General features: G+C 30.7%; 44 protein-coding genes and 3 pseudogenes (1 of these 47 running past the window's edge). 26 read left to right on the top strand and 21 right to left on the bottom strand.

Annotated features, from left to right (window positions below; genetic code table 11):
- Positions 1–1,148, bottom strand: part of the annotated coding region (locus CQA76_RS07050; protein WP_212741546.1) for a PDC sensor domain-containing protein (this coding region is incomplete at its 3' end). 12 nt of the annotated region lie to the left of the window's left edge; 1,148 of its 1,160 annotated nt are in view.
- A gap of 146 nt (positions 1,149–1,294) precedes the next feature.
- Here CQA76_RS07050 and CQA76_RS07045 point away from each other — a divergent pair.
- The 3 genes from CQA76_RS07045 to CQA76_RS07035 are packed head-to-tail and all read left to right on the top strand — an operon-like array spanning position 1,295 to position 3,787.
- Complete coding sequence (locus CQA76_RS07045) at positions 1,295–2,161, top strand: metal ABC transporter solute-binding protein, Zn/Mn family (RefSeq protein ID WP_137622717.1); 867 nt, start codon at positions 1,295–1,297, stop codon at positions 2,159–2,161.
- A gap of 8 nt (positions 2,162–2,169) precedes the next feature.
- Complete coding sequence (locus CQA76_RS07040; protein WP_137622716.1) at positions 2,170–2,976, top strand: metal ABC transporter ATP-binding protein; 807 nt, start codon at positions 2,170–2,172, stop codon at positions 2,974–2,976.
- On the top strand, positions 2,969–3,787 hold the full coding sequence (locus tag CQA76_RS07035; protein ID WP_137622715.1) for a metal ABC transporter permease: 819 nt from the start codon (positions 2,969–2,971) through the stop codon (positions 3,785–3,787). Before CQA76_RS07040 ends, CQA76_RS07035 begins: the two co-directional genes overlap by 8 nt.
- On the opposite strand, the gene CQA76_RS07030 is transcribed toward CQA76_RS07035, so the two are convergent.
- The 10 genes from CQA76_RS07030 to pgp6 all read right to left on the bottom strand — a co-directional run bounded on the left by CQA76_RS07030 (position 3,746) and on the right by pgp6 (position 14,677).
- Positions 3,746–5,128 carry an McrC family protein gene (locus tag CQA76_RS07030; protein WP_137622714.1) on the bottom strand — a complete coding sequence of 461 codons (1,383 nt, stop codon included), beginning with the start codon at positions 5,126–5,128 and terminating at the stop codon, positions 3,746–3,748. The genes CQA76_RS07035 and CQA76_RS07030 overlap by 42 nt on opposite strands.
- Positions 5,121–7,367, bottom strand: a complete 2,247-nt coding sequence (locus CQA76_RS07025) for an McrB family protein (protein ID WP_137622713.1) — start codon at positions 7,365–7,367, stop codon at positions 5,121–5,123. Before CQA76_RS07025 ends, CQA76_RS07030 begins: the two co-directional genes overlap by 8 nt.
- 75 nt (positions 7,368–7,442) lie before the next feature.
- Positions 7,443–7,883: a ribosome maturation factor RimP gene (rimP, locus tag CQA76_RS07020; protein ID WP_137622712.1), complete on the bottom strand. Its 441-nt coding sequence runs from the start codon at positions 7,881–7,883 to the stop codon at positions 7,443–7,445.
- Complete coding sequence (rbfA, locus tag CQA76_RS07015) at positions 7,873–8,235, bottom strand: 30S ribosome-binding factor RbfA (RefSeq protein ID WP_137622711.1); 363 nt, start codon at positions 8,233–8,235, stop codon at positions 7,873–7,875. Before rbfA ends, rimP begins: the two co-directional genes overlap by 11 nt.
- The gene (gene infB / locus CQA76_RS07010; RefSeq protein ID WP_137622710.1) at positions 8,232–10,808 is read right to left on the bottom strand and encodes a translation initiation factor IF-2; all 2,577 of its coding nucleotides are present in this window, start codon (positions 10,806–10,808) and stop codon (positions 8,232–8,234) included. Before infB ends, rbfA begins: the two co-directional genes overlap by 4 nt.
- Positions 10,795–11,052: a DUF448 domain-containing protein gene (locus tag CQA76_RS07005; RefSeq protein WP_232364915.1), complete on the bottom strand. Its 258-nt coding sequence runs from the start codon at positions 11,050–11,052 to the stop codon at positions 10,795–10,797. Before CQA76_RS07005 ends, infB begins: the two co-directional genes overlap by 14 nt.
- A 32-nt stretch (positions 11,053–11,084) precedes the next feature.
- Positions 11,085–11,963 carry a homoserine kinase gene (gene thrB, locus CQA76_RS07000; RefSeq protein ID WP_137622708.1) on the bottom strand — a complete coding sequence of 293 codons (879 nt, stop codon included), beginning with the start codon at positions 11,961–11,963 and terminating at the stop codon, positions 11,085–11,087.
- 22 nt (positions 11,964–11,985) lie between these two features.
- Positions 11,986–12,387, bottom strand: a complete 402-nt coding sequence (locus CQA76_RS06995; RefSeq protein WP_232364914.1) for a tRNA threonylcarbamoyladenosine biosynthesis protein TsaB — start codon at positions 12,385–12,387, stop codon at positions 11,986–11,988.
- A 38-nt stretch (positions 12,388–12,425) separates the two neighbouring features.
- Positions 12,426–13,310 (bottom strand): UDP-3-O-acyl-N-acetylglucosamine deacetylase, encoded by an 885-nt coding sequence (gene lpxC / locus CQA76_RS06990; protein ID WP_137622706.1) that lies wholly within the window; start codon positions 13,308–13,310, stop codon positions 12,426–12,428.
- Positions 13,310–14,677 (bottom strand): peptidoglycan metallopeptidase Pgp6, encoded by a 1,368-nt coding sequence (pgp6, locus tag CQA76_RS06985; RefSeq protein ID WP_137622705.1) that lies wholly within the window; start codon positions 14,675–14,677, stop codon positions 13,310–13,312. Before pgp6 ends, lpxC begins: the two co-directional genes overlap by 1 nt.
- A 214-nt stretch (positions 14,678–14,891) precedes the next feature.
- Here pgp6 and bamA point away from each other — a divergent pair, with 214 nt between their 5' ends.
- The 6 genes from bamA (at position 14,892) to CQA76_RS06950 (ending at position 21,388) form a co-directional block, all read left to right on the top strand.
- On the top strand, positions 14,892–17,108 hold the full coding sequence (bamA, locus tag CQA76_RS06980) for an outer membrane protein assembly factor BamA (protein ID WP_408608980.1): 2,217 nt from the start codon (positions 14,892–14,894) through the stop codon (positions 17,106–17,108).
- Positions 17,109–17,830: 722 nt separating this feature from the next.
- Positions 17,831–18,673, top strand: a complete 843-nt coding sequence (gene accD, locus CQA76_RS06970; RefSeq protein WP_137622703.1) for an acetyl-CoA carboxylase, carboxyltransferase subunit beta — start codon at positions 17,831–17,833, stop codon at positions 18,671–18,673.
- Position 18,674: 1 nt separating this feature from the next.
- A complete protein-coding gene (locus CQA76_RS06965; RefSeq protein WP_137622702.1) occupies positions 18,675–19,127 on the top strand; it encodes a 23S rRNA (pseudouridine(1915)-N(3))-methyltransferase RlmH in 453 nt (150 codons plus the stop codon).
- 8 nt (positions 19,128–19,135) lie between these two features.
- Positions 19,136–19,498, top strand: coding sequence for an RNA polymerase-binding protein DksA (gene dksA, locus CQA76_RS06960; RefSeq protein ID WP_137622701.1), 363 nt, complete (start codon positions 19,136–19,138; stop codon positions 19,496–19,498).
- On the top strand, positions 19,488–20,474 hold the full coding sequence (locus CQA76_RS06955; RefSeq protein ID WP_137622700.1) for a hypothetical protein: 987 nt from the start codon (positions 19,488–19,490) through the stop codon (positions 20,472–20,474). The genes dksA and CQA76_RS06955 overlap by 11 nt, the downstream gene beginning before the upstream one ends.
- Positions 20,471–21,388 carry a tRNA dihydrouridine synthase gene (locus tag CQA76_RS06950; RefSeq protein WP_137622699.1) on the top strand — a complete coding sequence of 306 codons (918 nt, stop codon included), beginning with the start codon at positions 20,471–20,473 and terminating at the stop codon, positions 21,386–21,388. The genes CQA76_RS06955 and CQA76_RS06950 overlap by 4 nt, the downstream gene beginning before the upstream one ends.
- A gap of 46 nt (positions 21,389–21,434) precedes the next feature.
- Here CQA76_RS06950 and CQA76_RS06945 read toward each other — a convergent pair whose 3' ends face one another.
- Both CQA76_RS06945 and purB read right to left on the bottom strand, forming a co-directional pair.
- Positions 21,435–23,804, bottom strand: a complete 2,370-nt coding sequence (locus CQA76_RS06945; RefSeq protein WP_137622698.1) for a ribonucleoside-diphosphate reductase subunit alpha — start codon at positions 23,802–23,804, stop codon at positions 21,435–21,437.
- A 16-nt stretch (positions 23,805–23,820) separates the two neighbouring features.
- Complete coding sequence (gene purB / locus CQA76_RS06940; RefSeq protein ID WP_137622697.1) at positions 23,821–25,149, bottom strand: adenylosuccinate lyase; 1,329 nt, start codon at positions 25,147–25,149, stop codon at positions 23,821–23,823.
- A 41-nt stretch (positions 25,150–25,190) separates the two neighbouring features.
- On the opposite strand from purB, the gene CQA76_RS06935 reads away from it, so the two are divergent.
- The 6 genes and pseudogenes from CQA76_RS06935 to dsbI all read left to right on the top strand — a co-directional run bounded on the left by CQA76_RS06935 (position 25,191) and on the right by dsbI (position 30,812).
- On the top strand, positions 25,191–26,135 hold the full coding sequence (locus CQA76_RS06935; RefSeq protein ID WP_232364912.1) for an RluA family pseudouridine synthase: 945 nt from the start codon (positions 25,191–25,193) through the stop codon (positions 26,133–26,135).
- 176 nt (positions 26,136–26,311) lie between these two features.
- The gene (locus tag CQA76_RS06930) at positions 26,312–27,226 is read left to right on the top strand and encodes a cytochrome-c peroxidase (RefSeq protein ID WP_137622696.1); all 915 of its coding nucleotides are present in this window, start codon (positions 26,312–26,314) and stop codon (positions 27,224–27,226) included.
- Positions 27,210–27,884 (top strand): annotated as a pseudogene (locus CQA76_RS09445) (DAHL domain-containing protein); the annotation flags it as partial. The gene CQA76_RS06930 and the pseudogene CQA76_RS09445, both read left to right, overlap by 17 nt.
- Before the next feature lie 570 nt (positions 27,885–28,454).
- Positions 28,455–28,997 carry a methyl-accepting chemotaxis protein gene (locus CQA76_RS09440; protein WP_408608981.1) on the top strand — a complete coding sequence of 181 codons (543 nt, stop codon included), beginning with the start codon at positions 28,455–28,457 and terminating at the stop codon, positions 28,995–28,997.
- Positions 28,998–29,104: 107 nt separating this feature from the next.
- Positions 29,105–29,272 (top strand): disulfide bond formation protein Dba, encoded by a 168-nt coding sequence (gene dba / locus CQA76_RS06920; RefSeq protein WP_137622694.1) that lies wholly within the window; start codon positions 29,105–29,107, stop codon positions 29,270–29,272.
- Between the two features lie 13 nt (positions 29,273–29,285).
- Entirely contained in the window at positions 29,286–30,812 is a 1,527-nt protein-coding gene (gene dsbI / locus CQA76_RS06915; RefSeq protein ID WP_137622693.1) for a disulfide bond formation protein DsbI, read from the top strand.
- A 19-nt stretch (positions 30,813–30,831) separates the two neighbouring features.
- On the opposite strand, the gene CQA76_RS06910 is transcribed toward dsbI, so the two are convergent.
- Positions 30,832–31,260: a GNAT family N-acetyltransferase gene (locus CQA76_RS06910; RefSeq protein ID WP_137622692.1), complete on the bottom strand. Its 429-nt coding sequence runs from the start codon at positions 31,258–31,260 to the stop codon at positions 30,832–30,834.
- Entirely contained in the window at positions 31,257–31,934 is a 678-nt protein-coding gene (gene queC / locus CQA76_RS06905; RefSeq protein ID WP_137622691.1) for a 7-cyano-7-deazaguanine synthase QueC, read from the bottom strand. The genes CQA76_RS06910 and queC overlap by 4 nt, the downstream gene beginning before the upstream one ends.
- Before the next feature lie 74 nt (positions 31,935–32,008).
- Between queC and CQA76_RS06900 the strand changes: the two genes are divergently transcribed.
- The 5 genes from CQA76_RS06900 to CQA76_RS06880 all read left to right on the top strand — a co-directional run bounded on the left by CQA76_RS06900 (position 32,009) and on the right by CQA76_RS06880 (position 38,144).
- Positions 32,009–33,235 carry an HD domain-containing protein gene (locus CQA76_RS06900; protein WP_137622690.1) on the top strand — a complete coding sequence of 409 codons (1,227 nt, stop codon included), beginning with the start codon at positions 32,009–32,011 and terminating at the stop codon, positions 33,233–33,235.
- An 86-nt stretch (positions 33,236–33,321) separates the two neighbouring features.
- Positions 33,322–33,840: a YagU family protein gene (locus tag CQA76_RS06895; RefSeq protein WP_137622689.1), complete on the top strand. Its 519-nt coding sequence runs from the start codon at positions 33,322–33,324 to the stop codon at positions 33,838–33,840.
- A gap of 157 nt (positions 33,841–33,997) precedes the next feature.
- Positions 33,998–34,645: a ferritin family protein gene (locus CQA76_RS06890; RefSeq protein WP_137622688.1), complete on the top strand. Its 648-nt coding sequence runs from the start codon at positions 33,998–34,000 to the stop codon at positions 34,643–34,645.
- A gap of 57 nt (positions 34,646–34,702) precedes the next feature.
- Positions 34,703–35,278 (top strand): ribonuclease HII, encoded by a 576-nt coding sequence (locus CQA76_RS06885; RefSeq protein WP_137622687.1) that lies wholly within the window; start codon positions 34,703–34,705, stop codon positions 35,276–35,278.
- 28 nt (positions 35,279–35,306) lie between these two features.
- Positions 35,307–38,144 carry an FAD-binding and (Fe-S)-binding domain-containing protein gene (locus tag CQA76_RS06880; protein ID WP_137622686.1) on the top strand — a complete coding sequence of 946 codons (2,838 nt, stop codon included), beginning with the start codon at positions 35,307–35,309 and terminating at the stop codon, positions 38,142–38,144.
- Between the two features lie 64 nt (positions 38,145–38,208).
- On the opposite strand, the gene gltB is transcribed toward CQA76_RS06880, so the two are convergent.
- Together gltB and CQA76_RS06870 are read right to left on the bottom strand one after the other, a co-directional pair.
- Positions 38,209–42,648: a glutamate synthase large subunit gene (gene gltB / locus CQA76_RS06875; RefSeq protein ID WP_137622685.1), complete on the bottom strand. Its 4,440-nt coding sequence runs from the start codon at positions 42,646–42,648 to the stop codon at positions 38,209–38,211.
- A 70-nt stretch (positions 42,649–42,718) separates the two neighbouring features.
- Positions 42,719–44,020, bottom strand: a complete 1,302-nt coding sequence (locus tag CQA76_RS06870; RefSeq protein WP_137622684.1) for a Na+/H+ antiporter family protein — start codon at positions 44,018–44,020, stop codon at positions 42,719–42,721.
- Between the two features lie 203 nt (positions 44,021–44,223).
- On the opposite strand from CQA76_RS06870, the gene sorA reads away from it, so the two are divergent.
- Complete coding sequence (sorA, locus tag CQA76_RS06865; RefSeq protein ID WP_137622683.1) at positions 44,224–45,465, top strand: sulfite:cytochrome c oxidoreductase molybdopterin oxidoreductase subunit; 1,242 nt, start codon at positions 44,224–44,226, stop codon at positions 45,463–45,465.
- 2 nt (positions 45,466–45,467) lie between these two features.
- Positions 45,468–45,806, top strand: a complete 339-nt coding sequence (gene sorB, locus CQA76_RS06860; protein WP_137622682.1) for a sulfite:cytochrome c oxidoreductase monoheme cytochrome C subunit — start codon at positions 45,468–45,470, stop codon at positions 45,804–45,806.
- Positions 45,807–45,856: 50 nt separating this feature from the next.
- On the opposite strand, the gene CQA76_RS06855 is transcribed toward sorB, so the two are convergent.
- From CQA76_RS06855 to dnaA, 4 genes are all read right to left on the bottom strand, one after another.
- Complete coding sequence (locus tag CQA76_RS06855) at positions 45,857–47,581, bottom strand: DUF262 domain-containing protein (protein ID WP_137622681.1); 1,725 nt, start codon at positions 47,579–47,581, stop codon at positions 45,857–45,859.
- 162 nt (positions 47,582–47,743) lie between these two features.
- Complete coding sequence (gyrB, locus tag CQA76_RS06850; protein ID WP_137622680.1) at positions 47,744–50,056, bottom strand: DNA topoisomerase (ATP-hydrolyzing) subunit B; 2,313 nt, start codon at positions 50,054–50,056, stop codon at positions 47,744–47,746.
- Positions 50,057–50,092: 36 nt separating this feature from the next.
- A complete protein-coding gene (gene dnaN / locus CQA76_RS06845) occupies positions 50,093–51,160 on the bottom strand; it encodes a DNA polymerase III subunit beta (protein WP_137622679.1) in 1,068 nt (355 codons plus the stop codon).
- 161 nt (positions 51,161–51,321) lie between these two features.
- Positions 51,322–52,644 carry a chromosomal replication initiator protein DnaA gene (gene dnaA, locus CQA76_RS06840; protein ID WP_137622678.1) on the bottom strand — a complete coding sequence of 441 codons (1,323 nt, stop codon included), beginning with the start codon at positions 52,642–52,644 and terminating at the stop codon, positions 51,322–51,324.
- Between the two features lie 85 nt (positions 52,645–52,729).
- Between dnaA and ruvC the strand changes: the two genes are divergently transcribed.
- The 4 genes and pseudogenes from ruvC to CQA76_RS09240 form a co-directional block, all read left to right on the top strand.
- A complete protein-coding gene (gene ruvC, locus CQA76_RS06835; protein WP_137622677.1) occupies positions 52,730–53,206 on the top strand; it encodes a crossover junction endodeoxyribonuclease RuvC in 477 nt (158 codons plus the stop codon).
- A pseudogene (locus tag CQA76_RS09435) lies at positions 53,199–53,396 on the top strand (hypothetical protein); the annotation flags it as partial. The gene ruvC and the pseudogene CQA76_RS09435, both read left to right, overlap by 8 nt.
- Before the next feature lie 344 nt (positions 53,397–53,740).
- The gene (gene flgE / locus CQA76_RS06830; RefSeq protein ID WP_137622676.1) at positions 53,741–56,290 is read left to right on the top strand and encodes a flagellar hook protein FlgE; all 2,550 of its coding nucleotides are present in this window, start codon (positions 53,741–53,743) and stop codon (positions 56,288–56,290) included.
- A 341-nt stretch (positions 56,291–56,631) separates the two neighbouring features.
- A pseudogene (locus CQA76_RS09240) lies at positions 56,632–57,671 on the top strand (flagellar hook protein FlgE); the annotation flags it as partial.

The following is a 57,671-nucleotide window of genomic DNA, read 5'->3' as shown; positions in this document are numbered from 1 at the left end:
ACAACTTGAACCGTAGAGACTGATTCTTTTACAGCTTGGTTATCTTGTTCTAAACCTTGTTTGGTTGCAAGGATGTTTTCATTGATGGCTTGAGAGATTTGACCAAACTCATCATTAGTTTTTATATTAATAGTAGAGACATTCTTTGTTTTATGATTGATGAAATCAAAGAATGAGTTAAGACCACTTTGGATGGTGGTGAGTGGGGAGAGGAGTTTGGCGATAAAAATATAAAGCAAAACAAAAATTATCCCTATCATAACCACAGAAGCCACAACTTGAACATAAGTCATTTTACGTACGGGTTCTTTTATGGCTTCTGCTGGCTCTCCTATGCAGATTGTACTTTCACCATATTTAGCACATATAGCAAATCTTTCACTATTGTCTCTTTTTCTTGTATATTCAAAAGGTTCAAAATCCGCTTTTGTTTTAGATAAAGCTACAATTTGACTGATATTATAACCTTCTTTAAGCTGATCTTTATCCGTAGCAACAAAGATTTTACCTTCTTTATCAAAAGCAAAAGTTCTTCCTGGATTTAAATCATATTGCTCTTGTAGATCTTTAGTTAAAACATCAATTGCTAAAACTCCGATAAATTTACCATCTTTATAAAGAGCTTTAGAATAAGTGAAACAAGGAAGATTTGTAGTTACATCAATATAAGAGGCGGTGATATATACTTCTTTTGTTTTTAAAGCTCCTTGATAATACTCTCTTGTTCTCGCATCATAATCATCTGCTTTACCATAAAGACCAAAATCTAAATTTTTAGAATCAGAATCCGGATCTGAAACAATCAATTCTCCATTAGGTTGGGCGATATAAACCGCTAAAAAACCTCCTGCATCCCTCACAACCTTAAGTTCTTCTCCAATATTTTCAATTAGGGCTTGTTGGGTATTTAGTTTATCATAAGGAAGTTCTAAAATACTTTTGGCATATTTTTCAAGAGCTTCTTTATTTCTGTTTTGAAATGTCAAAACAGAATTTTTAGCCACTTTTATATAGTTTGTTTCAGATTCAACAACCTCAGCATATATTAAATTTTTTAAGAAAAAATAACTTATAACACCTAAAATACATAAACAAACAAAGGTAATTAAACCTGCAACAAAAGAAACTTTGAACTTTAAACTATTCATAAATTAAATCCCCCCCCCCCCACTCATTAAAATAATTTTTGTGAAAAACACTCAAAACATTATATTAAATCAAAGCTTTAATTTTATTGAAAAATAAATTAAATACTTGTATAATTTAGAGATTTAAAAAATAAAATAAGGTTAACATGAAAAAAATACTTCTTCTATTGGCTATTTTAGGTTTTTGTAGTTTTACAGAAGCTGCAAATTTACATAAAAAAAATGATTCAAATACCATTCCTTTAATCAGTGTCAGCATAGCTCCACAAGCTTTTTTTGTGGAAAAAATTGCAGCAGATACACTCAAAATCAACGTGATTTTGCCTTCTAATGCCAATGAGCATCATTTTGAATTTAAACCAAGTGTTATGAAAAAACTAGAAAAAAGTGACATTTATTTTACTATAGGTTTAGAATTCGAAAAAGTTTTTATGGAAAAATTTCGTCATAATTTTCCTAAATTAGAAATTGTTGATATGCAAAAAAATATATCCTTAATGGATTTTGAAGATTCGCATCATCACCAGCAAAAAGATCCACACACTTGGTTAGATCCTGTATTAGTACAGACTATGGCTGTAAATATTTATGATACTTTGATCCAAAAGTATCCGCAAAATAAAGATCTTTATAAAAAAAATTTGGATCAATTTTTAGCAGAGCTTGATAGACTCAATTTGCAAATTTCATCAAAACTTGAAAAATTAAAACAAAGAGAATTTGTAGTTTATCATCCTTCTTGGACCTATTTTGCCAAACGCTATCATTTAACCCAAATTCCTGTAGAAATTTTAGGAAAAGAGCCAAAAATTAAAGATTTGCAAAAACTCATCACTCTTGTAAAAGAAAAAAATATCAAAACAATCTTTGTTCAAAATGGTTTTCCAGAAAAAGCAGCAAAAACTTTAGCACGAGAATGCAATGCAAAAATTTTTGAAATCAATCATCTTTCTAAAGATTGGGAAAATGAGCTTTTACGCACTAGTGATGCTTTAGCAAAAGATTCCAAATAAGGTAATGTGTGGAATTTTTTTGTATCAAAAATCTTAATTATTGCTACAATCAAGAATATGTTTTAAAAAATATCAATTTAAGTTATGATAATAAAGATTTTTTATCCATCATAGGTCCCAATGGAGCCGGAAAATCCACACTTGTAAAACTCATTTTAGGGCTTTTAAATTCTAAAAACACCATACAATTTAGCGGGATTAAAAAAAATGAAATCGGCTATGTTCCACAACATACTTTAGCCAATCCCAATTTTTTTCCTAGAGTCATCGATGTAGTTCTTATGGGACTTATTAATAAAAAAATATTTGGTTTTTATAATAAAAATGATAAAGAAAAAGCAATGATGGCTTTAAGAAATGTTGGAATGCAGGATTTTTACAAGAAAACGATCAATGAGCTAAGCGGGGGACAAAGACAGCGCGTTTTTATAGCAAGAGCTTTGGTAGATGAATGCAAAATGCTTATTTTAGACGAACCAACCGCAAGTGTTGATAGCAAATCAGCAATTGAAATTTTTGAACTTTTAGCCTCTTTGCATGCAAAAGGTGTAGGCATTTTGTTAGTTTGTCATGATATTAATTTAGTGCTTACTTTTAGTGATAAAATCGCTCATTTAAATAAAGAACTTTTTTTACATCCAAACCAAAAAGAAAAAAAGAAAAGCGAATTTTTAAAACACTTATATGAAAATCACTCTCATTTTTGTGATGTGGAAATGAGTTTAAATTCTTGTTTGTGTGATGATACAAACTGTCATTATAAGGAAAGTTGCCAAAAGAAAGAAAATTGCTTAAAAAAGGAAAATAATGTTTGAAATTCTTCATTTCACTGTATTTCAAAACGCTCTTTTTGCGGCAATTTTAGTCAGTATTGCTTGCGGAATTATAGGAACTTTAATCATGATCAATCGGCTTTTTTCAATGGCTGGAGGTATTACACACGGGGCTTTTGGGGGCATAGGGATCGCTTTTTATTTTTCTTTGCCTATTTTGCTTAGTACAAGTATTTTTACTCTCATATTAGCCTTTATCGTTGCCTTTTTAGTCAAACATTATGAACACAGAAGCGATAGTATCATTGCTGTGATTTGGGCTTTTGGTATGGCAATTGGGATCATACTTATAGATTTAAGCCCTAGCTATAATACCGATCTTATGGCTTATCTGTTTGGAAATATCTTAGCGGTTGAAAATCAAGATTTGTTTTTGATGGGTTTGGTTGATGGAGTGGTGATTGCTTTAATGTTTTTATTTTATAGACAATTTGAGGCGATAAGCTTTGATAATGAATTTGCAAAAGTACGCGGGATAAATACGAGTTTTTTTCATTATCTTTTAATCGCGCTAATGGCATTTTGCATTGTTATTTCTATCCGTCTTGTAGGGCTTATCCTAGTTATGGCATTACTTAGCATTCCTAGTTTTATTGCTGAGAATTTTAGTAAAAAACTTGGTTTTATAATGATTTTGGCAAGCTTTTTGAGTATGATTTTTTGCTTAGGAGGACTTTTGCTTAGTTATTATTTTGATCTTTCTAGCGGGGCTTGTATCATTATCGTTGCTTGTTTTGGTTTTTTAATCAATTTAGGCGTGAAAATCATTTGCAAAAGGCAAGGGCGCAAATAAGATTTTTAACTTTATGCGACTTTCTAAGAAATTTAAGAAATCACTTGCTTTGAAAAAATACTCATCCTTTTTGCTTTTCTCTTTTAATTCTAGCGTCCTCCCACACAAAGGATAAATAAGCCAAACCTCTTTTGCCTTGAATTTAGCAGCATAGGCAAACATTTGATAAAGATCGCTTTGTGCGATAGAGTATTGTTTTTTATCGTCACTATCGCTTAGAATTTTCCATTTGGTATCTGCGATTATATGATCTTGGATATAAAGATCTGGTTTAAGTAAAAAACAATCTTCGCTATCATTTTTACTCATTAGAAATTTAGTTTTATCTTGAGTTTTAATCTTAACTTGATCATTGGCTATTTTAAACATATGAGCTACATAATCTTCAAAAAGTTTTTCCATAGGAAAAAGCAAGGCAAAGGCTTCATTGTCTCCTTTATAAGGGGTAAAGGTTTCTTTTTGTAAAAAAATCCTACACCAAGAAAGCAAAGTTTCATAATAATCAAAATGTCTTGAAATTTTATACTCAAAATCCTTTTTATAATTTTTAGACAACTGCACCTCATCAAGCATTTGCAAAGCTTTTATGACTTTAAATTTATGCATAGTTGTTTTGGATTTTAAAAACTCAAGAGTGGATTTGATCAAACGATTTGGCGGAATATCTAAGATAAATTCATCACTTTCTGTAAAAAATCTTTCTTTATGGATAAGATTGTGTTTTAAATTTTCACTAAAAAACAATTTTCCCTTTAAAAAAGCCCTGTTATCTTGTATGCTCACATAATCTTTTTTTAATCCTTTTTTAAAAATCAAATCCAATTCTTCTAAAAACATAGAAATAAAAATTTCAAATAAAGGCATTTTAGAAGTTTTCAAAGATGAAATATGACTTTTTTTGAAAGGAGAATTTTTTAAGGTTGTAAGTAAATTTAACAAAAGTTGCTTAGAGGGAAAATTGTAATTTTTTTCATAGTTAAAATTTACAAATTTTTCTATTTTGATCTCGTTCTTAGACTCGTTCTTTTGTATATCTAGTTTATAAATTTGTTTTAGTTGATGAAAATTTATTTTTTTTAAATTCTCATCTTTTTCTCCTTGATAACTTTCTAAATCGGTGCATTTGGGCAAAATCTCCAAAATCCCACTTTTTGTTTGTATCATGCCTACATAATTTTTAGCTTTTAGCGTATTTTTATTTTTAAAACCTAAAAAAATTTCATTATTTTTAGCAAATTCTTCTAATTCTTTATAAAATTTATTTGCTCTATTTCCAAAATCTTTTTTTAAGTCATTCTCACTAAAAGCTTGATATTCAATAACTTGAAAAACATTAGTCATTGTTTTTATTATTTTCTTCGGTTTTGTTATCGATATAAATTTTTTGATACGTTTCTATTTTATCCCAAATTTCATTATCAAAAGGGTTAATATTATAAATAGTTTTCTCATTATATGTTTCTAGCTTCTTAATGCTATTTAAATAATCATTTTCTTTATTTTCTACTTTTTTAACCATACCATTATTATTTAAAACGGCATTTATTAAAGCATAATCATCGTAAAAATACTCTTGCAAAAGAGGGATGATTTTATTTTGAAAAACACTCTTTAAATTTTCTAAATTTTTAACACCTATGAAAAACGCATGCCCTATAGTTTTTTCCCTATCTAGCAAGCATTCTATACGAGTATTGATAGCTGTTAATAGTTTTGATAAATCTACATCTTTATATTCTAAATTTTCTAATTCTTTAGGATCAGGCATCATCTCTACAAATTCAAAACGCCTTCTTAAGGCTGTATCAAGCGAAGTTATACTTCTATCAGCTGTATTCATAGTGCCTATAATATAAATATTTTCAGGTACTCCAAATTTTTCACCACTATAAGGCAAAGTTACCCTTAGTTCTTCTTCTGCCCCTATCCTTTTGCTTGGTTCTATCAAAGTTATAAGCTCACCAAAAATCTTACTTACATTACCGCGATTGATTTCATCAATAATGATAATGTAAGGCAAATTTGTTTCTTTTGGTTTGTCTTGATAATCTTTCAAACCTTGCGATTTTAAATAATTTAATATAGCTTTAACATATGCTGAATTATATATTTCATTTACACTGGAAGTTTTATATAATTTCATTATATTGTCTATATTTACTGGATAATCTTTATGATTTTTACTCATATCATCAAATTTAATTCTAAATGTTTTTCCACCTCTATACTGAATAGAATATTTTGTATTTGGCAATTTAAAATATTTTTCCGGATTATCATCTTCTTCTTTTGCTTTTTCTTTTAATTTATTTATATAAACATTAAAGTCTTTTATATTATCTTCATTTTCTAAAGCCTTTTTGCAAAGTTCTTTAAAAATTCCATCTCTTATTTCATATTCCAACTCTTTAGAATTTCCATTATCTTCGTTTATAACAGGTTTTATACCCTCTACAAATTCTTCATATCCGTAACTTTGATGAAAGGTAGTAAAAACTATTTGTCCATTTTTTACATACTCATCAAATTTTGCTTTTTTGTCTATTCTATTTCCTAAATTTTCACCCAAAATTTCTAAAGCTTTATCTATAGTATGATAAGTCTTTCCTGTCCCTGGAGGCCCATAAAGAATTTGATTTAAAGATATATTTTCATCTTGTATATCTTTTCCAAAATGAACTTTAAAAAATTTCTCATAATATTTCAATGCATTAAAATACATATTACCATTTTTAAGATTTTCTGATAAAAAATTTTTATCTTTGTCTAATTTGTGTTTATTTCTATAAAATTCATTGTTATCGCTATAGCTATACAAACTCTTGTCTAAAAATTTCTTAGATATATTATCTATTGCATCAATATATTCTTTTATAACTTCATCGTGCAATTCACTTTTTAAAAAATTAAAAAATAGTTCTTTTATTTCTCTAATATAATTTTCACTATTTTCACCATATTCAAACCATAAAGGATTGGCTATTTTATTTATCATATCTATTAATGATAAATTTTCATCTTCTATTAATTTTCTATAAATTTCACATGTTTTCAATTTCTGTTTAAATTTATTTTTGGATATTACGTTTAAAACATCTTTTGAAAAAATATTAACTATTTTAATATTTTTTATATCTTGATAATGAAAAGCTATTTTCCATTTTACAGCATCCCCAAAATTTATCTTTTCTATCGCCTCTAAATCATTATTTTTACTTGCTTGTATTATTTTTACAATTATTTTTTTTACATTTTCAAAAGCTTCATCTTGGTTATTTCCATATTTAGATAACCAAGCATAATTTTGATTATACAATCTACCTTTAGAAGATTTTTTTTCACCCTCATCGTTTCTTCTATATATACCAAATTTAAAACTTGAGCCACCCCAAATGCTTCCTATATTGCCAAGTTTATTTTCTATCCAAAAAGTAAAATCATCTCTATTTGGATTTTCTTTTAACACACTGGTATATTCTTTTAAAGTCATTTCTTGGACTCTATCTAAAGTCCATACTTCTTGAAATTGTAAAAAATTATCCACCAATTCTTGAGATTCTTTTTTATCTAAATTCCACATTCAATTTCCTCTTTTAGCTATTTTGAAAATTAATAAGCATTATAATAAATTATTTATTAATAAATAATTTATTTTTCACCACTGCACAAAGGTTCTAGCTTTTTTTATATCATTAAATTTAAGAGTGATTTTTTCATTATCTAAGGTTTGTAAATTTATATTTTCATTTTCAACGCTAAGAATTTTTGCCTCGATCTTTTCTCTTTCATTGGTTGTGATTTTTACAAGCTCATTGATACTTTTTTCAAAATGCTCTATTTTGCTAAGCTTTCTTTCAAGCCCACAGCTTGAAACTTCTAAAAAATATTCTCCACTTATAGGTGGTTCCACATCAAAAATAGGCGATAAAATCTCACTAAGCCTAGCACAATCATCCAAATTTATCCCCGCTCTTTCACCTTTTTCATTTAAAGGATTCATCACATAAATTCGGTAAATTTTTTTTCCATTTTCACTGACTAATTCACTATCATAAAGCTCTAAATTTGCTTCTTTGCATAAAGCCTCAAGATTCATTTTTTTCCTTTTTTATCTTTTCAAAAAGTGCATCCATGTGATTTTGATACTCGAGTCTATCATCAAATTTAAAATGAAAATTCGGACAGCGATACCAACCTTGCTCACTCATACAATAGTTTTGCAAAGCCCTTGATGCCTTTTTTAAAGCATTAAGAATTTTTTCTTGCTCATGGGCATTGAAAAACATCTTATCAAGATACACAAAAGCATCATATCTGCCTTTTTTGCATTCTACATCCACAACGCAAAGATTTTTTAAATTCTCATCGTCTAAATTCGCCAAAGCTTCAGGGATAAGCTCTTTTAAAATGCTTTCTGTGCGTAGCTTTTTAATCTCGGCTGGATTCATAGACTTACTTTTTCTTCAACTTCTTTATAACTTTCTATATAATCACCCACTCTCATATCATCACATCCTTGTATGCCAACGCCACACTCATAACCTTTTGCAACCTCTTTGACATCATCTTTAAAACGTTTTAAAGAACTCACGCTTCCTTCAAAAACCACCACACCTTCTCGTATGAGACGAATTTTAGCCCCTCTATTGATCACGCCTTCTGTAACCATACAGCCCGCAATTTGACCCAATTTTGGCACATTAATCACTTGTCTGATTTCAGCTTGACCTAATTGCTCTTCAGAAATTATAGGGCTCATCATACCACCAAGCAAGGCTTTAACATCGTCTAAAAGATTATAAATAACATTGTAGGTTTTTATTTCAACACCTTTATCTTTAGCACGTTCTTTGATCTCTCCTGTTGGGCGTATATTAAAACCAAGTACGATAGAATTTTCACTCGCACTAGCAAGCTCAATATCGCTTTGTGTGATTCCACCTACCCCACTATGGATAATATCGACTTTAATTTCATCGTTTCTTAATTTTTCCAAACTTGCTTTTAAAGCTTCTAGTGTTCCTTGAACGTCTGCTTTTAATATAACTGGTAAAGCTTTGATATTGCCTTCTTTGATCTTAGCTCCAAGTTCATCAATGCTGACTTTTGTAGATTTGCTAAGCTCTTTTTGACGATTGTATTCATAACGTTTAGCCGCATACTCTCTTGCTTCTTTATCGGTTTTAACAGCGATTAAAATTTCACCCGATTGTGCTACTTCACTTAAACCAACTATCACTCCACATTCACCTGGCTTGATCTCTTTAAGTGCTTTGCCTTGATCATCACTCATAGCTTTTATTTTTCCATAAGAAACACCCGCTACAACCGTATCACCTACTTTTAAAGTTCCATTTTGCACGATCACAGTAGCAACCGCGCCACGACCTTTTTGTATGGAAGATTCTATAATGCTTGCTTTTGCGTAATTTTTAGGATTTGCTTTTAATTCCAAAATGTCAGCTTGTAAAAGCACGATTTCAAGCAAATCTTCTATCCCCATTCCGGTTTTAGCAGACACGCCTACAAATTCATAACTTCCACCCCAATCTACTGGCATGATATCAAGTTCAGCAAGTTGAGTTTTTACCATATCAGGATTTGCACCCTCTTTATCCATCTTATTGATCGCTATGATGATAGGTACATTAGCAGCTTTTGCATGATTGATTGCTTCTTTTGTTTGAGGTTTCACCCCATCATCAGCAGCAACAACGATAATAACGATATCGGTGATACTCGCACCCCTTGCACGCATTGCGGTAAAAGCTTCGTGACCTGGAGTATCGATAAAGGTGATCTTTCGATCATTTTTTTCCACCATATAAGCACCAACATGCTGAGTAATCCCCCCTGCTTCACCACTTGCAACACGAGATTTTCTGATGAAATCTAGCAATGAGGTTTTACCATGATCAACGTGTCCCATTATCGTAATAACAGGAGCTCTAACCATTAAATCCTTTTCATCATCTTGAGTTTCATAGTCTTTTACATAATCAAATTCTTCTGCTTCGTTAGTAATCGTAATTTCTATGCCAAATTCAGAGCCTAAAATTTCAATAGCATCTTCATCCAAAAAATCATTTTTAGTCGTCATCATGCCTAGCATAAAAAGCTTTGAAATCACTTCGCTTGTATTTTTACCTATTTTATCGGCAAATTCATACACTCTAATTTCTTTAGGAATTTCAACGCTTGTAATGGCTTCATTTTCTTTTTTTTCTACTTTTTTAGGCGGTTTTTTACGACTTCTTCTTTGAATTCCGCCTTCAGCAAAATTAACAGAATTACCCACAGCTTGGCGTAAAAAATTGGGCTGTTTTTTAACCGTATTGTTCGGTTTTTCTTCTTCTTTAACACTAAAATCAGGCAAAACAACCTCATCTTCATCGTCTAAAGAAATTTCAGCAAAATCTTGATTTCCCAAAAGATCCATTTTTTGAGTATTTTCTTTTTTGACTGCGATATTAGGTTTTTTATCTTTTTTCTTTTTCTTTAAATTTTCATCTGCATTTGAAAACATAGTTTTTAAGCTTATTCTCTCCTGATTTGAAGGTGTATCAGGAACACTTTTTGGTTCATCTTTTTTTATAATTTCTTCTTCGTCTTTTTTCTTTTTAACAATCACAAGCCCTCTTCTTTTTGCCAAAGTAGCGCTTGCTAAACTTTCTTGGACGTTCTCTTTTGATTCTTCTTTTAATTCTTTTGAATCAGGTTTTGATTTTTCTTGAGATTTCTTTGAAGATTTTTTTTCCGTTTGTGTTTTTTTTACATCTTGACTTTTCTCTTCTTTTGGTTTTGATTTTGCCTTTTTTGCAGGAGCTGGTTTTGTATTTTTTTTGAAAGCCTCCGGAATTACTTTAGTTTGTATGTATTCATAAATTCCTGCAGCAACATCTGGCTCTACAGCATTTGATGCGGTTTTGATATTAAGCCCCAACTCATTAGCTTTTGCGATAATTTCTTTACTATCATATCCTAATTCTTTTGCAATCTCATGAATCCTAATTTTTGCCATTGAAAACTATCTCCTTTAATTTTTGCTGAGTGATTTTTGTATTTAATTTTTTACATGCTTTTAAGAATGCTCTTTGCAAAATTTTATCTTCGCTTTCAAAACATTTATCACATAAATAAATGCTACGGCCAAAACTTGAGTTTTGACACAACTCTTCTTTGAAAACTTTAAAACGATATAATTCTTCTTGAAAAAAACGATTTTTACAAACTACACACATTCTAATGGGTTTATGTTTATCTATATCTTTGAAATTATATCTTTTTTTTTCGTTTTTTAGCAAATTTCAAAGCCTTTATTATCAAATTCTAAAACTAAAATCTTAAAATCCTTAAATTTTTGCTCAAGCCTTTGTTTTAAATATTTTACATCCTCTTTATAAACAAGGTTAAAAAAACTTGATCCTGATCCTGAAAGAGTACTCATTAAAGCTTTATTTTCTAAAGCACATTTTTGCACCTCAAAGAGTTCTGGTAAATTTTTCATCCTACGAGTTTGATGAATCAAATCTTTACTAGCTATAGCCAATAAATCGTATTTTTTTTCCAAAAAACAAGCTGTAAGAAAAGAAGAATGAGATAGGTTAAAAACACATTCTTTTAAACTTAAACTCATGGGCAAAGTTGTGCGGCTTTGTTCTGTATTCATAAACACATTTGGAACAACAATAATAGCGCTTAAATTCTCATCTATGGGCTTTTTAATACTCAAAACATTTTCATTCTCAACCACAGAAACTACAAATCCACCTAAAACTGCTGGGGCTATATTGTCTGGATGGTTTTCGTATTTTAATGCCTCGTTTAAAATTTTTTGTTTTTCAACCCTAAAACCTGCCATTTCAAAAGCTGCTCCTATAGCTCCAACAATCACAGCCGAAGAGCTTCCAAGTCCTCTAGATAAAGGAATTTTATTTTCAAAAATAAAACGAAAAGCATCCTTTTTTCCACTTAATCTTTGATAAACCTCATTAAAAATACTCACAAAAATATTATTTTTTTTAAGGCTTAAATTTTCACTGCCTTCTCCATAAATACTGATACTAAACAAATTTGATTTTTCAATGACAACACTATTAAAAAGCCCTAAACTTAAACCTAAACAATCAAACCCTGGTCCTAAATTTGCACTCGTTGCAGGTACTAAAATTTTCAATATTGATTCCTAGTAAAATTATTTAAATTGCAGGCAAAAAATAAAAAGGTAGATTATCATTTTTTTTATTAAGCTTGCTTAAATTTGAAGGCAAACTAAACTCTCCAAAAATAGCTTTTTCTAAAACAATTTCATCTCCTTTTTTTACAAAACACATTTCTTTATGAGCGCTAATAGGCCGGTTGTTATTTAATTCAAATGCACTGATTGCAAACAAAGGGATATTTTTAACTATGCTTAGGGTACTTAAACTCACATAAGAAATTTTAATCCCCATAAAAGAGCCTGGACCATTAGCGTAAATAAGCTCATCAAAGGTGAAATCTTGAAGTAATTCTTGTAAAATTTTAGGTATAAATTCACTCGCTTTTTCATCGCTTGTTATACTTTTTACAAGAAGATCATTTTCATAAATACCAAGCATCAAAGGCTTAGATAAGGCATTAAGCAAGAGAGAAGTTTTTATGCAAAAACCTTTTCATAAGCTTTTTCATTTGCTTTTTCAAGGCTGACAATCTCATAAGCTTCTTTATCTTTTAATACCTCTTTGGTGAGTAAGTGATTTAAATGATGACTTCCAGCAAAAGATATATAGTCTCCAAACACTCTATATCCAAGCAAGGTTAGATCCCCAATAGCATCTAAAATTTTATGTCTTACAAATTCATCTTTAAAACGCAAACCTTCAGGATTTAAAATACGGTTTTCATCCACAACTATAGTATTTTCCAAACTTCCGCCAAGGGCTAAATTTTTATCTCTAAGCATTTGCACATCTTTTAAAAAACCAAAAGTTCTAGCCCTTGCGATATTTTCTATATAATTTTTTTTACTGAATTCAAAATTATAAGTTTGCTCACCTATGACCGCATTGTCAAATTTAATCGTATAATTGATACGAGGTTCTTTTGTCGGTATTAAACGCACAAATTTATTACCATCTCTTACTTCTATTGGCTTTTTAATCACCATAATCTTTTTAGGTGCATCAAGCTCTCTAAATCCTGCTTCATCAAGCATCATACAAAAACTAATGCTTGATCCATCCATAACAGGGGCTTCGTTCGCATTTAAAACGATGCGTATGTTATCTATCCCATAAGCATTGATTGCACTCATTAAGTGCTCTATCGTGGAAATAAAACCACGATCATCGCCTAAAACAGTAGCCATTTGAGTATTAACTACATTTTCAGGAATAGCTCTATAGCTTACATTTAAATCGCTTCGAAAAAATACTATTCCACTATCAGCTTCTAAGGGTTCAAGAGTGATTTCGATAGGCTCTCCTTTGTGTAGTCCTATACCAACACCTTTTACTGATTTTGCTAAAGTTAATTGTTTCATTATTTTTGTCCTAAAATTATTTTTTTTCCATCGTCTAAAACTTTGTAAATATTATTTTCAATCCACTTTCTATCTTGCCATTGTTCTGGACGTGTTTCAACCCCTTGAACTAAAACTCCAAAATGCAAATGATCTCCTAATGCTAAACCACTTGTCCCCGTTCTTGCTATCACACTTTGCTTTGCTAATTTTTCACCTACATCAACACTTTTAGAAGAACAATGCCCATAAAGGCTATAAACTCCAAAACCATGATAGATGATTAAATTAAGCCCATAAATTCCATTTTTCTCCGCAAAGATGACTTTACCGGAATTATTGCTTATGATTGGCGCTTGCATAACACTCGCTAAATCAATTCCCATATGATAAGAATCACTAATAAATTGACCATTGTAAGAATAATATCTATGATCAGCAAAATCTCCCACCTTCATGGCATTTTTAAGTGGCAAAAATAAATTGATATTAAAATTTCTTAATTTAACTTCAGGGATCTCTGAAGTGATTTGATGTATAAGAATCTCATTATTGTTTCTTAAAGTCTCATTGACAAATTTAAATTTTTCAAAACGTGTAAAATTATTATCTTTAGGAGCATATTCTTGAGCTAAATTTTCAATTTTGCCATCTAAAAATTTATCCGTAAGGCTGATATTAGAAACACGGTATTTGCGATTTAAAAAATAATACCTTATACGTTCTTTAGATATATTTCCTGCTTTATCTTTAGCAACAATATAAGCACGAAATTCTTCATCTCTTGCATCCCAAGCAATGATCGCTGTATAATATCCCTCTTTAATATAAGGCCTAACTTGGAAAATTTTACCCTTATTTGTCTCTATATAAACCTTATCTAAGTTTGCATCATTGACTTCAAATACAACAGCTGCGGCTCCACCTTGTTCAATTTGGTAAGAATTGCTTAAAACATTAACCTTAGGAGAATCTTCATCAACAATAACTGCAATTTGTTTTTTTGCCTCATTTTGACTCAAAAAATTCCAAAAATCATTATTGTTTGCAGAAATTTCCATAATAAAAGATTTCATCTTCTCTTTATATTTTGGTAAAGCAACTTGTAAAGTAATATCATTTAAATTTTGAATTTTTTCATCAGCTATAACCACCCCTTTATCGTTGCTATTTTTTCGTAAAACTATCTGGACGTTTTTAATCGGATATTTAGAATCTTTGATACGTACTGAGATTGGTTTTTTAAGATTGGTATAGATTATATCCGGCATAATAATTTGAGGCGAATTTGCTTTGAATATATCTTCTTTTTTTGTAATAAAAAAAGCTAACAAAACAACAATAATCAAAAAATACAAATAAACAATTCTTTTCTTTCTTTTTGCCATATTTTTTCCTACGAAATCAACAATGCTCAAAATCTCAAATACTTTAAAATTAATTCTAATCAATTATAGTAAATACTAAATTATGTTTAATCTGTGATTTTACAAATCTAAATTATTAAGGTTTTGATTATTAAGGTATCTAAAATCATTTGTTAAATTTCTTTTGCTATCATTGTAGGTTTTAATATCAAAGTTTGTTTTTTAGGTAAAAATAATGAAAAAAATCATCGGTGTTTGCATTTTGGCTACATTAAGCAATGCGACTATTATTAAAGAAATTAAATTTAGTGGTTTAAATCATCTTTCAAGCACAACCGCTATAAATCTTACTGGTCTTAAAGTCGGCGAAGAATTAAATCTTTCTAAAATTAACAGTGCTATACTCAATCTTTACAAACAAAATTATTTTGATAATATTGCCGTAGAAGAACATAACGGGGTTATAGATATTATAGTCACTGAAAAACCAAGTATTGCTAAAGTAACCATCACAGGTATTGCTTCTAACGATCGTAAGCAAGTTGAAAATATTTTAAGCATCAAACGTGGAAATCTATTTGATGAATCAAGCGCTAAAGATGCTTGCAAAAGAATTAAAGATTATTACGAATCGAAAAGTTATTTTGATACCATTGTTGAATATAAAACCAAAAACTTAGACAATACCGATGGTTTAGAACTTGAATTTATAGTTAATCGTGGAGAAAATATCGTTATTGATAATGTATCTTTAAGCGGTGCTAAAAAATTATCCTATTCTGATATCGAACCTGCAGTGGTTAATAAAGAAAAAGAATTTATGGGTTGGCTGTGGGGAAGAAATGATGGAAAGCTAAAAATATTTGAATTAAACAACGATAGTGCAAGAATTAGTGATGAATATATGAAAAAAGGCTATTTAGATGTACAAATATCCCCTCCTTACTTAAAAACTTACACAGATACTTATCAAGCTAATTTGACTTATTTTGTAAAAGAAGGAAAGCCTTACAAAATAAAAAATATTGCCATAGAAAATCCTTTATTTGAAGAAAAACAAAATATAAAAACAATAAAAAGTTTGCGTTCTAGTGTTGGTAAGATTATTAATATAGAAGATGTTAGAAAAGATACAAAAACCTTAGAAACTCAAAGTGCTGATTTGGGCTATGCTTTTGTTGAAGTTTATCCAGATATCCAAAAAAATGATGAAACTCATGAAGTTGCAATTACTTTTAAGGTTGTTCCTCATGAAAAAGTTTATATTAGAAATGTGATTATTTCAAATAATTCACGCACAGTTGATCGCGTTATACGTAGAGAAATGTATGTCACTGAAGGTAATTTATACAATAGAACTGATTTAACTGAATCAAAAAATGCCTTAAAAAGAACTTCTTATTTTGATAATGTAGATATTAAAGAAAAAAAAGTTGATGATACTCATATTGACCTTATTGTTGATGTTAAAGAAGCATCTACAGGCGCAATATCTGGAGGTATAGGGTATGGATCAAGCGATGGATTGCTTTTGAATGCTTCCCTATCAGATACAAATATTTTTGGTTCAGGTGTTAAAAGTTCAATCAATGTAGATAAAAGCGATGATACCTTATCAGGAAGAATCAGTCTTATCAATCCACGAGTTCTTGATAGTCGCTATAGTCTTGGAGGAACTCTTTATTCTAATGATTATGAATGGGATAATTATTCAGAAAGAAATTATGGTTTTGACATCACCTTTGGTCGTCAATTTGCAAGATATTTTAACGCAAGCCTAACTTATAATTTAGAGCAAAGCGATATTTATTACCTTAGTCCAACATTGCTAAGAACAGGTTATGATCTTGGCAAAAGCATAAAAAGTTCTATTACACCGATGATATCATTTAACAATACAGATGATTATTATCTGCCTAGATCTGGGATTATTGCTTCCACGGGTCTTGAATATGCTGGACTTGGAGGGGATCAAAAGTTTTTATCTTCAAGTTCAAAATTTAATTTTTATCAAGGCTTGCAAGATTATATAGGATTTGACCTCATTTATCGTTATAAAGCAAGTTTTTATAAAGTCTGGAATAGAGGCTATTTACCAATCAATCAAAGAATTTATTTAGGAGGTATCCGTTCAATTCGTGGTTTTGAAAGCAGAACCGTAAGTCCTAAAAATGAATGGGGCGATGAAGTAGGTGGAACTATAGCTTTTGCAAATTCAGCAGAAATTAGCTTTCCACTAATTGATAGAATTAAACTTCGTGGTAGTATATTTTTTGACTATGGTATGATAGGACGTAAAAATTTAGACGAGATAAAAAGAATGAGTACAGGATTTGGTTTAGAATGGATCACTCCTATTGGACCTTTACAACTTATTTTTGCTAAACCACTTAATGATAAAAAAGGCGATGATACAAATACTTTTGAATTTAACCTTGGAACGCGTTTTTAATGGAAAAATTCTTAGATACTTGTAAAGGTAAATTTAGAAATTAGCAAGTATCTAAACAATTCCACAAAACGATCTTAATTTATATTCTAAAAATGGTTATAATGACAACCAAAGCTATAAATTTAATTAAAATGTGAATGAATTTTATAAACTATATTAAGTCCTTTTGTGTAATTTTTTTCTAAATAAAGCAGTTTGATAGGAAAGGCGATTCTTAAAAATTATTCTTAATTCCTTAAATGGAAGTTCTAATTTTATTAAAAACACCCTTTTAAAGTACCTCAATAGCTCTTATATAAAGATGACAAATCCAAAAATGCCTTTAATGGTCATTTAGCCAACAATGAAATTTAATCTTAAGCGAAGACAAAACTTAAAAACTAACTTTTAAGCCTATTTATTCTCCGATCAATTTTACCCAATCAATATACTCTAGTTCGTATTGAAAAAATAACTCTTTATCTACATATTCTTAATTTTTATCAAAAAAATAAATTAAAATTTAGATCTTTAGATGCAACGGCACTAAGCCTTATCTATGCTTAATTATTTAAATTTTGTTATTATTTTGAGCAAAACTCGAACTTTTAATACTACAGCTGCATCAATACTTTGTCAAAATTTATATTTAGAAAAAAATGAAAATTTCTTTCTTGTAAGTAAAGATAAGAGAAATTTTGATATAATTCTGAAAATTTTTAAATTCAATATAGGTAATTTATATGAATTTTATAGATATTTTTTCAAAAATCAGAAGACAACAGCCTAGCACAAAAGAAGCACCTGAACACTGGGTGAAATGCCAAAGTTGTCATGCTTTAATGTATTATAAAGAAATAGAATCTCGTTTTAATGTATGCCCTAAATGCTCTTATCATATGAGAATTTCTCCTATGGATAGAATTAGGCTTTTAAGCGATGAAAATAGCTTTGAAGAATTCGACACAAATTTAGAAGCCACAGATCCACTTAAATTTGTCGATAGCAAGTCTTATAAAAAAAGATTGAGCGAAGGTCAAAACAAAACAGGTAGAAAATCTGCAGTTGTAAGCGGAGAATGTACAATTGATGGGTTAAAAACTCAACTTGTTGTATTTGATTTTTCTTTTATGGGAGGTTCTTTAGGTTCTGTAGAGGGTGAAAAAATAGTCCGAGCCATACAAAGATCTATCAGCAATAAAAATCCTTTAGTGATTGTAAGTGCAAGCGGAGGTGCTAGAATGCAAGAAAGCACCTATTCTTTAATGCAAATGAGTAAAACAAGTACAGCTTTAAAACTCTTAAGCAAAGAAAAAATTCCTTATATTAGCATCTTGACAGATCCAACCATGGGAGGTGTGAGTGCCTCTTTTGCTTGGCTTGGAGATTTGGTGATTGCCGAGCCAGGAGCTTTGGTAGGTTTTGCAGGACAAAGAGTGATAAAGCAAACCATAGGTGCTGATTTGCCGCAAGGTTTTCAAAAGGCTGAATTTTTGCTAGAGCATGGGCTTATAGATGCAATAGTAGAGCGATCTGAAATGAAAAAATATCTTAGCAATACGCTTAAATTTTTCTGTGGAAACTGATTTGCAGATTAATATTTTTTACATACAAAAAAATACTGAATTTGAAATTTTAGATCAAAAGTATCTCAAGCTAATATCCAAATTCGCCACCATTAAAGAATACAATCTTTTTAATAAAAAAATTGCAAATGCACAAAATTTAAACAATCCAGAATTAGCAAAAAAAAGTTATGAGGAAGTATTTAATCCGCATAAAAAAGGTTTTAATATAGCTCTTGATGAAAGAGGCAAAGAACTTACAAGCTTGGAATTTGCAAAAATCATCAAAGATAAATTTGAACTAAGTTTTTTTATAGGTGGAGCATATGGTTTAAGAGATGAATTTACAAAAAAACTGGACTTTAGCTTATCATTAAGTAAGCTTACTTTAGTGCATCATTTTGCCAAAACTTTACTTTTAGAACAAATTTATCGTGCCTTTTGTATCAACTCTAATCACCCTTACCATAAATAGGAATAAAAATGAAAAAAAAAGATTTAATATTTTTTAAAGAAAATCTAGAACAAAGAAAAAAAATAATTAAAGAAAATTTACAAAGCAATTCCAAAGAGATTAAGGCTTTACACGATAGTGTTCCAAGCGATAGTGTGGATTTTTCTATTATAGAAACCAACTCACAAATAGATTTTGCCATCAATGCGAATTTAAACCAAGAACTCAAAGAAATTGAAGTTTCTCTAAATAAAATTAAAGATGAAACTTATGGCATTTGTGAATCTTGTGATGAAGAAATTGCTATTGAAAGACTTAAAATAAAACCTCATGCGAAATATTGTGTTGCTTGTCGCGAAAATTTAGAAAAAAAGGAAAGCTATGAAAGTTAAACTATTTTTTATTGCTAGTATTGTTTATACTCTTATAATATTTACATTGGCTTGGTATTTAAAGCTTGGAAGCTATACCTTAACCTTAAATACTTATAGTTTTGAACTTCCGGTTATGGTTTGGTTGATTTTACCTCTAATTCCTTTAATATTTTTCGCTATATTTCATATGCTTTTTTACCATTTTTTGCTTACTCTTAAATTCAAACACTTTTTCAAGGATACTACCAAATTTGAAAACTATACTAAAGATTTGCTTTTAGAAAAAGAATCTGATATAAGCTTCTATACTAAAGAATTTAGAAAAGTAGCACAACTTGCAAAAAGTTTAAAAACCCATGAAAAAATTCCAAACGAAACCAAAATAAATGAAATCTTAGATCTAATAGATGGTATAAAAAAAGAAGAATATTTAAATATCAAAAAATTCAAACTTCCAAATGATAATATTTTGCTTTTAGAAAATGAAAAAAATCATATAAAAAATGATATAAACTATGCCTATTCTAGGGTAAAAAATATCACTGAAATCAAAGACGATTTTGAGGAATTGGCTTTTAAAATTCTACTTCAAAAAGGCAGCTACGAACAAATTAAAAACGTTAAAATTTCTAAAAATTCTCATCAAGTTTTAGAGCTGATAAAACGCTTTAAAGATGGAAATCTTGATCTTAGTACAGCTGAATTTGAAGTTTTACTCACTCATTCTATGTTAAATGAAAAAGAATATTTAAGTATCGCAAAAATGAGTACCAAATTCTTTAATCCAGATGCAATATTAGGAATTTTTTCTAAAATAAAAAATGAAAAAAATGACGCTTTGAAGGCATACTTATATCTACTTGCAGAATTTGGACTTTTGGATGAGTTAAGAGAGCAAATTCGTAATGATGAAAAAAGATTCAGTGATTTTAAAGCCTTTTTAATCCTTAGAGAAAAGAATATTGATATTGATTTAAATCATCTTATACAATGATAAATTTTAATAAAAAACCTTTATTTTTAGCTCCCATGGCAGGTTTTTCGGATCTGCCCTTTCGCAATGTGGTTAAAAAATTTGGAGCTGATGTTACAATAAGCGAGATGATAAGTTCTAACGCTCTAGTTTATGAAAGTTCTAAAACTTTACATATGCTAGAACGCTCTGAACTTGAAAAACCTTATATTGTGCAAATTGCCGGTGGAGATAAAGAAATACTTAAAAAAGCCGTTAAAATGCTAAATGAGATGGATTTTATAGATGGAATTGATTTTAACTGTGGCTGTCCTGTAAATAAAGTAATTAAGCAATGTGCAGGAAGTGCTTTGTTAAATGATTTAGAGCTTTTTAAAACGCTTGTAGGAACTATCAAAGAAACCAATAAGAAAAATCTCACAAGCGTTAAATTTCGTTTAGGTTTTAATGAAAAATATCCTGAAAAAATGGCTACAATTTGTGAAAATTTAGGTATCGATTTTATAAGCATTCACGGACGAACAAGAAAACAACTTTATAGCGGAAAATCTGATTATAGTTCTATAGCATTCGCTAAGGCAAGTGTAAAAATTCCTGTGATTGCCAATGGAGATATCGATGCAAATAACGCCCTTGAAGTTTATAATATCACAAAATGTGACGGATTGATGATAGGAAGAGCAAGTATAGGAAATCCTTGGATATTTTATGAAATCAAAAATAGTCAAAAAGTAAGTCAAAGCCTTAAAAAAGAAATCATATTAACTCATTTTGAAGAAATGATAAAACATTATCAAAATCAAGCTGTAAGCATATTTCGTAAGCATTTGCACGAGTATTCTAAAGGACATAAGGATGCTTCAGCTTTTAGAGATGAAATAAACCGCATCAATGATGCTAAAGAAATGAAGAAAAAAATAGAATTGTTCTTCTAATCATTTGGATTTGAAGTTTTTAAAAGATTAAAAACTTCAATAAATTTTACTGACACCCTTCACATTCTATACTACGATCGGCCACATTTACTTTTTCACTGCTAGGACTTTCACTTCTTAAATAATATGTAGACTTTACTCCAAGTTCCCAAGCAAGTTGATAGATTTCATTAAGATAGCCTCCACTTGCCTTGTCTAGAGATAAAAAGATATTTAAACTTTGCCCTTGATCGATCCATTTTCCACGTATGGCAGCTGCCTTAACCAAAATTCTTTGATCAAGCTCATAAGCTGGAGTATAGTATTCCCAGGTTTCAAGACTTAAATTGGGGACAACAACTGGTATCATACCACTTAAATTTTGCTCAAACCATTTTCTTTTATAGACAGGCTCTATGGTTTGAGTGGTTCCTACTAAAATAGATATAGAAGAAGTTGGAGCAATAGCCATTAAATAACCATTTCTCATACCATCTTTTTTTACTTTTTCTCTAAGCTTACCCCAATCACAATCACTTTCATCAAACAAACCATCCCTTAAGGTTAAAGCTTTAGCCTGATCACTAGCAACGTCTATAGGAAAGATCCCTTCACTCCATTTTGATCCTTTAAAATCAGGATAAGATCCTTTTTCTATAGATAAATTTGAACTCGCATTTATAGCTTCAAAACTAATTTTTTCCATAATTTTATCTATCTTCTCAAAATGCTCTTCGCTCCCCCAATGAATCTTAGCTTCAGCAAGCATCTGTGCTTCACCCATAACTCCAAGTCCTATAGCACGAGATCTTAAATTTGTATCTTTTACCTTTCTATGTGGATAAAAATTTAAATCGATCACATTATCAAGCATACGAATAGCCGTAGGCACCACACGTTCTATATCTTCTTTAGAATACACTTTGCTTAAATTGATACTTGCTAAATTACATACAGCAGTCTTGCCGTCATTTTTGTATTTTTCAACTATATAAACCTTATTACCATTAATACTATCTAGAGTTGAAATTTTCTTAGCTGATTTCTCATAACCACCATCTATAACCACGCGTTCTTCTTCATCAAAATGCCTCTCGTCTCCATTTTCAAAAACAACTTTTATTTGATAATAGTTAGGTTCAGTATTTTGAAAAATTTCTGTACATAAATTTGAACTTCTAATAATTCCTGAATGTGCATTTGGATTGGCTCTATTGGCGGTATCTTTAAAGCATAAAAATGGCAAACCTGTTTCAAAATAATTCAACAATATTTTTTTCCAAAGTTCTTTAGCTTCTACAATTTCTTTAACTATATTTTCATCTTTTTCATATTCTTCATAACGTTTTTCAAATTCTTCTCCATATAAATCGCACAAATCAGCCGTATCAGCAGGATCAAAAAGCGTCCATTTATCATTAGCTCTAACTCTTTTCATAAAAAGATCATTGATCCATAAAGCAGGAAAAAGTTCGTGTGCTCTGCGTCTTTCTTCTCCTGAATTTTTACGCAAATCAATAAAATCACTTATATCCATATGCCAAGGTTCTATATAAACTGCAATAGCACCTTTTCTAGTTCCAAGCTGATCCACAGCTACAGCAATATCATTTGTAATTTTTAAAAAAGGAATAATACCTCCAGCTGCATTTTTATGACCATCTATACTTCCACCCATAGCACGGACTTTGGACCAATCCCAACCTATACCACCGCCAAATTTAGACAAAAGTGCCATTTCTTGATAAGAATCAAAAATCCCCTCTATATTATCAGGAGTGCTCCCTATGTAGCAAGAACTGAGTTGATGTCTAGTAGTTCTAGCATTGGAAAGAGTTGGAGTGGCAAGCATAATTTCAAATTTAGAAATCAAATCATAAAATTTTTTAGCCCATTCTTGAGGATTAAATTCATTTTGTGCTAAAAACATAGCTATAGCCATAAACATTTGCTGTGGAAGTTCTATAGGCATACCTTTACTATCTTTAATCAAATAACGATCATATAAAGTCTTAACGCCTAAATAAGTAAATTGCATATCGCGTTCTGGTTTAATATAATCGTTTAAATCATCTAGATCATATTTTTCTTTTAAGCCGAGTAAAATTCTTCCTTCTTTTTCTCCTCTTTCAAAATAATCGCGTAAATGATTATAGCGATTTATTCCATTGACTTTTTTATACAAATCAAACAAGAAAAGCCTAGCCGCAACAAAGGTCCAATTAGGACAATCAATGTCTATCTTATCCACAGCCGTTTTAATAAGAGTTTTTTGAATCTCTTCAGTTGAAATTTCATCCCTAAACTGAATTTTTGCATCAAGCTCTAGTTCACTTAAACTCACACCTTCTAAATCCCTCACTGCATCAGAAGTACATTTTTTAATTTTAGAAATATCTAATTCTTCTGTACGGCCATTTCTTTTTATAACTTTCATTGTTTTCCCTTATTCATTATTTAAATGTTCTTGCAAAAATAGCATCGACATTCTTTGTATAATAACTATAATCAAAACATTTGCGTATATCTTCTTCACTTAAACTTTTTCTTAAATCCTCATCGTTTAAGAGTGCGATTAAAAATAAACTTTCATTTTTTTCATTGATCACTTCTTTGCCATTTTGCAAATCAGACCATACTTTCATAGCATTTCTTTGAACGATTTTATAAGCTTCTTCTCGACTGATTCCCTTAAAAGGAAGTTCTAGTAAAACACGTTGTGAAAATACAAGCCCACCTGTAAGGTTTAAATTTTTCATCATATTTTCTGGATAAATTAAAAGATTTTCAATCAAATTTGTAAGACGCGTAAGCATAAAATCCGCTGTTATAAAAGCATCGGGTAAAATAAATCTCTCTACGCTCGAATGAGAAATATCTCTTTCATGCCAAAGTGCAACATTTTCCAATGCTGGAGTAACAAAAGATCGAAGCACTCTGCAAAGTCCTGTAATATTTTCACTCAAAACTGGATTTCTTTTATGCGGCATCGCTGAACTCCCTTTTTGTCCCGCACTAAAAAATTCTTCAGCCTCATAAACCTCTGTTCTTTGAAAATGTCTTATTGCTACAGCAATTTGCTCACAAGATGAAGCTAAAATCGCAATAGCTGAAATCACTTGTGCATAACGATCTCTTTGAATGACTTGATTGGAAACTGGAGCAGGTTTAAGATCTAAATTTTTACAAACTTCCTCTTCAAATTCCAAAGGAGCGTGGGCAAAATTTCCCATTGCACCGCTTATTTTTCCATAGCTAATCACTTCTTTAGCATGTGTTATAAGATCTTTAGCATGTAAAATTTCATCATACCAAATGGCCATAACCAAACCAAAAGTTATAGGCTCTCCGTGAATCCCATGACTTCTTCCAACCATCAGTGTATTTTTATGTTCTATAGCACGTTTTTTTATGGCTTCTAAAAGCAATGAAATATCTTCTAAAATAAGTTCCAAACTTTCTTTGATTTGTAAGGCTACAGCAGTATCAATACAATCAGAACTCGTCATGGCATAATGCACAAAACGACTCTCTTCACCCAAACTTTCACTCACACTTGTAAGAAAGGCTATAACATCATGCTTGGTTGTTTTTTCGATTTCATCGATTCTATCGATATCAAATTTTGCATTTTTTAAAATTTTTTCACAATCTATATCATTAATGAGACCTAATTTATTCCAAGCTTTCACAGCGGCTAATTCCACTTTAAGCCACGCATCATATTTGGCTTTAACATCCCATTTTTTAGCCATAATTTCTCTGCTGTATCTTACAACCATAGTTTTACAACCTTTTTTAGTTATAATTTCAAAATAAAGAAATGAGATTTTATCTAAAAAATTCTAAGAAAGAAGTTAAAGTGCCTTATACAAAAATAAAACTCCCAAATAATGGAAAAAAGGCATTTCAAGTCCTTATGGAAGCTTTAAAAATTCCTATGAATGAAGCACAGAAATTGATTGATAAAAAAAGGCTTTTTTGTGATGGAATTTTGATCCAAGAAAAAAACAAAATTCTTAATGGAATTATAGAGTTAATTGTCTATGAAAATCATCCAAAAGGGATAGAAATTGTATTTGAAAATGAAGATTTTGCAGTAGTTGAAAAACCAAGTGGCGTCCTTAGCCATCCCAATGGTAGGCATTGTCAATACAGCCTCAGTGATGAAATTTGGCATCTATGGGGAAAACAAGCTTGCGTGGCACATCGTCTTGATAAAGAAACAAGCGGACTAATACTTGTTACAAAAAACAAACAAACCCAAGTTGAATTTAAAACTATGTTTGAAAAAAGACAAATTCAAAAAGAATATTTAGCTCTAGTTCAAGGCGAGGTCAAAATAAATTTTAAAATTGATGCTAATATAGATTTGGCAAAAAATTACAATGATGTTAAAACAAGAATGCAAATTTGTGAAAATGGAAAAAGAGCTTTAACCGAATTTGAGGCTTTAAAATTCTACCCTGAACATCGCTGTACTCTTTTGCTTTGTAAGCCACAAACAGGAAGGCAACATCAAATAAGAATTCATCTGCACTATGCAAAACATCCTATATTAGGCGATCCACTTTATGGATTAGAAAAAGAACAAATTGAAGCCATATTAGATGGAAAGATGAATTTGGAAGATAGGATAAAAATAACAGGTGCAAAACGCTTATGTTTACACGCTCAGACATTAAAATTTAATTTTAAAAATGATGAATTTATTATCCATTCCAATGCTGCAATCGAAAATGAATTCTTAAGAGTGTTAAAATATTGAAATTTGATGATTTTTAATATTTATAAAACAAAATTCTAAATTAAATAGCTCTAAATATTTACGCAAAAATTTTAAATTTTAACTACTAACCTGCTAGTGGTAAAAATTTATTACCAATTAATAAAATTTATATTATGATTTTTATAATCTTAAAAAAATTATAAAGGATTTAGATAATGAAAATATTTTATTTGATACTATCTTTAATAACAACAATGTGTGCGATTGACATGATTACTCCGATTCCGGATAATTTACCTTATGATAAAACAAAAGCAAGTCTTGGAAAAAAATTATATATGGATACTTCTTTATCTAAAGATGGAAAAGTATCTTGCAACACTTGCCATAATATAAAAAACTATGGAGTAGATAATACCTCGAATTCTATAGGAGTAGATAATCAATTAGATACGCCTTTTAACACTCCAACAACTTTCAATTCTGTATTTAATTTTGTCCAATTTTGGAATGGACGTGCACAAAACCTTGCAGAACAAATAAAAGGACCTCTTTTTGATCCAAAAGAAATGGGTTTAACCCCAGAAATTCTTTTACAAAAAATCAATGCCAATCCTGACTACGTAAAGAGTTTTGGCGATATTTATGGTGAAATTAGTGTGGATAATATAGCTGATGCTATTGCTGAATTTGAAAAAACCTTAATCACCCCAAACTCTCCTTTTGATAGATATTTAAAAGGAGATAAAGATGCAATTTCAGAAAAAGCAAAAAGAGGTTATGAAGAATTTAAGGCACAAGGTTGCATTTCTTGCCATCAAGGGCAAAATATAGGTGGAAATATGTTCCAAAAAATTGGTATTTTTCAAGAATTTCCAGATCAAAGCAATTTAGGACGCTATGAAATCACAAAAAAAGAATCTGATAAAATGGTGTTTAAAGTGCCAAGTCTTAGAAATATAGCAAAAACGGCTCCTTATTATCATGATGGAAGCATACCAACCCTAGATGCTTGTGTGCAATTTATGGCTTATTATCAACTTGGAAAATTTTTAAATCAAGAAACTGTAGATAGTATAGTAGCTTTTTTAGAAAGTTTAACAGGAGAATATCATGACAACATCCAATAAAAAAATTTCTTTTTTATATCAATTCATATTTTTGGCAGCTTGTACTTTAATTGCTATTTTTATTTTATTGGGTATTATTTTTAACAATTACACTTCAAGTAAAAATTCTAAAGAAATTGTCAATACTTTACAAATGCTTAAAATCTTAAATACACGTATTGATAAAGTATTTCAAAATAGTTTTAATTTTATAAACTACGATGAAAGTGTTGCTGCAGTGAAACAAATGAAGATTATGTTGAAAAAACTTGAAGAGTTAGGCATTGATGATTCTAAAGCTAAAACAATCTTTAACCAAAAATTAGAACAATTAAATCAATTTAAATCAGCAAATTCTATCGCGGTTAATTCAAAATTCTATCTTTTTGAGTTGGCTAAAGATTATTTTAATGAAACAGAAAATAATTTTAACAAAAAAGATTCTCAAAATTTTAAAACAATCAACCCTATCCTTAGAATTATTGCTACAGAGAATGTCTTAGAAAAATCTACGCTTAGGCATTTAGATTCTTTGATTCACAATTTATTAGTAATGGAAAATAATGATACTTTAAAGCTTTTTTCAACCCATTATAAAATGATTTTGAGACAAATTGAAATAATGCAAAATAATTCTAGTATTTATACAAATTCTACTCTAAATAAAGAACTTGATTACCTAAACCAAATCACTCAATTAAATATAGACAAAATTAATATACAAAAGCTTTATGTAGGAATTGGAGTTTTTTCAATTGTTTTTATTCTATTGGTTATATTTATTATCATCACCTTGAAAAAAATCGTTATTCCTGTAAGAATTTTGGAAAAATTAAGTACAAATTTGGCCGGAAAAGAAGCAAATTTATCTTCTCGTTTAGACATAGATCCAAAAAGCGAGTTAGGACAAAGTGCTGCTCATATAAATACCTTTATTTCTGTTGTTCAAAATTCTGTATTTGAAGCTATTGAAAATGCAGAAGCTAATTATAAAAATTCAGAACAACTAAAAAACAATGCCAATACTCTTGAAGAAAGCTCAAATTCTCAAAATAATCAAATTGAAAATGTAAAAGAAATTACAAATGTTTTAGACGATCATATAGTCTTAGCTGGGAATTTGGCACAAGAAAGTGTTGATAATATGCAAGACATGCATTTATTGATGAATAAAGTTGGAGAAACCTTAACTCAACTTGTTGAACTCATTAATGAAAACAATAAAAAAGAGCAAAATGTTGTTGTCAATATGGACAATTTAACCCAAAGCGCAGACAATATTATAGAAATTACAAATTCGGTTAGAGATATAGCAGATCAAACCAATCTACTTGCTCTTAATGCAGCCGTTGAAGCCGCAAGAGCAGGGGAGCACGGACGAGGCTTTGCGGTCGTTGCTGATGAGGTTGGAAAACTTGCTGATAAAACAGGTAAATCACTCTTAACTATTAATGCCACAGTAAATACTATCGTGCAGCAAATTAATGATAATAAATCTTTAATGGATCTTATTAATCAGTCTATGCAAGAAACTTCCGAAAAAACAAATAATCTACAGCAAGAACTCATTAACTCGATGCAAAAATTAGAGAGTTCTATACAATCTACTCAGATAATGAAAGATAAAAGTACAGAAGTACAAGAAAAAATGGTTGTTTTAAGATCTAGCATTGATAAAGTAAATGAACTTGCCAACCTTATAAAAGGTCTCTCTTGTGAAATTAATAATGTCTCTGAAAATGTTCTTAATGGAGCCTCTAAGCTTTCAAAAAAATTGAATAATTTTAAATAATCTTCCGTATTTCTAAAAAATACGGATTTTTATTTGCTTTATTTTTATTTTATTTTTATTAGAATATAATTTAATGACTTTAATTTTTATTTTATTAAGGAGATATTATGGAGTTTCTTGAGCTTTTATTAATATTAATTGCTTTAATACTCATCATAAAAAAACCAGAAAAAGAAAACCTTGCTTTTGGTTTAGTAATGGTAGCTTGGCTTATGATGATTGTTTTTTATGTTGGTCACAAAACAACCGGACTTTTAACCACAATGAATCTGTAAAAAAGGAATGAAAATGAATGAAGTAAATAAAGCAAAAAATTTTTATACCTTAATGTGTCTTGCAGGGTTTTTAATCATACTTTTACCTGTAGGAACAGCAAATGTAGTATTTGGTTATTTTTTAGGTGATAGTCCTTGTACGCTTTGTTGGGGACAAAGAGAAGCGATGATTTTTATCGGTGTAATGGCTCTTTTTATAGTTCGTTACGGGGTGAAAGGGAAATATCTAGCTGCTCTTTTAATTATGACAGCTCTAGGTCTTTATCAGTCTTTTGCTCACTATGGCAATCATGCCCATAGAGACTTAGATCAAGGTTTTGGTTTAGCAGTTTTCGGAATTCATACATATTTTTGGGCTGAAGTTGTATTTTGGGCTGTTGTATTACTTTTGGGTGTAATTTTTGCCTTTGCTCCTAAGTTTAATGCTTTTGATAAAGAATTAAATGGTGAAAAATTTAGAAAATTTACCAAATTTAGTTTTGCGGCAGTAGCGATTAGTGCTGTTATTGTAGCGTCTAATATTTTCCAAGCTTTTGTTAGTACAGGCATTCCTCCTTATGTCGGACAAGGTGATCCGGTAAGATTTAGCTTAAATCCAAAATACATTATTTGGAGTACAAATGGATGGAATGGTTTATGGCAAAATATCTCTTTCTTAGGAAAACGCGATGTTAAAGCTCCTGATTATGCTTTTGCACCAGCAAGCGATAAGCTAGGAATTAAATTTGACAACGATATCAATAATGCTCCATTTACAAAAATCAACAATGAGCTTAAAATTGTTAATGAGCAAACTATTAACTTTGATAAAGCAATCAATACGCTTGATTATATCAACGGAGAATTTGTAGCAAGTTCTAAATGGGATGTAGCTTTCTTAGATAACAACTTTAACACTAAAGAAAGTTTTGAATTAGATCCTTATTTTTCAGCCACTATTGATCCTATTATAGGCATCATTCCTTATATGAATGATAAATTCATACTTATGGGGTCAAATAAATCTTTCTTAAGATTTGCAAAAAATCCTAATGCAAGCCAAGAAGATATTTCTAAACAATATGCTGACTTTGTAAAAGGTAATGATAAATTTAAAGGTCAAGGAGAAGGTTTAGGTCGTGGAAGGCTTGATACGGTTAGAGCCAAATTTAATCACGTAGCAAGTATGAGTACAGATGGAAGTTATCTTTATCTTGCAACAGTTCCAAATAATAAAGATGCTAAAACTTTTGTAATCTCTAAAATTTCTTTAAAAGATCGCCTTCTTTCAGCAGAATTTACGCCAAAAGCGGATCTTAAAGAAGGGAAAACTTTAGGGGATCTTTATGTAACCTCTATGACTTTTAAAGATGGAGAGCTTTACGCACTTAGCAAAAATCATAATGTAATTGCGGTAATCAATCCTACCAAAGAAGAAGTAGTAAGAACTATAGCATTTCCAAGTTCGATAACCAATGCAAGAAGTATTTTCTTTAAAGATGGAAAAATCAATATTCTTTCTTATCAAGATGGGGCAAATAAACTCTTTACTCTAAATTAAAACTCAAGTCCTAGTTTAACTAGGACTTTTGCATTTTTAAAAGCTTAAATCCAAAATCATCTTGATATTCCCCTACAATCTGAAAGCCAAATTTTTGATAAAATTTTAAAGCTTTTTTATTGTCAAAATTAACTTCTACTTTATTTAACTTAAAATCCTGCATCGCCTTTTTTAAAAGTTGAGATCCAAAACCTCGATTAAAAAACGAAGGGTGTATAAAAAGCATTTGAATTTCTTCTTGATGAAAACCTAAAAAACCTATTAATTCATCTTTTTCATAAGCAAATAAAAATTCTAATCCTTTAAAATCAAAATCCATTAAATAATTTTTAATGATTTTAAAATTCTTTTCATCTAAAAAATCATGACTTGCTTTAACACTTTCTTCCCAAAGCCTCAAAAGCTTTTCTATTTGAGTTTCACTTAATTTTTTATAGTGTCTAATCATTTTTTATATTTAATCCTATCCTTAACTCCTGCTTTTTTAAAACCTTTTAAACGAAGCAAACAACTATCACATTCTCCACAAGCTTCATCATTGCTTTCATAACAAGACCAAGTAAGCTCCAAAGGCACATTTTCTTTTAAAGCTAACTCAACGATTTGCCCTTTATTGAGATTAATAAGCGGAGTTTTTAGTGAAACTTTAAAATTTTTACTCGTTCCATTATTGATAAAGCTCTCTGCTTTTTCTATAAATTCATGAGTGCAATCAGGATAACCACTACCATCTTCTTCTACAACCCCTATAAAAATACTTTCACAATTTTCTTTTTCAGCCAAAGATCCCGCAATGCTTAAAAAAATTCCATTGCGAAAAGGAACGTAGGTTATAGGTGGAGTGTCGCTATTTAAAAGAAGTTCATTTTTAGGTATATTTAACTCCTTATTAGTTAAAGCATTTCCTCCTATAATCTTAATAAAACTCACATCCAAAATATAAGATTTTTCAACTTTTAAAGCTTGGCAAATTTTTTTAAAACATTCTCTTTCTTTTTCTTGAGTTCTTTGTTCATAATCAAAATGCAAAGCTACGATCTCATAGCCTTCTTTTTTTGCCAAATAAGCACACAAAGTGCTGTCCATTCCACCGCTGATTATACAAAGTGCTTTTTTACTCATTTTTATCCTTAAATTTGCTATAATTTCGCAATTTTAACGAAATTTTTTAAATTCGGATCATACAAGGAAAAACAATGATAAACATAAAACTTATAGAGCACATTTTTAAAGCCGCTTCTATTAGTCGCTGGAACGATTATCCAAGAATGGCAAATTTAGTCGAACTTGATAAACAAGCGCATAAATTTATTATTGCTTATTTTATAGCCAAGATGGAAAAAGATGTGGATATGAAAATGATTATAGAAGGGAGTATTTTTGAATTTTTAAGTCGCGTTGTGGTAACCGATATACGCCCTGATGTTTATCATGAAATTGTGCGTCAAAAAAAAGATGAGGTTAATGCTTGGGTTTTAAGCAAAATCGAGCCTATGATAGCAGATATTGAAGATGGAGAATTTCTTAAGCGTTTTGAAAATTATCTTAATAGCAGTTCTTATGCCAAAGAAAGACTCATTTTAAAGGCTGCTTCTTATTTTGCTACTAGATGGGAATTTAATATCGTTTATCAAACCTCAGCTTTTTTAAATGATATTGACGATATTAAAAACAAAGTTGAAGAAGAATTGGAAGATTATTACGAGTTAATAGGAGCTAGAAAAATCGCTCTAAATCAAAAAATAGCAAAAATAATCGATCTTAGCGGAAGATTACGCTTTCAAAAACGTTGGGCACAAACTCCAAGAATTCCAGAAACTGCAGTGCTTGGACATATGCTAGTGGTTGCAATTTTGGGTTATTTTTACTCTTTAAAAATCAAAGCTTGTGATAAAAGATTGGAAAATAATTTTTATTGCGCTTTATTTCACGACTTACCGGAAAGTCTTACAAGAGATATTATTAGTCCTGTTAAATATGGCATAGAAGGTCTTCATGAAATTATAAATGATTATGAAATGAAACTAATCAATGAAAAAATTCTTCCTTTTGTACCTGAAAATTTAAGAGCTGAATTTTCTTTTATACTAGGCATTAGAGAAGGAAGAACTGGAGAAGCTAATTTTGTAAAAAATGAATTTGAAAATCGCACCTATAAAAATAAAAAAATAGAACTTTGCAGCGGGAGCCTGAGTTCTTTTAATGAAAATGAATTTGGTGCAATTGATGGAAAAGCTTTAAAATATTGCGACAAACTTGCTGCTTTTATAGAAGCAGGACTTAGCATAAGCTATGGAGTTAAATCTAAAGAGCTTGAAAGTGGCTTTGAGGATATGTTTATTTTTTTTAAAGAAAATCCAACTATTGATGGGGTTAATTTTTATAAAATTTGTACAGAACTCAAAGAATATTTTAAAATTTAATTTTCAAAAATAAAATAAATGCCTTTTGACATAAAAAAATTAATGCAGTATAATGAAATTAAATATTTTAATCATGGAGGTTAATTATGGAAAATGGTAAAAAATATACTCTAGCGTTTTTTATAGGAATTTTAGCAGGTGTTTTTGGTGCAATTGTAAAATGGGGATGGGAAGTACCTTTTCCTCCGCGAAATCCTAATGTATTTTGGCCAATTGATGCACTTGAGCGGGTTACTCCTCCTAAAATCTTTTTAGAGCAACTGGGATTGCCTACAGATTGGACTTACACATTTTCAGGTATGCAAATGCCTTTGTCAATTTTTATTGTTCATGTGGGATTTTCTGTCGTGTTTGGAATAGCATATTGTATGATAGCCGAAAAATGGCATAAAATCACAATGTGGCAAGGAGCTGTTTTTGGCTTTTTTGTTTATCTTTTTGCCCATGTTATTGTTATGCCTTTAATAGCGGAAGTTCCGCCACTTTCAGAAATTCCACTAGATGAACACTTGTCTGAAATTTTTGGGCACATAGTTTGGCTTTGGGGTATGGAGATTGTGCGTCGCGATATAAGAAATCGTATCACAAAAGAAGTCGAAAAATAAATATATAGCGTCCATTCAAAGACGCTATAAAAATTGCTTTCTCTATAAAAATTCTATTCTAAAATAATATTAATAATCTTATAATAAAAATTATTAATTGACAAAAATATTTTTTTGTAATACAATAATAGTAATTTATTTAAAAAAGGAGTCCAAAATGAGACAATATGAAACTTACAAATGTTCAAAATGTGGCAACGAAGTTGAAATTCAAGTTGTAGGTGGTGGAAAACTTACTTGTTGTGGCGAAGAAATGCAATGTATTACAACAGATTTAACAGCTGTAAATCTTATGAAAGCTTTTGCGGGAGAATCTATGGCTAGAAATAAATATGACTTGTTTGCCGATATTGCAGAAGAAGAAGGATGGCATGCAGTTGCTAGACATTTTAGAGAAGCTGCCGAAAATGAAAAATGGCACGCAAGGGCTGAATTTAAAGCTTATCATGAAATCGTAGATGGCAAACCTTTAGAAATAACAACAAAGAATCTTGTAAGCGCAGCAGAAGGTGAAAATTACGAACATACAACCATGTATCCAAATTTTGCAAAAATCGCAGAAGATGAAGGCAAAAAAGCTATAGCAAGATTATTCACTGCTATTGGTAAGGTGGAAATCGAACACGAAAGAGAATATTTAGCCCTTAAAAAAATGCTTGAAGAGGAAGAATTCTTTAACAGCGAAGAAGAAGATTTATGGGTTTGTGAAGTTTGTGGACACATCCATCGTGGCAAAAAAGCTCCTGCAGCTTGTCCTTTATGTAAAGCTCCAAGAGAATATTTTAAAAGAGAATTTTTAGGTTAAATAACAAGCCTTATTAAGGCTTGTAACTCCTCTTAGATAAATTTAGAAAATACTTCTATGGAACTTTTATTTTCAGATAATGAACTTTTACCTAGATATGATGAAAATTTAATAGGCATAGATGAAGCAGGACGCGGAGCTTTGGCAGGCCCTATGATGATGGCAGCTTGCAAGCTTAATAAAAAAATAGACGGACTTTGTGATTCTAAAAAACTCAGCGAAAAAAAACGCGAAGAACTTTATGAAATCATCATAAAAAATTCAAACTATCTCATCTTAGCTTTTTCATCTGAACAAATCGATACTCTAGGGCTTAGTGCTTGTTTAAAAACAGGCTTAACGCTTATAAAAAGGCATTTTAAGACACACTCTCATTTTTTATACGATGGCAATACCAACTTTGGAATTAGTGGCATTAAAACCCTAGTTAAGGCAGACGCTAAAATTTTACAAGTGAGTGCAGCTAGCATACTTGCAAAAGTAAGCAAAGATAGGGTTATGAATTTTTTGGCTAAAGAATTCCCTTATTATGAATTTGAAAAGAATAAAGCCTATGGCACCAAAACTCATAAGGAATTAATAGCCAAATTTGGAACTTGCAAACTACATAGAAAAAGTTTTAAGCTTTTGTAGATATAATTAAAAAAACTGGAGGGATAAAATGCTAAACGATTTTAAAAATGAGTGTAAAAGTTTTCTACAAGATAGACTTTATGATAGCTATTTAAAGAGATTTGCTTATGGCATTGATGCCTCTTGTTATCGTTATATTCCTGATCTTGTGCTAAAACCTATTTGTGAAGAAGAAGTTCTTAAAATTATAAATTTAAGTCGTAAATATAATATTCCACTTACCTTTAGGGGTGCTGGAACTAGTCTTAGTGGTCAAGCTTGTGCCAAAAGTGTTTTAGTTATTTGTATGAATGGTTGGGATAAAATCGTCGCAAATGAAAATTCTATTTGGTGTGATTGTGGAGTAATTGGTTCTGAAGCAAATATAGTCTTGAGTCAATTTAATAAAAAACTAGGTCCTGATCCTGCAACAATCAATAACGCCACCATAGGAGGAATTTTTTCTAATAATTCTAGTGGTATGTGTTGTGGGGTTAAGCAAAACAGTTATCAAACTATTAAATCTATAAGAGTTATTTTATACGATGGTTTTATTTTAGATACTTCGGATGAAAAATGTTTGAAAGAATTTCTAAATACTCATTCTCAAATGGTAGATGAAATTTTAAATTTAAGACAAGATATCATAAAAGATGAAAACTTACTAAAAGAAATTAAAAGAAAATTTAGCATTAAAAATACTACGGGATATGGTTTAAATTCTTTAAGTGATTTTGAAGATATAAAAGATATATTAAATCATATTTTCATAGGTTCAGAAGGAACACTTGGTTTTGTTTCTAGGGTTGAGTATTTTACGGTCGATGATTATAAACATAAAGCGTGTGCCTTATTATTTTACGAAAATCTCTCTTTAGCCGCAAAAGCTGTTAAAATACTTTCTCTAAATGATGAAATAGTCAGTGCGGCTGAAATAATGGATTATGCATGTTTAGAAGCGGTAAGCAATTTGCAAGGAATGCCCGATGAACTAACGCGAGTTAAAGAAGGTAATTGTTGTATTTTAATTCAACTTCAAAACAACGACAAAAATATTTTAGAAAAAAATATTGCTTTTATCAGCGAAAAATTAAATACCATCAATACACTTTTTGGCATAAGATTTAGTTTTGATCCAAATGAGCAAGAAACATGGTGGAAAATTCGAAAAGGATTACTTCCAATTTCAGCATCTACGAAAAGAAGTGGTAGTACGGTAATCACAGAAGACATTTGTTTTGAGATTGATTATTTTGAAAAAGGTATAGAGGGCATAACTTCACTTTTTAAGCAATACGATTTTAAAGGCATTATTTTCGGACATGCATTAAGCGGAAATGTGCATTTTATCATTACTCCTCTTTTAAATGATCCAAAAGAAAAAGAGAATTTTGCTAAATTTATGGATGATATGGTTAATTTAGTACTTAGCTTAAAAGGTAGCACCAAAGCAGAACACGGAACAGGCCGCATGATGGCACCTTTTGTTGAGCAAGAATGGGGCGAAAAAGCATATAAGCTAAATAAAAAAATCAAAAATATTTTTGATCCAAAAAATCTCTTCAATCCAGATGTTATAATCTGTGATGATCCAAAAATCCATATAAAAAACTTAAAACAATCCCAAAAAATAGAAGATTATATAGAAACTTGCATGGAATGCGGATTTTGTGAAAAAGTTTGTCCTAGTAAAAATATAACCTTAACTCCAAGGCAAAGAATAGCAGTGCATAGAGAAATTAAACGTTTAGAAAGTTTAGAAAATAAAAATGAAGAAGAAAATTTAGAATTAAGTCTATTAAAACAAGAATACGAATACGAAGTTATTACAAGTTGTGCAACTTGCTCTATGTGTTCTACTATTTGTCCTTTGGAAATTAATAGTGCAAAAATTAGCATACATTACAATAATGAAAAAGCTCGTGGGCTAAATATAGCCAAAACAATCTCTAACAATTTAGAAAAAGTAGTAAAAATAGCTAAATTCGGCGTTAGTGCAGCTTCTTTTGCAAGTAAAATTTTTGGTGATGAAAATTTAAAAAATATCAGTTTGCTTTTAAATAAAAATTTAAAAACTCCTGTAGTATTAAAATTTATGCCTAGTAAAAATACTTACGTTTTAAATTCAAAAAATAAACATTTTAACAAAGAGGTAATTTATTTTACCAGCTGTTTAAATAGAATTTTTGCCCCTAATTCCAAAGCAAAAGATTTAAGAAGTATACAAGAAGTCTTTGAAAATCTTTGTCAAAAAGCTAAATTTAATGTCATTTATCCAAAACACATTGAACAAATGTGTTGTGGTAAAGCCTTTAAAAACTACACCCTAAAAGACTCATCAATTAACCCTGTCCATAAGGCTCTTTCTTGGCTTTTAGAAGAAGTAAAAGATAAAGATATTCCTATAGTATGCGATCATAGTGCTTGCAGTGCTGAAATACTGCACCAAATAAAAGAATTAAAGTCTTTTTCAAAACTAAAAATTCTTGATATGAGTGATTTTTTAAATGATTATATCTTAAAAGAACTTCACATTAACCCTCTAAAAGAAGATATAGGTATTTATGTAGTTTGTGCTAGCAAAAAAGAAAGTTTTGGAAAAAGTTTAAAACATATTGCACAATCTTGTACCAAAGCTAAAGTTTATGAACATCAGCAAACCTATTGTTGTGCATTTGCAGGAAATAAAGGATTTTTAGAACCAAAACTAAATGATGTCGCTTTAGATAATTTACAACAATATTTTAAAGATTTAAATATAAAAAGATTTTATTCTAGCTCAAGTACTTGCGAAATTGGATTGAGTGATAAAACCGGTGCTTCTTGGCAGCACATTATTTACTTATTAGACGAAGTTTCTAGTGAAAAATCTTCAATTGAAGGTTAAATAATCTAAAATATAAAGTGAAAACCGATTTTTCTATTATGTTTTCACTTTAGTTTGTTCTTTTTTATCCCTGTGTGATTTTCAAAAAAGCTGCTAAACTTGGATCTTTTTCATGCTTGCAAATTTCAAGCATTTTTAACATCTTTTCATAATCCCTTGGCATAATCTTAAAAAAATCTTTCTTATCAAATTTATCTAGTATATCCTTAGCTTTTTTTGAATCAGTATAAAAAATATGTTTTTCTATCATCTTTTTTAATTCTTTTTCGTCTTTAGCGTTTAAATCCTTAATATCCACAAGCTCCGTATTAACATGAACTTCATTGTGCCTTCCTAGTATGTAAGCAATACCTCCACTCATTCCAGCTGCAAAATTAGCACCCACATCACCAAGTACGACTACAAGCCCACCTGTCATATACTCACATCCATGAATTCCCATTCCTAAAACCACAGCTTTAGCACCTGAATTTCTCACACAAAATCTCTCTCCAGCTATGCCATCAAGATACACTTCACCTTCAGTTGCACCATACAAACAAGCATTTCCTGCGATGATATTTTCTTCGGGTGAAAAAGTCGCTTCATCTGAAATTTTAGCGATGATTTTTCCTCCACTTAAGCCCTTGCCTAAATAATCATTACTATCTCCGATGATCTCAAGCTTGATCCCTTTGATCAAAAAAGCTCCAAAACTATTTCCAGCATTTCCTATGGCTTTAATATAGATATTATCTTCCATTAAAGCATCTTTTCCATAAGTTTTTAAAATTTCACTTGAAAGCATAGTCGCAAAAGTCCTGCTTTGATTGCCCACTTCTAAAGAAAGCTTGATCGGTTCTTTTATAGCATTTTTACAAAGTGGGAGTAAAATTCTATAATCAATCGTTTTTTCAAGTTTATTATCTTTATAATCTTTAAAATGCACTGCGGTTTTATTGTAAGTGGATAAAGATTTTAAAATTTTATCTAAATTAATTTTCCCTGCTTTAGCCTGTGCATTTTTTTGATGAAGTTTATCCACACGACCTATCATATCATCTAAACGCTCAAAACCTAATTTAGCCATATATTCTCTTAATTCTTCAGCTATAAAATACATAAAATTAACAATCTCATCCACCTTGCCTTTAAAATTCTTTCTAAGCTTTGCATCTTGAGTGGCGATTCCAACTGGACAAGTATTAAGATGGCAAACCTTATTCATGCTACAACCCATTACGATCATAGCCGCCGTAGCAAAGCCGAATTCTTCAGCTCCTAAAAGTGCTGCTATAGCCAAATCTCTTCCTGTCATAAGTTTGCCATCAACTGCTAATTTTATTCTATCTCTAAGTTTGTTTAAAATAAGCGTTTGATGAGTTTCGGCTAAACCTAATTCCCAAGGAATTCCCGCATGCAAAATTGAAGTTCTAGCACTTGCTCCAGTGCCTCCATCATAACCTGAAATTAAAATAGAATTTGCTCCTGATTTTGCAACGCCTGCTGCAACCGTTCCTATACCATTTGCACTGACGAGTTTTACTGAAATTTTAGCGTCTTTGTTTGCATTTTTTAAATCATAAACAAGCTGAGCTAAATCTTCAATAGAATAAATATCATGATGGGGTGGCGGAGAGATAAGAGTAACAGCCGGTGTAGAATGTCTAGCTTTAGCAATCCAAGGATAAACCTTAAAGCCTAGCAATTGCCCTCCTTCTCCAGGTTTTGCCCCTTGAGCAACTTTGATTTGAATTTCTTTTGCATGGATTAAATAATTTAAATCCACTCCAAAACGGCCACTTGCAACTTGTTTTATAGCAGAATTTTTATCGCTTTCATAGCGTTCTTCATCTTCCCCACCCTCACCTGAATTTGACTTTGCACCTATTTTATTCATGGCCATTGCCAAACACTCATGAGCTTCTTTAGAAATTGATCCATAGCTTATTGCACCGGTTCTAAAACGTTTTACTATGCTTTCTACACTTTCTACTTTATCGATGCTGATAGCTTCATTAAAATCAAATTCCATTAAAGAACGCAATGTGATTTGCTTTTCATTGATCAAAGAAGAATATTTTTTAAAAATTTTATAATCATTGTTTTTACACGCCTTTTGAAGATTAAAAACAATCATAGGATCGATTAAATGTTCCTCTTTAAAATCTGAATTTTCATCTTTAAAAGCGTTTTGATGTAAATTGATAAGTTCTTTTTCAAAATCGTGCAAACTAATGCCCTCTATACGCGAGGCAGTAGAAGTAAAGTATTTATCAATCATTTTAGAATTTAATCCCAAGCACTCAAAAAGTGCTGATCCATTATAACTTTGCAAGGTAGAAACACCCATTTTAGAAGCAATTTTTACTATACCATTTGAACTTGCATGGATGAAATTTTCTACCGCTTTTTCATAGCTTAAATCTATTTCTTTATCTTTAACGAATTTATAGATACTTTCATAAACCAAATAAGGATTGATCGCAGTCGCACCATAGCCTAAAAGACAAGCAAAATGATGAACTTCTCTAGGCTCTGCACTTTCTATGATGATACTTGTGTGGGTTCTTAAATTTTTTCTAACCAAATGATTATGCACCCCAGCAACCGCAAGTAAAGCAGGGATATAAGCGTTTTTTTCATTCACTCCTTTATCGCTTAAAATAATGATAGAAGTTCCCTTTTTTATTTCTTTTTCTACCTCTGTAAAAAGATTATCCAAAGCCTTTTCTAAAGTCGTTTTAGAATGATCATAAAGTATAGAAAATTCTTTTACCTTGAAATTTTTCAAAGATCTAATCTCAAATAATTCTTCATTGCTGATAATTGGCAAAGAAATTTTCACACGCTTGGCATTTTTTTCATCAGGTTTTAACAAATTCCCTTCGCGACCTAAATAAATTCTTGTTGAGGTTACAATTTCTTCTCGTATAGAATCAAGCGGAGGATTAGTCACTTGTGCGCAAAGCTGCTTAAAATAATTATATAAAGGTTGATAATTTTTCGATAAAACCGCCAAAGGTATATCAACTCCAGTAGAAACAATCGCTTCTTTACCACTTTGTGCCATAGCTTTAACACTCATTATAAGTTCATCTTCACTCCAAGCAAACACTTTTTGAAGTCTTAAAATTTCATCTTGCTTTAAAAATTTATGCTTATAAGCTCCACTATCTTGTTTTTCAAGATCAATTAAATTTTTAAGCCATTTTTGATAAGGCTTAGCATTAGCATAATGCTCTTTGATTTCATGATCGGTTACCACCCTACCCCTTGCAGTATCGACGAGTAAAAGTTTTCCTGGCTCTAAGCGTTTTTTAGCTTTGATATTTTTTTCATCGATTTTTAAAGCTCCTGTTTCACTAGAAAGTATCAACATATCATCTTTTGTAAGATAATACCTTGAAGGACGAAAACCATTCCTATCTAAACTCGCCCCCATAATCACACCATCGGTAAAAACAATCGCCGCAGGTCCATCCCAAGGCTCCATCAATAAAGAATGATACTCATAAAATGCACGTTTATGGCTTTGCATATTTTCATTTTTATGCCAAGGTTCAGGTACCATCATCATAAAAGCTTCTTCTAAAGTTCTACCATTTAAAGCTAAAAATTCTAAAGTATTATCAAACATAGCAGAATCACTGCTTTCTTTAGCAATGATCGGAAAAATTTCATCCAAATTTTCAAAATAATCACTTTGCATCAAATCTTGTCTTGATCTGATACCATCAACATTGCCTCGTATGGTATTGATCTCACCATTATGCACCATATAACGATTTGGATGTGCTCTTTCCCAACTTGGAAAGGTGTTGGTAGAAAAACGAGAATGCACCAAGGCTATGGCTGATTTCATATTGACATCTTTAAAATCAAGATAAAAATCGCTCAATTGTGTAGAAAGTAGCATTCCTTTATAAACTATAGTTCTAGAAGAAAAGCTAGAAAAATAAAATTTAGGCACATGTAAAGCCTTTTTTTCTATGAGACGACGGCAGCTATAAAGCACTCTTTCAAATTCAATTCCTGCATTTATTTCATCTGGCTTTTTCACAAAAGCTTGTAAAAAATAAGGCATAGCCTTTAAAGCACTCTCTCCTATATCACTAGGGTTAAAAGGAACTTCTCTAAAACCTAAAAATTCAAGGTTTTTATCTTTTAAACCTTGCAAAAAGATAGCTTTGGCCTCTTCTTTAGCTTCTGAATTTGGAGATAAAAACATTTGTGCAACGGCATAATCGCCTTTTTTTGGAAGTTCAAAGCCTAATTCTTGAGTTTTAAAAAAATCGTGTGGAATTTGGATTAAAATTCCAGCTCCATCTCCTGAATTTTCTTCAGCTCCAAAACCCCCTCTATGCTCAAGATTCATTAAAATTTCTAAAGCATTGCAAATAACCTTATAAGAAGCGATACCACGTATATTAGCAACAGCCGCAATCCCACAAGCATCATGCTCATTTTTTGGGCTATAGAGTCCTATACTTTGATTTTTTTCTAAAATATCCTCTAAATTCATCTTTACTCCTTATAAATTGTTTTTCACTATTTATAAGGATTATAACATAAATAAGAATATAAACTAGACGCTATAAAAACATAGCAATAATACTTCCTAAAATCAGTAAAGGGCCATTGTAAAAAATAAAAGTGGGCACACAAGTATCCTTAATATGATCGTGTTGTTTATCAGCATTTAAACCCACGCTTGTTCCCATAGTCGTTTCACTAGCAGGACTTCCAGCATCTCCTAAAGCTCCAGCTACACCTAAAATAAAAATTGTCAGAGGAATGCTAAAACCAAGCTCTAAACAAATAGGACAAAAAAGCGTGGCAATGATAGGTATCGTTCCAAAAGAAGTTCCTATACCCATAGTTACAATAAGTCCGATTAAAAGCATTAAAAAGATGGCTAAAAATTTACTTTCTTTGATCCATGGAACAACAAAATCAACAAGTTCTTTAACAGCTCCACCTTGCTTTAAAACCTCTCCATAGCCTGCTGCTACAAGGATTACAAAGGCGATAAAACCCATCATTTTAAGTCCGTCATCAAAAACCATATTCACGTTGCGATACTCTACTCCTCCTAAAATCACCATTAAAATAAAGCCCAAAAGTCCAGATAAAGGTAAATTCATAGTGATAATTTGCAAAATTAAAGTTAAAATCAATCCAGCTAAAACACCCCATTCTTTACGCGTCATTTGTAGATTATCTAAATCAATTTTAGCAAGCTCTATCTCTTTATATTCTTTTGGTTTGCGATAAAATACAAAAATAGCCAAAAAAAGACCTGTTATCATACAAATAGCTGCTAAATACATCGTATGTGTAACATCAGTTAAGGTTACATTTACACCATTTTGTTCAAGATTATCCCTTAAAAGATCTTGAAAAGTCAAACCAAAACCAACAGGCAACACCATATAAGGAGTTGTAAGTCCAAAAGTTAAAGCACAAGCAACCGCTCTACGATCTATTTTTAAACGATTAAATAAACTCAAAAGTGGCGGTATAAGTAGAGGAATAAAAGCCACGTGGATAGGGATTAAATTTTGAGAAAAACAAGAAATTATAGCAATGGATAAAATCAATAAATATTTTTTATGAGAAATAAAACGACTCACCATTTTAATCAAATACGCCGTTAAATGAGTGCGTGAAATAGCTGCTGCTATAGCGCCTAAAATCACATAACTTAAAGCGGTTTTTAAATTTCCTTTCATCCCGGTAATCAAAGCATCCATAGCATCTGTTAATGACATATGATTTAGCATTCCTGCTACAAGAGCAGAAATTAAAAGGCTTAAAAGCACGTTAAAACGAAATAAACAAAGCAAGGTCATTATAAAAACACTTACTATAACTGGATTTGTAAGTAAAATCAAATTTCTTCCTTAATTTTAGTAAAAGATTGGATTGTAAAATAATTTTAGTTAAAATGCGATAAAGTTTTTTATTTTAATACATAATATTTTAAAATTTCTCTGTTTTAATTATTTTTTTTAATCAAAAGCATTAATATTATAAATTATTTAAATTATTTAAATTATAATACAATTTTGAAATTTTAAAATACAGGGGAAATATAATGAAAGAAACCGATCAAAATAAAGAAAACCGAAGAGATTTTTTAAAAAATTTAGGGATTAGTTTGCTAGGAATAAGCACATTATCTAATTTTTCTTTTGAAAATTTCTTAGGCAGTAAGGCTTTAGCAAAAGAATTGCCTAGTTTCAAAATCGAAGGAAAAAAAGATTTGATCTATCATGGCGATAGACCAATGACTGCAGAAACAGAAATTTATGCTTTAGACAGCGATTTTACAAAACCTGAAAATTTCTTTGTTAGAAACAACGGAGTTCCACCAACTTTAGAAACTATCAAAGCAAGATTAAAAAAAGGTTGGACTTTAGAAATTGGCGGTGAAAGTGTTGTAAATTCTAAAACTTATACTTTAGATGAGTTAAAAAAGAAATTCAAAACCTATACTTACGCCTTAACTCTTGAGTGTGGTGGAAATGGAAGAGGTGAAGTTTTACCTAGCACTAAAGGAACTCAATGGGGTTATGGTGCTGTAGCTTGTGGTAGATGGACTGGAGTGAGATTAAAAGATATTTTAGAAGATTGTGGGATCAAAAAAGACGCTGTTTATATTGGATATTATGGAATAGATACTAAATTAAATGGTGAAGAAATTTCTCCTATTAGCCGTGGCGTTCCTATTTCTAAAGCTTTACAAGATGAAACCTTAGTCGCTTGGGCTTATGAAGGAAAAGATATTCCATTATACAATGGCTACCCTTTACGCTTAGTTTGTGGGGGTTATCCTGCAAGTACAAGCGGAAAGTGGCTAAGCAAAATCGTAGTAAGAAACAAAGTTCATGATGGTGAAAAAATGGAAGGATCTTATAGAGTTCCTGTAACTCCTGTAAAACCAGGTGATTTTAGCTATAAAGGCGAAACAAAAATCATAGAATCAATGCCGGTAAGATCTGTAATCACTAATGTTAAAAATGGCACTAAAGTAAAAGTCAATAAAAAATTCGAAGTTAGAGGAAAAGCTTGGGCGGGAGAATTGTTTGTAAAAGACGTTTTTGTGAGTTGTGATTATGGTGTGACTTGGACTAAGGCTAAAGTAGAAAAACCTCTCAATCGTTTAGCATGGCAAAAATGGAGTGCTGAAGTTTCTATTCCGACAAAAGGATATTATGAAATTTGGGCTAGAGCAGTCGATAGTGAAAATAAAAGCCAACCTATGGTTTTAGCCCAGTGGAATCCAGGTGGTTATATCAATAATGCTTGCCATAGAGTGAATGTGTATGGAGTTTGATCATGTTTAAAAAAATTTTATTTTTACTCACTTTAAGCTTGAGTTTTTCCTTTGCTCAAGATTATAAAGTCAATCCAGAAACAGGTTTGATCATCGATCCTGATTCTCCTTTAGTAGAAGCTAACTGTCTTGCTTGTCATAATTCAGGACTGATTACAAATATGCACGCAAACAAACAAGCTTGGTTAGCTGCCATTAGATGGATGCAAGCAGAAGAAGGACTTTGGGAAATACCTGCTGCAGATGAAGAAAAGATTTTAAATTATCTTGAAAAATACTACGGAGAACAATACAACACTAGAAGAAGAGTTCCTTTAGCTGTTCTTTTAGAAAAGAAATAATTTTATTTTATCAAAAAAAGAAATTCACTTTTTTTGATAAAAATTCAGTTTTATTCGTTATTTTTATTAAATATATTAACATCCCAGATTTCAAAAAAATCATCAATACATTTTTTCGTCCTTTTTTCAATTTCTTTTGTATCCCATGATTTTTTGTCTAATAATTCTTTATTGATTAATAAATCAGCATTTTTACGAATATAATTTTTAACTTTTCCATCTCCATTAAGTTTAAATTGCCAATTTTGATTTTTCAAAGAAGTATTAAGTTTACCTTTTAATAAAGTCATATTACCAATCTGATAAATAAATTTTTCCGCTTGTTTTTCATCGCTTATAATATCACTCCAATGCTCTTGCCAACTTTTAGGCAATAAATGTTCTAAAGTATAAACATAATTCAAACCTAAAGTATTATCCTTATAATCTTTATTTTTATCTTGTCTGTATAATTCAATCCAAAATAAGACGAATTTTGCGTCATAATTATCTATATTAGTTAACCATTCTTTAATTTCTTTTTTATTAAAACACTTTCCATATTTATCAAAAATTTCAATTCTTATAATATTAGCTATATCATCAAAATTAACCTTTTGAATTTTTTTAATAACTTTTGAAAAAAACTTATTATAATCTTTAGTTTCGAAATTATACATCATTAATATTTCTAGTAAATATAGACATTGTTTATAAATATTTTCTTTTTTTACCAACATTTTTTTTAAAAATAAGATTAAAGGTAAAACAGTATTCATGCTATAAGTATGAATTATATGAAAAAATCTTAATTCATAATTTTTATATTTTAAAACCGTTTCTTTATTTATATTTGGAAAATTACGGTATATTTTTGCATAATCTTTTAACTCACTTAATAAATTTTCTAATTCATTTTCTTTCAAATTTTTTATATAATCTTTATATAGAGAACTTAAATTACTTAAGCTATCTGAATCACTATTAAAAATACCTTTTATAATTGCATAAGAATGTAAAAATATTTCACTTTTACTTCTTTTAACTCTACCACTTTCTATTTCTTCATTCCAAAAATTTTGTTCTTCTTCGTCTTTGTCAAATACATTATCCCAATATTTCTCATAATATTGCATAGCTTTATCTTCATCGGTTATTTTTATGATTTTATCAAATAAAGCATTTTTAATAATATCAGTAGATGAAAGTTTTTGTCCTGTAGAATTAATTGAATCAAATATTTTTTGTTCATCTTCATTTGCATTTAAACAAACAACAACCCATAATTTACTTTCTATAATAAATTCTACAAATTTAGATAAATTAATATTTTGTTTCAAATTTTCTATTTCTTTTTTAAAATAATTAAAACAACCAAAAATTCCTTCTTTTTCTTGGTTATCAATATCTTTATCTTTTAAAATTTTTTCATACTTTTCTTTATCTAGTCTTGAATGATTAATTTTCGATTCTTTTTTAGAAAATAAATAAGTTTTTAATTCTAATTTTTCTTTTTGTTCTTGTTCTAAAAAATCATATAAAACTTTAACTAAAATTGAAAAAGTAGTAAGTCTTTGTTGTCCATCAATGATAGTAGAATAATTCTCAACTCCATTATTTCGTTTTAAAATAATAGAACCCAAAAAATGTTCTTTTTTCTCTAGAAAACTACACTTTAAATCTTTCAGTAATTGATTCCAATGCATATCTTTCCATACATAAGCTCTTTGAAAAAAAGGAATAACTACTCTTTTTTCGTCTCTTATAAAATTAAAATTATTTTCTCTAGCTTCCATAGAAAATCCTTTTAGCAAACTGCATATTTTAATAAAATAATATTTATATTATATTTAATTATTATATTTTTAAAGTAAAAAATAGAATTTATGATAAAAGTTAAAGTGTCAATTTTAAGCAGTTACTTTCCAAACAAAGAAGAAAAAATCTTCTTTGTTTTATCACACATCCAAATGCTTCACATCCTTAGCGTGTGCTTGGATATAATCACGTCTTGGCTCTACCTCATCACCCATGAAAAGATTAAAGGTATCATTAGCACTTTGTGCGTCTTCTATGGTGATTTTAAGAAGTCTTCTTATGCTTGGATCCATAGTCGTTTCCCAAAGTTGTTCAGGATTCATCTCACCTAAACCTTTATAACGTTGGATATAAGCTCCTTTTTTAGCATTTCTCTCAACTTCATCTAAAATTTCTAAGATATCTTTTTCAAAAGCTAAATCACGCTCTTTGATTTTACTAAAGATAAAATTTGCTTCTTCATAAAGCGGATGTGAAAACAAATCATCATTGATGATTAGTTCTTCTAAACCATTTTCAGTTTGCACGTAAATGCGAATTTCGTTTTCATTGATATAGTGATTTAAGATATTGTGTCCTTCTTTTTCTAAAAAGGCTTTTACGATTTTAAAAAGTTCTTCATTATCTTCTTTGATAAAATCAGGATTTTCTATAAGATAGCGGATCACAGAAATCACATTAAAACGTTTTTTGAGATCATTTAAAACCGATCTATAAGCGGCAACGATTTTTAAAAAGTCTTTAAGATCGTTTAATCCTATGCCTTCATAATTAGAACTTTCAATTCCAGTTTCGATCAAATAATCATTTAAAGCTTTTTCATCTTTAAGATAAATTTCTTTTTTTTGCCCTTTTTTATAACGATAAAGTGGCGGTTGTGCAAGATAAATATGTCCATTAGCCACAAGTTCATTCATAAAACGGAAGAAGAACGTTAAAAGCAAGGTTTGTATGTGCGATCCATCCACATCCGCATCCGTCATAATGATGATCTTATGATATCTTAATTTTGAAATATCAAAATCATCTCCTATACCGCAACCAAAAGCGGTGATCATATTTTGGATTTGTTCTGATTTTAAAATTTTATCCAGTCTTGCTTTTTCAACATTAAGAATTTTACCACGCAAAGGCAAGATCGCTTGAAAAGATCTTTCACGTCCTTGTTTTGCAGAACCGCCCGCAGAATCACCCTCAACAAGATAAATTTCACTTTCACTTGGATCCTTACTTTGACAATCAGCCAATTTTCCTGGCAAAGTTCCAACGCTTAGACTTTCTTTTTTACGGGTTAATTCTCTAGCTTTTTTAGCCGCTTCTCTACCACGTGCAGCCATTAAAGCTTTATTCATAATGGCTTTTGCTTCGATAGGATTTTCTTCAAAATATTTACTTAGATACTCAAAACTAGCCTTTGAAACGATAGGACGCACATAAGAAGATCCTAATTTTCCTTTAGTTTGTCCTTCAAATTGCGGTTCAGGCACCTTCACACTCACAACAGCTATAAGGCCTTCCCTTACATCCTCACCGGTGATTTTATTGTCTTTTTCTCTAGCACTAGCATTGGCTTCGATATAATTGCTGATCACACGAGTTAAGCCCATTCTAAAACCGGCTTCATGAGTTCCGCCATCTGGAGTTTTGATATTATTGACAAAAGAGAGTAAATTTTCACTATAAGTATCATTATAAAGCAAAGCCACTTCTACATTGACATCTTCTTCATCTACGCTAAAGAAAATCGGTTTTGTTAAAGCTTCTTTTTTATTCATATCGCTTACAAATTGCGAAATTCCTCCCTCAAAATGAAAACTTTCATTTCTACCTACACGATTGTCTTTAAAATTAATCGTAATTTTTGGATTTAAATACGCAAGTTCTCTAAATCTTTTTGCCAAAATTTCATAATCAAATTCAGTCACTTCAAAGATAGTATTATCAGGCCAAAATTCAATCGTCGTTCCCGTTTTTTTACTCTTGCCTATCACACTAAATTCACTTGTAACTTTACCTTCTGAAAATTCTTGACGATAAATTTCTCCATTTCTTTCAACTGTGGCTACAAGTTTTTTAGAAAGAGCGTTCACTACAGAAACCCCAACCCCATGCAAACCACCTGAAACTTTATAGGTATCTTTATCGAATTTACCCCCTGCGTGAAGAACGGTTAAAACAACAGTTAAAGTAGGTATATTTTCAGTTGGATGCATATCTACAGGGATACCACGTCCATTATCACTTACGATACAACTTCCTTCAGTGGTAATTTCTACATCGATAGTATCACAATGCCCAGCCATAGCTTCATCGATGGAATTATCCACCACTTCATAAATCATATGATGAAGTCCGCCTATGTTAGTATCTCCTATATACATACCAGGGCGTTTTCTAACAGCTTCTAAGCCTTTTAGAACTTTGATATTACTTCCGCCGTAATTTTCTTGCATATCTTTCCTTTTTTATCTAACTTTTTAAAAAATTTCTTACAAAATCATAGGCATAATAACCATAGATAAGCCCTGAGACTTAACTACAAAAGCTAAATTTGATTCATTAACATTTAATGTAAATTTTTCTTCTTCTATAGAAGTTAAAAAGTCAAGTAAATGTTTTATTTTTATGGTTAGATTAAATTCTTCACTCACACCTGTTTGGATTTCAAGTTCGGTTTTTGCTTCCATATTGTCTAAACTTATACCTTCAAAAATGATTTTATCTTTATTGAAATGAAGTTTCATTTTTTCAGTTACAACGCTGATTTTTCTAAGACTATCTATAAAATCTTCTGTTGAAAATTCAAGGCTTTGTTTGAATTCTTTTGGTATGACTTTTTCATAATCAGGGAATTTATCATTGATGAGTTTAGTAAAGAATTCAAAATTATCATTTTTAGCAATAAGCATATTTTGATCATAATAAATTTCTATTTTTTCATAGAAAAGTTTTTGCATTTCCATAATAGCTTTTTTAGGAATACTTATAGAAAATTCTTGAGGATTTGTTTTTTCAAGAGTATAAACAGCAAGGCGTCTAGTGTCAGTTCCAACAAAATTAATTTTATCAGTTTTAATATCTAAAAAGGCACCATTTAAAGAGTATTTTGGATTGTTAGTATCAATGCTTGGTAAGATTTTTTTAAGAGAGCGACTTAAATCACTTGAATCAATGTCAAATTGATTTTTTCCTTCTGTTTTTGGAAAATTAGGAAAATCTTCATAATTAAACATAGGTAATTTATATTTTGTTCTTTTTTGTCTGATAAATAAGAAATTATCTATAGTTTCTAAAATCACTTCTTCATTGTTTAAACTTTTGATAACATCAGCTATACTTTTTGCATTTGCAGTTGCAAAACCACTGCTTTCAACACGAATTTTTCTTATCTTATAGTTGATTCCTATTTCAAAATCACTTGCTTTGATAATGAGTTTATCTTCTTCAGCTTGAAAAAGTAAATGTGAAGTGATGGTGCTAGCGTCTTTTTTTTCAACGTAAGCATTACACAAAATGATTGCAGATTCAAGTGTATTTTTATTGATACTAAGTTTCATTTTTTCTCCTTGCTTTTTATTTAATTTAAATTCGTCGTAATAATAAGTCTGTTGAAATTGTGAAATTTTTCAGCAAAAAATCATTAAATTTGTATTTTACCATACTTTGCTTAATTCTATTTTTTTCACATTGGTGTTTCATTTTTTTCACCTTTTTTCACTTAAATTTGACTTTTAGCTAAAATTTTATTTTTTAATTCTTCGATTTTTATCTTAGTTTCATTATTTTCTTCTATCAATTCTTTGATTTTTTTCACACTATGTGAAATGGCTGTGTGATCTTTCATCACGAAAAAATTAGCCAATTGCGAAAAAGTAAGGCTAGTAAGTTCCCTTGCTAAGTAGATCGCAACACGTCTAGCTATAACGACATTTTGTTTTTTATTGTTTGATTTCACATCACTTGGTTTGATGTTAAATTCTTTACAAACTAAGGCTAAGATATCTTCTATGCTGATATTTTCTTTTTTCTCTTTGATATGATCTTTCATAACACTTTTTGCAAGTTCGAGCGTGATTTCTTGTCCGACTATGTTTGCATAAGCATTTAAGCTGATGATAATCCCTTCAATTTCACGTATGTTATCCCCTAAAGAAGTGGCGATATAATTTATGATATCATTAGAAAGATTGATATCATTAAATTCACATTTTTTTCTTATGATAGCGATTTTAGTATCAAGTTGTGGCGGAGTGATATCAGCAATGATCCCATGTGCAAAACGACTTTTTAAGCGTTCTGTGATGCCTTTTAGCATATTAGGCGGATTATCTGAAGTCATGATGATTTGTCCGTTATTGTTTTTGATTTCATTAAATATAAAGAAAAATTCTTCCTGAATTTTATCCGTTTTTCCTAAAAATTGCACGTCATCTATAAGCAAAACATCACAATTTCTATATTTGTCGTGAAATTTATCCAAGGAGCCGTTTTTTAAATTCGAGGTGAATTCATTGACAAAATTTTCACTCGTAGCATAGATCACTTTTTTACCCATTTCTAAACTTGCATTGCCTACAGCCTGAAGTAAGTGAGTTTTTCCAAGTCCTGTAGAACCATAGATAAATATAGGATTGTAAAGCTTTCCAAGTTTATCTTTATGTGAGACCGCTTTACAAGTTCCATAAGCGTATTTATTAGAGTCTCCTACTACAAAGCTTTCAAAAGTAAAAGAAGGATTTAAAATCGTACTTTGTGCTTTTATGTTTGCTATATCTATTTTTATAGTACTTCTTGTGTGTTTTTGACTTTGAGCTTGTATATTGATAGTAGCTTTTATTCCGCTTTGCACTTCATAAAAATGTGAAATTTTGTTGGCGTATTTCGTTTGTATGAATTTAGCGATGAGTTCATTTGGAGCGTTAAAAATTAAAAGATCAGCTTTGCTTTGTTTTTCATTGTATTTTAAAGTGGATATATAATTTTCGTACTCATTTTCGCTTAATTCTTTTTTTAAATTTTGGAGTATATCATTTGGGTTCATTATCTCTCTTTAATTTTTAATGTATAAATTTTATCTTAAATTTTATAAAAAAAGGTTAAAATCTATTTTATTTTAAGGGTGAAAATTGAAAATTTTAGGTATCGATCCAGGTTCAAGAAATTGCGGTTATGCCATTATAGAAGCAAATAAAAATAAAACCATTCTCATAGAAGCAGGACTGATTAAGATCAAACCTAGTACTTTGCAGTATCAAATCACAGAGCTTTGTGAAGGTTTAGATCTTATTTTTAAGACACACCATTTTGATGAGGTAGCGATAGAAGATATCTTTTTTGCTTACAATCCAAAAAGCGTTTTAAAACTCGCACAATTTCGTGGAGCTTTAAGTTTGAAAATTCTACAAATTCACGGCGATTTTGCAGAATACACCCCTTTACAAGTTAAAAAATCCGTTACAGGTAAGGCAAAAGCGACAAAAGAACAGGTTGCCTTTATGGTAAAAAGACTTTTAGGACTTAGCAAAGATATTAAACCCTTAGATATCACAGATGCTATTGCTGTTGCTTTAACACACGCTGCAAATTTAAGAGTAAGAGTATAAAGGAATTTGGGTTTCTTATGCAGACGCTAAATTCACAACTGCAGGGGGTAATGTTTTTGATGAAAACAGCCATCAAGATCAAAATAATGTAGTTTTTTGGGGAAATACAGACAATCCTGTAAAATTAGATATTACCTTAAATGGAATTCATATTGAAAATTCAACTATTAAAAGTATTGATGAAACTGTAGAGGTATAGAATTAGGCCATTTCAGTAACCATAACAAAGCAAATTTTTATAGCATAAACATTATTAAATTAGATTATACATATCAATTCACTTTAAAGTTTTTGATAAAACTAAAAAGCTTTAAAATTTAAGTTCAAATTCTACCGACAAATGTTAGAATTAATAGAGTTTTAGCTAGAAATTTTCCCAACCCACCCACCCTTATAAAACTACACTAAAAACTTAATTTTTCAAAAATTTTTTACATTTTTACTTAAAAATTTAAAAAGTTGGAACGGAACTTGCTTATAAACTTGCATAAACGCAAATGCGTTAAAAAGCAATATTTTATAAAGGATTTAACTATGATGAGATCACTTTGGTCCGGAGTGAGCGGACTTCAAGCACACCAAATAGCAATGGACGTTGAAGGTAACAACATTTCTAACGTTAATACCACAGGTTTTAAATACTCTCGTGCCGATTTTGGAACGATGTTTTCTCAAACAGTAAAAATCGCTACAACACCAACCGATGGTAGAGGCGGACAAAATCCCCTTCAAATTGGACTGGGTGTTTCTGTGAGTTCAACTACAAGAATTCATTCTCAAGGTTCAGTTCAAACTACCGATAAAAATACCGACGTTGCGATCAACGGAGACGGCTTTTTTATGGTGAGTGATGATGGAGGTTTGACAAATTATCTTACAAGAGCTGGAGATTTTAAACTTGACGCTTATGGAAATTTTGTTAATAACGCAGGTTATGTGGTACAAGGTTGGAATATAGACTGGGATAGTCAAACCATTGATTCTTCAAGAAGTCCACAAAATATTTTTATCGATCCAGGTATGCATATCCCTGCAGCACAATCCACTGAAGTAGCGATCAAAGCAAACCTTAATAGTGGTCTTAGTATAGGAACGGCTAGCAGACCATTGTATTCTTTGGATTCTATCCATGGTTTTAACAAAAAAACAGGTGAAGATGCAGACGAAAACGACACAGGAACGACTCAATTTTACACCACTTCTAAGAATGCTATCGATGTAACTGAAAAAGGCGTTGATTGTGCTTCTTTATTCAATGCAAGTGGAACAGGTTTAAATTTAAGAGATGGTCAAGGAATTTGGGTTTCTTATGCAGACGCTAAATTCACAACTGCAGGGGGTAATGTTTTTGATGAAAACAGCCAACAAAATCAAAATAATGTAGTTTTTTGGGGAAATACAGACAATCCTGTAAAATTAGATATTACCTTAAATGGAATTCATATTGAAAATGAAACTATTAAAAGTATTGATGAAGCTGTAGCTTATATCAATACTTTTACCGTTCCAAACGATAGTAGAGAAGGAACAGGAGTCAAAGCAGTAAAAACAGCTGATGGTAGTGGTATAGAATTTGTTAATGACAATTCAGATGGCACTACAGATAATATGAAAAATATCAGCTTAACTGTTAATGCAGAAAATGAAGCAGGTGAAATGCAAAATGTTACTTGGGATAAAGACAATAAGAAATTTACAGTTGAATCTACTCCAGCGGGTGATGATAGTGATTGGTTTACTGATACTTATCAACAACAAGATGGTATTACAAAAAACCATGTAGATATTATCACTGCTCATAAATATATCTATAGTTCTTCTCAACAAAGCATACCTCCTATGTATAATCCTGATGGAGGAAAGGGATTTGAAGCAGGGACAGGGAATGCTGCTCCAACCGATCCGGCCTCTAAAAACTACTATGATGCGATAAAAGGTGGTTTAAGAAATACTGCTGAAAGGGTATTTCATACTACTGAAGATTTAAGAGAGCTTTTGCAAAGAGACGCAAGATATGGGGTAGATTATGATGGTGATGGTATGAAAGGATATGATACAGATGATATCAATCAAAATGTAAAAGTAGTGGTGAATGACTCAGGTGCTTTTTCTATCACTAATGTGAATGAAAGTTCAACCATACTTGCCGGTGCCGGTGCGGCTGAAGGTAACGGAGCAGGAAATGCAGTTTCAGTTGGTGCTAAGAATATGAATTTTAATGTTACTTCTTATACAGATAGTTTAGGAAAAGTAAGCACTAATGATGCCTTCACTAAAATCTTTAAAGGTCTTGATGGAGTTTTCCCTGCAGGAAATCAAGTTAAACAAAGCGAACTTTTAAAACTAAGTTCTTTTTCTGCCGGACTTGAAATTTATGATTCTTTAGGATCAAAACATACTTTAGAAGTGCAATTTGTTAAGCAAAGCACTACTCAAGATGGGGGTAATGAATGGCAAATGATCATCCGTGTTCCAGAACCTGCTGAGATTAACACTACAGGTGAAGGTCCTAGCAATATCATCGTAGGAACGGCAAGATTTAACAATGACGGATCTTTATCTTCATACAACCCTAGAACTTTAAATTTCTCACCAAACAATGGTGCCGCACCAAACCAACAAATCAAGCTTAGCTTTGGAACAAGTGGAAGTAACGACGGACTCGTGAGTTCAAACTCTGCTTCAGCACTCACTAGCCAAGCAACCGATGGTTATACTTCAGGAAACTTAAAGCCAGAAGCACTTCGTGTAGATGATAAGGGTAATATTTTGGGTGAATTTACCAACGGAATGACTTTTGCAGTGGCAAAAATGGCTATGGCATCTGTGGCAAATAACTCAGGTCTTGAAGAAATCGGCGGAAACCTTTACAAAGTAACCGCTAATAGTGGTAGTATAGTCGTAGGTGAAGCAGGAACAGGTGGCCGTGGTGAGATGAAAACTTCGGCGCTTGAAATGTCAAATGTGGATTTGAGTCGTTCTTTAACTGAACTTATCATCATCCAAAGAGGTTATCAAGCAAACTCTAAAACGATTTCAACTAGCGATCAAATGCTTCAAACTTTGATCCAATTGAAACAATAATTGATCTTTTGATTCTTTATAAAATTTTTCCCACTTTTTGTGGGAAAGCAATCTCGCTTTACAAGTCTATTCTAGGTAGATTTGTAATACTAGATTAGACTTGTGACTGCCTTCAAATTATTGCTAACTCGCTCTTTTTAGAGTGAGTTGCAATAAATTTGAAAAATTAAATTTTCAAATTGATGAATTTAAGGCTATCAAAATTCATTATGATCAATCTCGCTTTACAAGTCTATTCTAGGTAGATTTGTAATACTAGATTGGACTTGACTGCCTTTTAGATTATTGCTAACTCACTTTATTTACTGCCAATAGTGGGTTTGCAATAAATTTCAAAACCAAGCACCCAATTTTACACCACTTCTAAGAATGCTATCGATGTAACTGAAAAAGGCGTTGATTGTGCTTCTTTATTCAATGCAAGTGGAACAGGTTTAAATTTAAGAGATGGTCAAGGAATTTGGGTTTCTTATGCAGACGCTAAATTCACAACTGCAGGGGGTAATGTTTTTGATGAAAACAGCCAACAAAATCAAAATAATGTAGTTTTTTGGGGAAATACAGACAATCCTGTAAAATTAGATATTACCTTAAATGGAATTCATATTGAAAATGAAACTATTAAAAGTATTGATGAAGCTGTAGCTTATATCAATACTTTTACCGTTCCAAACGATAGTAGAGAAGGAACAGGAGTCAAAGCAGTAAAAACAGCTGATGGTAGTGGTATAGAATTTGTTAATGACAATTCAGATGGCACTACAGATAATATGAAAAATATCAGCTTAACTGTTAATGCAGAAAATGAAGCAGGTGAAATGCAAAATGTTACTTGGGATAAAGACAATAAGAAATTTACAGTTGAATCTACTCCAGCGGGTGATGATAGTGATTGGTTTACTGATACTTATCAACAACAAGATGGTATTACAAAAAACCATGTAGATATTAGCACTGCTCATAAATATAACTATAGTTCTTCTCAACAAAGCATACCTCCTATGTATAATCCTGATGGAGGAAAGGGATTTGAAGCAGGGACAGGGAATGCTGCTCCAACCGATCCGGCCTCTAAAAACTACTATGATGCGATAAAAGGTGGTTTAAGAAATACTGCTGAAAGGGTATTTCATACTACTGAAGATTTAAGAGAGCTTTTGCAAAGAGACGCAAGATATGGGGTAGATTATGATGGTGATGGTATGAAAGGATATGATACAGATGATATCAATCAAAATGTAAAAGTAGTGGTGAATGACTCAGGTGCTTTTTCTATCACTAATGTGAATGAAAGTTCAACCATACTTGCCGGTGCCGGTGCGGCTGAAGGTAACGGAGCAGGAAATGCAGTTTCAGTTGGTGCTAAGAATATGAATTTTAA

Source organism: Campylobacter aviculae, from assembly GCF_005406215.1.
In the GTDB taxonomy this organism is placed as follows: domain Bacteria; phylum Campylobacterota; class Campylobacteria; order Campylobacterales; family Campylobacteraceae; genus Campylobacter_D; species Campylobacter_D aviculae.
The sequence above is the reverse complement of the archived record's forward strand: the minus strand, read 5'-3'. Positions and strand labels throughout refer to the sequence as shown.

Excerpts from the sequence above, each read along its gene's own strand:
- accD (WP_137622703.1), top strand. The coding sequence starts at position 17,831 with ATGAATTTTATAGATATTTTTTCAAAAATCAGAAGACAACAGCCTAGC.
- lpxC (WP_137622706.1), bottom strand. The coding sequence starts at position 13,310 with ATGAAACAATTAACTTTAGCAAAATCAGTAAAAGGTGTTGGTATAGGA.
- dba (WP_137622694.1), top strand. The coding sequence starts at position 29,105 with ATGGAGTTTCTTGAGCTTTTATTAATATTAATTGCTTTAATACTCATC.
- purB (WP_137622697.1), bottom strand. The coding sequence starts at position 25,149 with ATGGTTGTAAGATACAGCAGAGAAATTATGGCTAAAAAATGGGATGTT.
- gltB (WP_137622685.1), bottom strand. The coding sequence starts at position 42,648 with ATGAATTTAGAGGATATTTTAGAAAAAAATCAAAGTATAGGACTCTAT.
- infB (WP_137622710.1), bottom strand. The coding sequence starts at position 10,808 with ATGGCAAAAATTAGGATTCATGAGATTGCAAAAGAATTAGGATATGAT.
- queC (WP_137622691.1), bottom strand. The coding sequence starts at position 31,934 with ATGAGTAAAAAAGCACTTTGTATAATCAGCGGTGGAATGGACAGCACT.
- bamA (WP_408608980.1), top strand. The coding sequence starts at position 14,892 with ATGAAAAAAATCATCGGTGTTTGCATTTTGGCTACATTAAGCAATGCG.
- CQA76_RS06950 (WP_137622699.1), top strand. The coding sequence starts at position 20,471 with ATGATAAATTTTAATAAAAAACCTTTATTTTTAGCTCCCATGGCAGGT.
- dksA (WP_137622701.1), top strand. The coding sequence starts at position 19,136 with ATGAAAAAAAAAGATTTAATATTTTTTAAAGAAAATCTAGAACAAAGA.
- CQA76_RS06855 (WP_137622681.1), bottom strand. The coding sequence starts at position 47,581 with ATGGAAGCTAGAGAAAATAATTTTAATTTTATAAGAGACGAAAAAAGA.
- CQA76_RS06900 (WP_137622690.1), top strand. The coding sequence starts at position 32,009 with ATGATAAACATAAAACTTATAGAGCACATTTTTAAAGCCGCTTCTATT.
- CQA76_RS07045 (WP_137622717.1), top strand. The coding sequence starts at position 1,295 with ATGAAAAAAATACTTCTTCTATTGGCTATTTTAGGTTTTTGTAGTTTT.
- rimP (WP_137622712.1), bottom strand. The coding sequence starts at position 7,883 with ATGAATCTTGAGGCTTTATGCAAAGAAGCAAATTTAGAGCTTTATGAT.
- CQA76_RS06910 (WP_137622692.1), bottom strand. The coding sequence starts at position 31,260 with ATGATTAGACACTATAAAAAATTAAGTGAAACTCAAATAGAAAAGCTT.
- dsbI (WP_137622693.1), top strand. The coding sequence starts at position 29,286 with ATGAATGAAGTAAATAAAGCAAAAAATTTTTATACCTTAATGTGTCTT.
- sorA (WP_137622683.1), top strand. The coding sequence starts at position 44,224 with ATGAAAGAAACCGATCAAAATAAAGAAAACCGAAGAGATTTTTTAAAA.
- CQA76_RS06930 (WP_137622696.1), top strand. The coding sequence starts at position 26,312 with ATGAAAATATTTTATTTGATACTATCTTTAATAACAACAATGTGTGCG.
- CQA76_RS06955 (WP_137622700.1), top strand. The coding sequence starts at position 19,488 with ATGAAAGTTAAACTATTTTTTATTGCTAGTATTGTTTATACTCTTATA.
- flgE (WP_137622676.1), top strand. The coding sequence starts at position 53,741 with ATGATGAGATCACTTTGGTCCGGAGTGAGCGGACTTCAAGCACACCAA.
- dnaN (WP_137622679.1), bottom strand. The coding sequence starts at position 51,160 with ATGAAACTTAGTATCAATAAAAATACACTTGAATCTGCAATCATTTTG.
- dnaA (WP_137622678.1), bottom strand. The coding sequence starts at position 52,644 with ATGAACCCAAATGATATACTCCAAAATTTAAAAAAAGAATTAAGCGAA.
- CQA76_RS06935 (WP_232364912.1), top strand. The coding sequence starts at position 25,191 with ATGAGATTTTATCTAAAAAATTCTAAGAAAGAAGTTAAAGTGCCTTAT.
- CQA76_RS06895 (WP_137622689.1), top strand. The coding sequence starts at position 33,322 with ATGGAAAATGGTAAAAAATATACTCTAGCGTTTTTTATAGGAATTTTA.
- CQA76_RS07030 (WP_137622714.1), bottom strand. The coding sequence starts at position 5,128 with ATGACTAATGTTTTTCAAGTTATTGAATATCAAGCTTTTAGTGAGAAT.
- CQA76_RS07035 (WP_137622715.1), top strand. The coding sequence starts at position 2,969 with ATGTTTGAAATTCTTCATTTCACTGTATTTCAAAACGCTCTTTTTGCG.
- CQA76_RS06945 (WP_137622698.1), bottom strand. The coding sequence starts at position 23,804 with ATGAAAGTTATAAAAAGAAATGGCCGTACAGAAGAATTAGATATTTCT.
- pgp6 (WP_137622705.1), bottom strand. The coding sequence starts at position 14,677 with ATGGCAAAAAGAAAGAAAAGAATTGTTTATTTGTATTTTTTGATTATT.
- CQA76_RS09440 (WP_408608981.1), top strand. The coding sequence starts at position 28,455 with ATGGACAATTTAACCCAAAGCGCAGACAATATTATAGAAATTACAAAT.
- gyrB (WP_137622680.1), bottom strand. The coding sequence starts at position 50,056 with ATGCAAGAAAATTACGGCGGAAGTAATATCAAAGTTCTAAAAGGCTTA.
- CQA76_RS06880 (WP_137622686.1), top strand. The coding sequence starts at position 35,307 with ATGCTAAACGATTTTAAAAATGAGTGTAAAAGTTTTCTACAAGATAGA.
- CQA76_RS06995 (WP_232364914.1), bottom strand. The coding sequence starts at position 12,387 with ATGCTTGGTATTTATGAAAATGATCTTCTTGTAAAAAGTATAACAAGC.
- sorB (WP_137622682.1), top strand. The coding sequence starts at position 45,468 with ATGTTTAAAAAAATTTTATTTTTACTCACTTTAAGCTTGAGTTTTTCC.
- CQA76_RS06885 (WP_137622687.1), top strand. The coding sequence starts at position 34,703 with ATGGAACTTTTATTTTCAGATAATGAACTTTTACCTAGATATGATGAA.
- CQA76_RS06890 (WP_137622688.1), top strand. The coding sequence starts at position 33,998 with ATGAGACAATATGAAACTTACAAATGTTCAAAATGTGGCAACGAAGTT.
- CQA76_RS07025 (WP_137622713.1), bottom strand. The coding sequence starts at position 7,367 with ATGTGGAATTTAGATAAAAAAGAATCTCAAGAATTGGTGGATAATTTT.
- rbfA (WP_137622711.1), bottom strand. The coding sequence starts at position 8,235 with ATGAATCCAGCCGAGATTAAAAAGCTACGCACAGAAAGCATTTTAAAA.